We start from the raw sequence: 57671 nt of genomic DNA, 5'->3' as shown, positions 1-57671 counted from the left end.
GACTGTTCAAAGTCCGAATGTTTTTTACATAATTCTACTAAAACAGGTAAATCCTTTTCTTCACATTTTCTAATTATATGTTCCATTGCAAGTTTATTTCAGTTTGTAAAAACGATATAAAGTGATTGAAATATTCTGGGTACGTTTTATTATTCATAATAGCTATGTAATGTTTTCTTTTTAGTCCATTCTTGCCAATTTTAATTGCTTTTATCGAATTATTTTTTAGGTAAGGCTGCAAAGCCCATTTTGCCATTGCCATAATTCCCATATCGGCTTTTACCATTTCTATTGATGCTTCTGTAAGTGGTAAAGCTGTAATTTTTTTAGGTTTTATGTTTGCTGGTGCTAACAAGAATTGATGAACCGTTACCGTTTCTATTGGCAAAGAATGTATCAATAAATGTTCGTTTACAAAATCTTCGGCAACTACAAATTTTTTATCAACCCAATGGTGGTTTTCTGAAACTACCATTAGCATTTCATCTTGAAAGAGTTCTAAGTATTTAATATTTTCATCTTTTACTGGGTCGCTGGTGATAGCAATGTCTATAACATTTTCTTGTAGTTTTTGTAAAGGATAATGAGTGGCCTCCATTACAATTTGTAGTTCAATATTGGGATAGAGCAAATGAAATTGCTTTAAAACCGAAGGCAACCAATGATAACTTGAATAGCACTCTGTACTAATTCTAATTTCGCCAATTTCGCCAAAAATTAGCTGTTTAATTTCTTTTTCTGTGTCTGATAGTTTGGCAAGTATCTCATTTGCAGTTTGGTACAATTTCTCCCCTGCCTTTGTCAAAACTAATTTCTTATGATTACGGAGAAATATTTTCGTACCTAATTGATACTCGGCTTCTTTAAGTTGATGGCTCAACGCAGATTGTGTCAAGTACAACTTGTCAATGGCTTTTGTTATGCTGCCTTCCTCCACAATTGCCTTGATGAGCCTTAGATGCCTTATTTCCATTTTCCGGTTGATAAATTATGTGTAAAGTAACAAAATTTGGCTATTGGATTTGTATGAAAATAATGAATGATTATGATGAATTCTTTTCGTTTTCAAACGGGTGTATGCTGTATTAGTTTTGCAGTATTGATCATCAGAAAATAAATTTTAAAAAACATGGAACATCAAATTAAACATTACGAAAACAAATTGGCTTTTGAAATGGACCCATCAGATTTGTTTGATGCCTTAAACAATGGCGAAAAAATTATTGCCATTGATGCAAGAAAAGCATTTGGTTTTGAAGCCGAACATATTCCAACGGCAATCAATATCCCTCACCGCGAAATGAATGAGGAAAGTACAAAGCATTTAGATAAAGCGTTTGTATATGTTACATACTGTGATGGGATTGGATGCAATGCGTCAACAAAGGGTGCTTTGAATATGTCAAAACTAGGTTTTAAAGTTAAAGAGCTAATGGGTGGTATTGAATGGTGGAAATTTGACGGCTATGCAACCGAAGGAACTAAAGCAAGTGAAGGAGGTGGAAAAATTCAATGTGCTTGTTAGGCTATGTAGATGTAGATATTTTAAATAGGCTACATCAGCCCGAATTCGTGTTGGGTATCCAATTGGCTTGCAGGTAAAATTACAAAGAGGCATAATCAACAAGAAAAAAGACTTTTTTTCTTGTTGATTATGCCTCTTTGTGTATTCGTGCTTTAGTGGCTAATTGTTAATATCTGCTATCCATTACACCAAGCTAGCATCTGTGCAAATTTCTGTGTTGAACAGCTTGCTTATAGGGCAATTGGCTTCTGCATCTTTTATGCTTGCTTCAAATGTTGCAGCGTCAATACCTGGGATGCTTGCTTTTACAATCAGGTGCGATTTGGTGATGGCACCATTGTCTAAAGTAATCTCGCATTTTGTTTCAATGCTTGTTGGGGTAAACCCTGCGGCACCCAAAACAAAACTCAATTTCATGGTAAAACAACCTGCATGTGCCGCTGCAACCAACTCTTCGGGGTTGGTGCCAACGCCTTCTGCAAAGCGTGAGTTGAATGAATACTGTGTTTGGTTTAGCGTGGTGCTTTGAGTAGTAAGGTGGCCATTGCCTTCTTTTCCAGAACCGTTCCATACGGCTGTTGCATTACGTGTCATGTGTATGATTTTTTTTGATGAATAAAAATAATTTGCAAACCAATATTTGCGGATGCAATGTAAATGTTCCTTTATATTAAACCAAGATAAAAGTGATTTGTTGCATCCACGATATTTTTTGCCACAAAGGCTCATTTGTGCCTTTGTGGCAAAAAATACTGGCTAGTAACCTCTATTTCTTACTAGTTGTTTTATTCTTCATGTCTTCCAGTTTTTTCTGGCTTTCCATTACCTGCGAGTAGCGTTCTTGCCATTTGCTTTTTGTTTTTGGCTTGGTACGCACTTCCTGCATCTTGGCCAATATTTTTGTATGGTCAATGATATAGGTTTGTATTACAAACTGCAACAACAAGGTAATGGTATTGGATACCGTATAATACCAAGTAAGCGCCGATGGCAAACGGTTGAAGAAAAACAGCATCATGAATGGGAAAATGTACGGCATGTACTTCATGGCTGGGTTATCTTGCGTTGGGGTATTGCCCATATTGTACAGCGAGATAGCAAAACTGGTTAATACCGCAGTGATAGTAAACAAGCTAATATGGTCGCCAAAACCAAATGGCACCGAGAATGGTAACGTTGCTATGACATCGTAAGAAGACAAATCGTGGCTCCAAAGGAACGACTGACCACGCAAGGCAATATTGGAGTTGAAGAAACTATACAAGGCAAAGAAAATAGGTATCTGCAACAAGGCAGGTATGCAGCCACCCAATGGGTTTACGCCCGCCTCCCTGAACAGTTTCATCTGCTCCATGGCAAACCCTTGCTGGTCTTCGCCAAATTTCTTTTTCAGTATATCCAGTTCTGGCCTCAATACTTTCATTTTGGCTCCGCTTAGGTAGCTTCCGTACATCAATGGGGCTGTAAACAAACGGATAAAAAGCGTAAGCAGCAAAATTGCCCAGCCATAGTTGGTCATTAACTTGGCAAAAAACTCAAAAACAGGCATGATTACGTACTTGTTCACGGGGCGCACGAAAGAATAAATATCACGGCCAAGGTTGATGATTTTATCCATCTCATTGTCTTGGCTTTTTAGTATGTGGTATTCATTAGGGCCATAGTACAGTTCTAATGGTATGTTGGCAGTTGCCGCTACCGGTACTTTCAATTGCAAAGCTGCATCTATTGTGGCCAAGGTGTTGGTAGTGTCTTTGTCTGTGCTGCGCTCCCATTTTACCTCGCCGCCTGCAAAACTATTTTTGGCAATAAGGGTAGTATTGAAAAACTGCTGCACTGCGCCTACCCACTGCACTGGCTTTTCAAACAAATGGCTTTTTTTAGAAGATATATAGTCAAACTGGTTATCCTCGCTAAAACAAATATTGCTCATCTGCCTTTCATAAATAGACGACTTTTCGTTTTGCGTAGTCATCCAGCTCCATTGCATGTTCAGGTTGCCATTGCTCAGTAGCTTATCGGCACCGTTCATGGCTATGTTCCAGCCTATGGTATAGCTATTTGGCTTGATGGTATATTGGTGGGTGATGCTTTGCCCGTTTTTGGCAGCAATACTAAAACTAATGGTCTGGCTATTGTCTGCATTGGTTACTGGCGGTGCTGCGGTAAAAAACAAGCTGCTTGCCGTGTTTGCATTGTTGCTTCCAGTGTTGATGTTGTAGGTTAATTTGTCGTAAGCATTGTTACCCAAAATAATATTGCCCCCTGTTACATGCGAAGTATATTTTTTTAGCTCTACTTTTTTTATGCTGCCTCCTTTGTTGCTAAACGTCACTTTTATTACATCGTTTTCTGCGGTTAGTAGTTGCTCTGTGCCTAGTGCTGCCGTGGAGAAATCGCCTGCTGCTGTTAGTTTGTCAAGCGTGTCTTTCTTTAAATAGGCTTGGTTTAGCCTGCTGGTGTCTTGTAGTTTTAGCTGGGTGGCTTTTATCCTGTTCAAAGAATCTTCTTGGTGTTGCTTTTCTTTTGCCAAAACCTGTTGTTGCTGGTTGCTGAAATAGAAATAGGCAAAAAACAAAATGCCTAAAAGTACCATCCCAATCACCGTGTTCTTATCCGTCTGCATAGTATTTTTTAAAATGAGCGGCAAAGGTAAGGGGTTAGGGGATACGCAGGGCGGAAGTAGTGAGTGGTCAGTAGTGAGTGGTCAGTAGTGAGTGGTCAGTTGTGGGTATTGAGTAGGTAAGTAACATTGTTAAAGTAACCTCAGCTAAAAAGGTAACATTTAAAATGGGCTAATTACTGCTGCCTCCCCGTCTTTCTTATCCCTACAACTCATAACTTATGACTGATGACCAAGTGCATAAAACTTTTTCGCTTCGTCCTCATACCCCCCAAATCTATAAAACCTTATCTTTGTCCTAGAAATGCACTTGATACAAACTACTTACAAAACTAGTGTCTTGGCATTTCAATCGTAGTTCTTTTTTTACTAATATTAAGATAGTTGTAGTCTCAAACTTTCGTCTTGTATTTATGGGTCTAAAATACACACAAAGCAGGCATAAAATGAGCATAAAATACACACAAACAAAGCACAAATTACGCATAAAATAAGCACAAAATAAGCACAAAATGCGCACAAAAATTTGATGTTTTTGTTGATAATCAATGGCTTACAAGGTTGGCAACGATTTTTGAAAAAAGAAAAAGCGTAAAAATCCCGCAAAAATGGCAAAACTGAAACTATTTTAATAGAAAGCAAGATAAAAATATATTATTAAAAATATGCTAATATTGTCACCTTACCCTGTTACTCTTTCTTTTGGGTAATTTGTCCCAGTATTCGGGAGGGGTGAGGTTGTGCTGGATTGATTTTTAAATAAAAAAGCGAAAAAATTTTATGCACCTTTGACCACTGATGACGGACCACTAATGACTAATTTCCCTTATTTTAGCAAAAAAGTTAACAACCCATCATGACAACCCGAGCATTAATCCTACTAGCCCTTAGCTATGCATTTGCCCCCTGTTTTGGGCAGCCGTTTGTTTACCCAACGGCCAAAAAAGATACGGTAACCAACAATTATTTTGGTACCGTTGTTGCCGACCCGTACCGATGGATGGAAAATGCAGCATCGGAAGAAACCCGAGCATGGGTAGCAGAAGAAAACACACTCTCCCGAAATTATTTGGATAAACTAGTTAAAAAATTCCCCGTCAAAGATCAAATGGATTTGAACAGCCATTTTACAAATGGCAAAATACAAAAATCGGGCAGCTATTATTTTAAACGCATGAGGGACTATATAACCAATCGCTCACAACTATATATTCAAAGAAGTTATAAAGAAATACCAGCCTTGATTCTTGACCCATTTGAATACAAGGAAAACGAAAAAGAGATTGTAAGCCTAGAAGATTTTGCCGTATCAACTGATGATAAATACCTTGCATTTGCCTTGGCGCGGAATGGCAGCGACTGGCGTGAAATAAGAGTAAAAACCATTTATACGCTGAAAGACGAGCCAGACATTATAAAATGGGTAAAATTTAGTAGTATCAAATGGGTAGAAGATGGTTTTTATTATTGCAGGTATCCTGAAAGCACCAAAGGAGAAGCGTTTACAGAACAACTATTAAACCAAGCAGTATATTACCACAAACTAGGCACACCGCAAAGTGAGGATAAAATGATTTACAGCGACCCCGAAAACCCCAAAATGTTATTGCATATTGATATAGTGGGCAATAACCATTATTTACTTATCTACAGGACTAATCTTTTTAACCCAGCACAGCCAAATGAAATATGGCAAATAGATATAAAAAATCAAAAAGATGCGAAGCCTTCATTGCTTGTATCTTCTGCCTATCCTTATAGTATAATTGGAGAATACAACGGGCAGTTTTTGGCAAGCACCTTAGAAAATGCGCCTAGAGGCAAGGTGGTTTTGCTAAACCCCGACTCGGTAAACAGTAGCAAACCTTTTATACGGCAATATAAAAATGTGCTAAAGAAAACAAGCATTGTTGGCAACAAAGTAGTTTGCCTATACCTAACCGATATAGAATGGAGTAGCGTTACTTTCGACAGCAGTGGCATACCTGTGAACAAGATAACGTTTCCATTGGGTACTACTGTTTCTGGGTTTGACGGCGACAGTAAAAGCAATACTACTTTCTTTGGCTATGCATCCTGCCTGCATCCTTATGTTGCATACCAATATGATGTTGACAAGCTAAAAACCACTTTGCTAGAGCAAACCGTAACAGCGTATGATGCCCACGAACTAGAAGTGAAAAAAGTATTTGTAACATCGAAAGACGGGGAGCAAATACCCATGGTTATCGCATGTAAAAAAGGGATGAAAAAAGATGGCAAAACGCCTACGCTGCTTTATGGCTACGGTGGCTTTGGCATTAGCACCACGGGTTCGTTCGATATTGGTTTTGTAAACTTTGTTCTAAATGGAGGCATAGTGGCTTTGCCCTGCATAAGGGGTGGTGGCGAGTATGGCGAGGAATGGCACAAAAAAGGGCAAAGGCTGAACAAACAAAACAGCTTTGACGATTTTATTGCGGCAGCAGCATACTTGGAAGACAGTGGCTATACCCAAAAAGGCAAATTGGCAATCATGGGTGGCTCTAATGGTGGCTTAGTGGTGGGTGCAGTAATTACCCAACGGCCAGATATATGCAAGGTTGCTATATCGGAAGTTGGTGTATTTGATATGCTTCGTTACCACTTATTTACCAATGGGAATTTAGTTTCGAGTGAATATGGCACCAGCAAAAACCCAATTGAGTTCCCCTATATTTTTAAATATTCCCCTCTGCACAATGTAAAAGACGATGCCGGTTATCCTGCAACCTTGGTTATAACGGGCGACCACGACGACAGGGTAGTACCCATGCACTCGTACAAATTTGTAGCCGCCTTGCAAGAGAAGAACAAAACTGGCAACCCTATTTTGTTGGTTACCAGCAGCAATACTGGCCACCATTCTGCAAGTGGTGGCGATGTGCAGTCGTATATTTATTCATTTATCTACGAGCAATTGGGGGTAAAGCCAAGGTCGTTGTATTGATTTTTTTGCTAAAAACATCTTCCAGCTTGGCTACAAAGCCAGTTACCACTGCACTTTCAATATAGCCTTGTCCAGTTATTTTCGCTTGCAGCATATATTCATTGACTTGCAGCAGGTACTGCTCTATCGTTTTTTTCTTTGTGCCCCTTTGAGACTTAGTGCCTTTGTGGCAAAAAAGCACTTTACTAAAACTTCTCGAAAATACCTAGCCCAAAAAGCGCAAAATCATATTTCACTGGGTCGTTGCTGTCTAGCAGCCGCAGGCTTGCATCTAGCTCGGCAACCGCTTTCGCATCGTTTTGTACCCTTGCCAGCAAGCCTAGTTTCCTAGCTATATTGCCCGAATGTACATCCAATGGGCAGCTAAGCTGGCTTGGCGATATACTATGCCACAAGCCAAAGTCAACGCCCATTTTGTCTTTCCGTACCATCCACCTAAGGTACATGTTTATCCTTTTTGCGGCTGAGCCTTCTAATGGGTCCGATACGTGCTTGGTAGCCCGGAGTGGGTGCGTTATAGCAAAAAAATGTTTTTTGAAATGATGGATAGCTGGCTGCAAAGAAGCGCTGGATACATTATCTGCAAAAACCTTTTCGATGCCACCTTCCGATTGGTAAATATGCTGTAGGCCTTTGATGAAATAAGCAAAATCAGCCCCGTTAAAAGTGCGGTGTACAAAGGCTTCTAGTTTTTCTAGATGGCTAGTTTGGTGGTTTATTACAAAATCATAGGGTGAATTGCCCAGCAAATCCATCATGCGGTGGCCATTTTTCACGATTATTTTCCTGTTGCCCCACGCTATAGTAGCTGCAAGGAAGCCAGCAATTTCAATGTCTTCTTTCTGTGTATATCGGTGCGGGATAGCTATGGGGTCGTGTTCAATAAATGCTAGGTTATTGTATTGGCATGTTTTAAAATCAAGAAATTCTTTCAGCTCTATGGTATCCACTAAGGCTTGTGTTTAATTCTTTGTGCAAGCTACTGCTTAAACCCAGATTTTGCAATTGAAATCTATTGAAAACAACAAAAAACGAAATTTTGAAATGCACCCTATTCGGAAATGGGGAAAGTTATTTTGAAAGTATTACTTATATTGCCACATAAAGGCGTTTTCATGCCAAATTAGGTATAGTCAAAATACTACAAGCCACATTGGCTATTGTGTTTACTTTTGCCTCCCTCCGTGAAATTCCTTAATTTGTGTTCGCAAATTATTTTCTGTTTTAAAATGGCATTTTTTATTGCCCTGCAAATCCGATAGCTGGATTAAAACAAAAAATATCACAAGTGGGCGCTTTACATTTTTAGGCACGTAACAATGAGCAACGCTTTTTTTTCTTTTGATTCAGCACAATTTAACCGCCTTTTCCCTTATTATATATTGGTTGATGAAAAGCTTTTCATCCATCAATATGGGCAATCTTTTGCCGATACTTTTACCAGCATACCACCACAGGCAATACTAAGCGATTATTTTAGCTTTCCTTCTCTACACGAAGATGAACCTACTTTTCAATCGCTTCAAGAAATAACAGACGAGCCTATTACATTAACTTATAAGCAAAATGCTCACATCCAATTAAATGGGCCGATTATTGTTTACGGCAAGCAATTGATATTTGCCGTTTCTCTTTGCCAAATTAGTGTGGAGGAAACCAAGGAACAGCAATTGGTAGAACAAAAATTGGAGGAGCAGCGGAAGTTTTACGAAAATGTATTGAATAATATACCAGCCGATATTGTAGTATTCGACAACAAGCACCGCTACCTTTTTTTAAACTCCGTTGCCATTAAAGACCCAGTGCTAAGGCAGTGGCTAGTTGGCAAAAGGGATGAAGACTATTGTGCATACAGGAATAGGCCAATAAGCATAGCGGAAGAAAGGCGGGTATTGTTCAACAAGGTTATGCAATCGAAAACCCTGCACTCATGGGAGGAAAAAATAGTAAACCAGAAAGGCGAAACTGAGTACCACATCCGCAATATGTATCCTGTGCTAAACGAACAGGGCGAGGTAACCGTAATTATTGGATATGGCTTGAATATAACTAAAAGAAAATTGGTTGAGGAGCAACTGGCACAAAAAGAAAAAAGCTACAGGGACTTATTCAATTATAGCCAGGCACTAATTTGCACGCACGATTTAACAGGAAAAATATTGTCTGTAAACCCTGCACTTTGCGCTACGCTGGGATATACAGAGGAAGAAATGGTTAAGCAATCCCTTGCCGCTTTTATACCTGAAAAAGACAAGGAAAAGTTTCAACCAAACTATCTTGACAAAATTTTGGATGGCGAAAAAACAAATGGCTTGTTCAGAGTAGTGCATAAAAATGGTGAAAAGCTATTTCTCCTCTATCAAAATTACAGGGTAGAAGAAGCAGGTTCCCCACCATACATTATTGGTTTTTCGCAAGACATAAGCGACAGGATAAAGGCAGAGCAAGAACTATTGCTGGCAAAAAAAATGACAGAGGATGCAGCCAGGGCAAAAGAAGTTTTCCTGGCAAACATGAGCCACGAAATACGCACGCCCATGCACGGCATTTTGGGCATTGCGGGCTTATTGGCCAAAACAACGCTGGATGAAAAACAAAAAAACTATATAAACCTTATTACAGAATCGGCCAATAACCTAGTGGTTATTGTAAACGATATTTTAGACATTGAAAAAATAGCATCGGGCAAGTTTGAATTTGAAGCGGTTGACTTTTTTATTGCCAACAAGCTAAACACCACCTTGCAATCTTTCCAGTACAAAGCAGAAGAAAAAGGCATTCAACTAATATTGCAAAACAAGTTGCCAGCAGGGTTAGTGATAAAGGGCGACCCACACAGGCTTGGCCAAATTTTAAATAACCTGCTTAGCAATGCCTTGAAATTCACTAAACAAGGCAGCATAACGGTTAGTAGTTTCATTGCAGGAGAGAATGAAAATGGCCTTACAATCCACTTTTCAGTAACCGATACAGGCATTGGCATACCGCAAGACAAGCTTTCCGTGATATTCGATCCCTTTGTGCAAGCATCTTCGGATACTACACGTAAATATGGCGGAACAGGGCTAGGCCTGTCTATTTGCAAGAACCTAGTTGAAATGCAGGGTGGGCATATAGAAGTAAGCAGCCATGAAAACAAGGGTACTAGTTTTATTTTCAGGTTGCCTTATACTAGAGGCTCGGTAACCGCTTTAGAAGAAATACAGCCAGTGGAAATGGCTTTTAGTGCCTTTACTAGCAAGAGGATATTAATGGCAGAGGACGTGCTGGTAAACCAGTTTCTTGCAAGAGTAATATTGGAAGCGGGGGGCTTTTCCGTTGACATTGCCAACAATGGCATAGAAGCATTGGAGCTATTGGAAAAAAATAATTACAGCCTTGTATTAATGGATGTGCAGATGCCAGAGATGGACGGCATAATGGCAACAAAAAAAATAAGGCAATTGCCAGACGTGGAAAAAGCCCGCATACCCATTATTGCGCTTACGGCAAATGCCTTGGTAGGCAATGAGCAGGAATATTTTGACGCAGGCATGAATGCCTGCCTTACCAAGCCATTTACAGAGCAAAAATTATTTGCCGCCATGAGCAGCTTACTAAATCCTGCCATATTTTTGTCCTCAGCAAAAAGCAATGACACACCTGCTGTTTCAGTAACTTAGATTGATGAATGATGGCCAATATAGCTGGGTGCATAAAAGTCTCCTTACAAGCAGCTGGTGTTTAGCTTTATTCGATGGGCTATATCCATCGCTAGTATATAACACCCCTTCGGGGCTTTACAGCAGTATTTGCAATGACTTGGCTGTATAGGAGCTTTTCGTAGTTTTTAGTTAAACCCGTATTTTGCAGTTGAAATCTATTGCAAGCCTCAACTACTTCAAACACAAGCATTTGAGTCTTTCATAACGAAGTCAATTGCAAAATCTGGGTTTAATTTTTCAATAAGTGCTGCTGCTTAATTCTTTTAAATTATATATTTTTGTAGTATTCAAAAATATATTTACATTTATTCATAATCCAGTCCTCGAATATCCATTTAGCACTATTGTATGCATAACAGATTAACTAAGCTGTCTTATGTTGCAGCCCTTGTTTTGATTGTGTCTGTAATTTTTATTAGTTACATATTTATCAATAGGGCTATCAACCAAAAAGAAAAAGACGCATTTATTATTAATGTAGCGGGCAGGCAGCGGATGCTGTCGCAGAAAATAACACAGCTTTCGCTAAGGCTTATTGGCGAGCCCAGCAATGATACCGATATACGAAGCCAACTAGCCGAGGCAGTGGCATTTTTCCAGCAATCGCAACATGCCCTGCAATATGGCGACGAGCTGCAGGGATTTCCCAAATTATTGAACACACCTGCCATTGATAGCCTTTTTATAGACCTACAACCTACTTATTCTAACATCTTGGGTACAGTAAAGCAGCTATTGCTTTCAGTTGATACTGCCCACAAAAAAGCCTTGGTCGATAGCATCATAGTGGAGCAAGCTGTTTTTTTGCCCAAAATGGAAACAATAGTAAAAAACTATGAGGAAGAAAGCGAAGAGAAACTGGCCAAGATACAATCGCTAGAATCCCGCTTTCTTGTTATAGCAATAACTCTTTTGATTGTAGAGGCCGTATTTATTTTTATACCCATCCTCAATAAAAACAATAGCCTTATAAAGGAAATTACTAAGACAAACGACTTGTTAAAAACACGGAATTCAGCATTGCAAGCGGCAATTGACAAAGAGAAAGAAAATAAAACTGCCATAGAGGAAAGCGAAGGGAAGTTTCGGTTTATTGCCGAAAACACTTCGGATGGCATCATGGTTTTTGAAAATGGGCATATCATTTATACCTCGCCAGCCTACCAGCAAATACTAGGATATACATTTGAAGAATCAAACGCAAGGAATGAAGAAGCAATACTTAACCTAGTACATCCAGAAGATGTGGCAGAAGTAAAATTGGCACTAAAGGTGATTGAAGAAGAAAAGCCAGACAGCATCCGCTACGAGTTCCGTGCCTTGCACAAGGATGGGTACTATGTTTGGCGGGAAGACACTTCCAATAACTTTTATGATGCAGATGGAAGGCTACTAAAGAAAATAATTGTTGCAAGAAACATCAACAAGCGGAAGGAATACGAAAAAAACAGGGTAGAGCGGGAGCAATTGCTCTCTTCCATTTTCGACACGGTTACCGATGCAGTATTTGTATTGGAAGTTGCTGGCGAAAGGCAATACTGCTTTTCATTGGTGAACAAGGCATTTGAAACCACAACTGGCCTGCCAATGCAAAAAATAGTGGGGAGCTACTTGCATGAAATACTACCAAAAAAAGCCTTGTTTATTGCAATGGAAAAAATTGGCGAAGCCATAAAAGAGCAAAAACTGACACGCTGGCAAGAAACGCTTGAATACCCCAATAAAAAAATGATTGGGGAAATTAGCATTACGCCTATCTATAACCAAAAGAATGAGTGTATAAGGCTGATTGGTTCTATCCACGACCTTACAGACCGTATAAAGGCAGAGGAAGCAATGGCGAAAAGCCACAACCGCTTGCTAAAACTTACTGAAAAAGTATCTGCGGCCATTTATGAATATGAATTGGATGCAGATGGTAAAGCATCTTTCCCATTCATGGGCAAAGCAATTGAACAATTGATGCCATGGGTTACCGTGGAGAAATTGCAGCAGGATATTTCCCTTGCCTTTTCTGCTATACCACCCGAAGATTATGCCCGTTTCCTGCCTGCAAGGGAAGTGTCGCAGCAAAATCTAACCGTTTGGAACCAAGAATACAGAGTGATAAATTCAAATGGCAGCGTAAAATGGCTAAAAGCTACATCACATCCAGAGCGTAAAGAAAATGGCAGTACTATATGGTATGGGTATTTGGAAGACATTACGCAGCTAAAACAAGAAGAAACGAGGTTGAAATTGTTCGAATCTGCCCTTTCCAACTCTACAGAAGGCGTTGTTATTACCGAGGTACACCCTGCTACCCTAAATAAACAGGTAGTTATTTTTGCCAACCAGGCATTTTTTGATATGACGGGTTATTCGTTCGAGGAATTGATGGACGAGCTGCAAAACCATCTGCGTGGCGAGGATACAGACACGGGGGAGATTGTAAGACTTGAAGAAGCTTTTAAAACCGGGCAGCCTTGCACCGTGGAAATTATCAATTACAAAAAATCGGGCGAGCCTTTTTGGGTAAGCATTGCCGTGGCACCTGTGGCAGACAGCAAGGGCAAGGTATCGCACTGGGTATCTATACAACGTGATGTAACCGAGCAAAAGAAAAACTTGCAAAACATACAGCAACAAAATGCCAAGTTGCGCGACATAGCATGGGTGCAATCGCACATAGTTAGGGCACCATTGGCTAGGTTGATGGGGTTGATAGATATGCTGGAAAATGATACTGACAAAAAAGCCGACAACGCAAAAGTTTTATCGCTTATTTATGATTCAGCAAAAGAACTAGATGTAATTGTTCGGGATATTGTAGATAAAACGGAGAGGATATAAGAGTGGTAAGTCGCAAGTAGTAAGTACTAAGTTGGTAATAGTTCTTACGAATAACTTTCACAAGTAGCACAGGCCTTATACCTAACGACTTATGACTTACGACCTTTAACTTACAACTTATCACTTACTACTTACTACTTATTATTACCTTGCAACCCCAAAGTAGTAAAAGATGAAGAAGCACAATTTTAATTCTGGGCCGTCAATCTTGCCGCAAACGGTTTTACAGCAGGCATCCGAGGCCATTATCGAGTTCAACAATACAGGCTTGTCTATCCTAGAAATAGGCCACCGCACGCCCCATTTTATGACGGTGATGGAAGAAGCCCGCTCGTTGGTAAAGGAATTGATGCAACTGGACGATAGCTATGATGTTATCTTCCTGCATGGCGGTGCCACTACCCAGTTTATGCAGATACCGATGAACCTATTGGACAGCAATGAAACCGCCGCTTATTGCGACCATGGCGTATGGGGAAGCAAAGCCATTAAAGAAGCATCGTTGTTTGGCAAGGTAGATGTGGTGGCATCTTCAAAAGATAAAAGCTACACTTATATCAATAAAGGGTTTACTGTGCCAAATACTTCAAAATACCTGCACATCACCTCCAACAATACCGTGGAAGGCACGCAGTGGCACAGCCTGCCAGACACTGATGTGCCAATTGTTGCAGACATGAGCAGCGATATTTTTAGCCGGGAGATGGATTTTAGCAAATTCTCTCTCATGTATGCAGGCGCACAGAAAAACATGGGTGCTGCGGGCGTAAACGTAGTATTGGTAAAGAAAGATTTATTAGGCACTATAAAACGCCCTATACCCTCCATCATGGATTATCAAAAACATATAGAGGCCAATTCTTTAATGAATACGCCGCCTGTGTTTGCCGTGTATGTGGCTATGCTTACCCTCCGCTGGATAAAAGCCGAAGGCGGCCTAGCCGAGATGGAAAGAAGGAGCTTGGAAAAATGCAATTTATTGTATAGCACCATTGACACTTTGTCAACATTTGATTGCAGGATAAATGTAGAAGATAGAAGCCGCATGAACGCCGTGTTCTTTTTGAGCAACCCAGCACATGAAGCGCCATTTTTGGAACTATGCAAGCAAGAAGGCATGGTAGGCGTGAAAGGCTACCGTACGGTTGGCGGCGTCAGGGTAAGCATGTACAATGCGCTGGCTTTGGAAAGTGTGGAAGCATTTACTAGCTTGATGCAACACTTTGCTACAACAATAGCGTGATTTTTTAGCCACCAAGGCACAAAGGCTCAAAGTGGCACAAAGAAAATTAAGAAGAAAAGAAAGGGCTTTGTGTTTTCCAAAAACCTTTTTTTGTTTTTTTCTTTGTGCTTCTTTGTGTTTTCGTGCCTTAGCTACATTAATTACCCAAGCAATTCACCAGCTTCTTTATATGGCAATCCTTGCGCAATAGCAACGGCTTTGTAGGTAACATAGCCATCTAACGTATTGATGCCCGGCAATAACTCCTTGTTTTCCTGACACGCTTTCCTGTAGCCTTTGTTGGCTATTTGCAGCGCATAAGGTATGGTGGCATTGGTTAATGCAATGGTAGATGTGCGAGGCACAGCACCTGGCATATTGGCCACTGCATAATGCACAACGCCATGTTTTATATATACAGGATTGTCGTGGGTAGTAATTTTGTCTGTAGTTTCAAAAATGCCGCCTTGGTCTATGGCTATGTCCACCACTACCGATCCGGGCTCCATTGTTTTAATCATGTCTTCCGTTACCAGCCTTGGGGCTTTTGCACCAGGAATTAATACGGCTCCAATTACCAAATCAGATTCTTTTACCGTCAAGGCAATATTATAAACTGTAGAAGTAAGGGTAGCTACCTTGCCGCCGAAAAGGTCGTCCAGCTCCCGGAGCCTGTCTAGGCTAATATCTAAAATAGTTACCTGCGCCCCTAGCCCTAACGCTATTTTAGCAGCTTGTGTGCCAGCAACGCCACCACCTATAACGGTTACCTTACCACTTTTTACCCCCGGAACGCCGCCTAGCAAAATACCTTTTCCGCCATGTACTTTTTCCAGGAACTGTGCGCCTATTTGGGTGGCCATCCTGCCTGCTACCTCGCTCATGGGCGTAAGCAATGGCAATGTGCCATTGGCAGCACGCACGGTTTCGTAAGCAATGCCTATTACTTTTTTGGCAAGCAGTGCTTCTGTAAGCTCTGGCTCGGGGGCAAGGTGCAAGTAGGTAAACAGGATAAGCCCTTCCTTGAAATAACCATATTCAACGGCAATGGGTTCTTTTACTTTCATTACCATTTCTTGCTGCCAAGCTTCTGCTGCGGTATCTACTATGGATGCGCCTGCATCTGCAAATTCAGTATCGGCAAAGCCAGAACCTAGCCCCGCCCCTTTCTGTATAAACACATTATGGCCTGCCTTGGCAAGCTGCACCACTCCTGATGGCGTAATAGCAATGCGGTTTTCATTGTTTTTGATTTCTTTTGGTATGCCGATATTCATGATTTATGTTTTCTATGATTAATTCATCAACGAATAGACTGTAATATTATTTTTGGCACAAGTATTACTACTTTATAAATATACGAAAAATGAATGTAAATGTTAATAGTAGCTCTTTTCAAAAAAAATTGTTTATTCCAAAAGATTTTTACGAGGGTCTTGACGTGTGTCAAATATTTTCAATATTTCTATTTGATTAGTCCCCATTCTATAATACATGCGGTTGTGCCTTGTAATTAAAGTGCTTCTTATATGCTGCCCAGCTTCTGACTTCTTGCCGATGGAAGGCTGCATAGCAATACGTTTAACTTAGCATCCAAAACAAGCTCAAATTCAGTCGTTACTTTTTCTCCCCATTCAATGGTAAGGTATGGTATAATTCGCAATAAATCATCCACTGCTTCCGGCATCCAAACTACTTCCAGCACCATGCTTAAAAGTTGATTTTAGTTTTTTCATTACTTGGTCATGCGGTATACCTATCCCAGCATCTTCCTGGCGGATAGCTTTAAACATTGACTTTGTTTCTGTTTCAGTTAATCCATCAACTGTTTTTGGTTTGCCATTGCCAGTAGCATCATCTATTGTGGATGAAATATATTCCAAAACCTGTTGGTTTTCAATTTCATTTACCTTGCTATAAATAGATTGTTTTATTAATAGTAAATCCATTGCAGATTATTTATCCAAATTTATTGAAAACATTATAATATTTGGGCGTTTGTGCTAAAAAATTAGTGTTGTTGTAGGTATAAATTCTAGTGCTTTTTCATGAATTTTTTCTTTTATGCAATTTTTGGAGTTATTTCTTGATTATAACTCATTGAAATACATTATTTTATTATTCTTTAAGCAGTAATTTTGAGAGATTTTATGACTATAAAATCTCTATTTATGTATAAGAAAATGACTATAGAATGACCATTTATTGACTATAAAATGACTATTTATTCTTCGAAATTTGAATCCCAATGCTAGCCAAACCCTATCACCTAAAGTAACGTAAAGCCCATATGCACCCCCAACCCCTAAAGGGGCATAAAGCACATACAATGTAAAGTTGGGCAGGATATATGAAATTTCCAAAAGAAGAATCCTATATGGGGGGATATTGTCTTATGGAAGTGGTAAATGTTGGGACTTCTGGGACATTTAGGACTTTAGTGTATATGGGTAAATCCAATGCTTTGCCAAACCACTCTATTAATAGTTAGAAAAAGTCCTGTTCCTATTAATCCTTAAATCACGCAAAATACCCGCCTTGGGGCTGATGGTAATGTTGAAGGAGCGGTAAAGGCCAATGGGGTTTACATTGATGGCCATTTGCCAGCAGTGCATCTCGCGGGTAATGAACATGCTAAGCTGTTGCAGCCTGCCTGCATTAAAATCGTAATAGCCAGTGCCGCCTGCTTTCCATTTTTCTGTCAGGCTGAAATCGCCATTGAAATTGATACTGGACGTAATGAGGTTGGCATATATATAATTGGCCTGCAATTGCTTGGTATAGTTGAGCGAATAAGACAAACTAAGCGACCAAGGTATATTGAAATCGGTATATTCTGCGGGGTTACTGCGTGCATATTGCAATTGCTGCTGCTGCTCCTCTGGGGTCATGAATGGGTCGTTAGGCATCCTGTCTTTGTCCGTTTTACCATCTTTTGGCTTACTTTTAAAGGAAGTAGAAAGGGCAATATTGCCATTGGTAATGCGGCCAAGTTTGCCATTGGTAGCCAGCGAATAGGTTTTTTGCCTATACCCATATTTGTCAACGGAATAGGGATCCATGGAAAGGCTTCCGGAAATATTTACAACCGAGAACAACGTGCTACGTGCATAAAACTGGAAAGGCGCAAGGGCAAAACTGTCTGCCAATAAATTGTACGAGGAATTGAAACCAAAACCATCTATTAGCTTTACTTTCTTGGTGGCATCGGTTTTGGTACTGTCTTTTTTATCTTTCACTTTCATTTCCAGCAGGTTGTCTATGCCAAAACTGATAGAACCAGAATTGCCCTCAGAATATGCACCAGGTATAACGCCATCAAATTTTGAAAACCTAAGTTGGTGCCCAAAAGTATCTACTTGCGTGGTATAGTGGGTGCCGCTTGCTAGATCGGGCGTGTAGTTGAAACTAACGCTTGGCCTCACCTCGTGCCTGATAGCCACGATATTGCTTTTTTTGCCAAAGCCATAGGTGCCAAAAAGGCGGGTATTGGCACTTATACCAAAACTGGTTTGCGTGCCTGTATAAAATCCTTTTTGAATAATAGTATCAATGGATTTTCCGTTCCACCGTCGGGTGAAGGATTGGCCATACCATTTTTGCTCCAAGGAAACACCTGGGGAGATGGTTACCGGGCCAAGTTGTGGCAAGGCAATGGAAATAGGTATGCTATGCGTTGCCCCCCATTGCAAGGTATCTAACACTTGTTTGAACTTGAAGGCCGTATCGTAAAAGGCTACTTGGTTAGTAAAATTGCCACTGTAGCCTATGCCTAGTTTTTCGTACCATTTGGGTGTGCCTACTGCTTCTTTTTTCTGTAAGGGATAAAACGTTACTATGCTGCCCGTAACTGTGGGCAATATTACATTCACCAAATGGGTAACGCTGTTTTGGCTATGGTTGAAATTGAGCGATACATTGCCTTTGCCCCTGAAATCTTTTGAATAGTTAACGTTGGAACTCAACTGGTTTTGAAAATTTGCATAAGGGTTGTTAAGTATGGTAGAGTTGTATCTGGTACTGCCAAAATTCACGTTTGCGCTCAGGTTGGTACCTGGCCTTACCCGTGGGTCTTGGCTATGGTTCCAGTTAATCATATATGAACTGGTAGAATTAAATTCTTCGGGCGTAAGGTAGCCATAAGTAGCCCTGTTTAGTGACTTGGTCTTTTGCAAAGTAACGCTTAGCCCGCCTGCATAGCGATACCTCCGCTGGTATTTAGGTGCTACATTTAGCGACCAGCCACCGTAGGAATATAAGTTGCTGCGAGTTGTAACATCCAAGTAATCGCTAAATACTTGGTAATAGCCCAAGCCTTCCAGCCCTAGGCCGTAGTCTTCGCTCGTGGCAAATGCGGGTGCCAACACACCAGAGTGCCTGCCCTGCGCAAGCGGGAAAATGCCAAACGGTATGCCTACTGGCAGCGGCACGCCTTCTATTTCGGGCGTTGTAGGCCCGGTTACGGCCAGCTTGTTGGTTACCAGTTTTATCCTCCTTGCCCTGAATGCAAAATGAGGGGTATCGAGGTTGCAGGTTGTAAAACGTGCCCTATAGCCATAATAATCGCTACCATTTACTTTTTTCAGGGTATTGGCATTCACATACATTTCTCCATCCTGCACATATGTGTTTTTGGTAACGCCTTTCAGGGTTTTTAGGCTAAACAGTATTGAATCGCTAATGGTCTTGGTTTCGCCTTGGGTAAGGTTGGGCTTGCTATAAGGGTTGCCGGTTGTGTCCTTAGCCCCATAAGCCTGCACCAATTGCGTAGCTTGCTGGTACTTGATGGTAGCAGCATCCAAAGCCACGTCTTTGTTTTTCACTTTGGCTTTGCCATATAAAATAAAATCTTTTGTAGGGATGATCAACACGCCGGAGTCGGAAGCCTCGTAGCTAATAGGTGCATCTATACTGTCCCTTGAGATAGTAAGGGTATCAATCCGCTGGGTAGAATCAGGTTTGTTTAACTTAGCAGTATCACCCCCTGCTGGCAATTTCGTTTGTTTTCCTTTTTTATCTTTTGCTTTGGCCGGCACGGTATCGGTTAAGGCTATATATTTATCGCTCAACAACGGTCTTTTATGGATGCCACGAGCCGTTAATTGTACCACAAATATGAACAAACATACAGCAGCTACAAATGCCCCATTTTTATTTACCTTAATTTTGCTACGTTTGTCCATATTGTAGTGGGCAAAAATAGGTGGTAAACAAACGATACGCTTGGTAAAAATACTTTAATTCTTTATTATATGACGATTAGAAAATATACAACGCTTTTAATACTAAGTTTTTGTGTATTGCTTTTATCTGGTTTTGATACAAAAGATGGGTTAACCCAAAAATCGCGGCTACGGAAAATAGTGATTGACCCGGGGCATGGCGGGCACGACAGTGGTGCGCCCGGCAAGTACTCAAACGAAAAAGACATTGCTCTGGCCATTTCTTTACGATTGGAACAATTGCTTAGGGATCAGATACCCGACATAGAACTGGTAGTAACCCGCAGGACGGATATTTACCATTCGCCGCCTACAAAAGCCAATATTGCTAACCAGGCAAAGGGTGATTTGTTTATATGCATCCACTGCAACAGTGCCGACCCTATACGCCATAGCGAGTTTACGGGCTACAAAACAGAAACCGTAACTACAGGCAGGGGCAAACACAAGCATAAAACAACACGGGAGGTAAAGCAATACCACACCTACACCACGCCCAACCCAGCCAAGGGCACGGAAACCTATATATGGGGGGCGCACAAAAATGAAAGCAAGGAAGTGGCCATGCGTGAAAACCAAAGCTTGTATTTAGACAGCACCACTGCACGGTCTGTTGAAAACTTTGACATGAACTCGCCCGAAAAGATGAATTTTATCAACCTAAAAACACGCCAGTTTTTTGATAGGAGCGCTTTCCTTGCCCTTACCATACAGGAAGAATTTAGGAAAGCAGGCCGCATTAACCGTGATGCGCTGCAAAGGCAAGTGGGTATATGGGTATTGCAGGCCGTGGCCATGCCCGCCGTGCTTGTAGAAACAGGCTATATATCAAACCCAGAAGAAGAAGATTACCTAAACAGCCCTGCAGGGCAAACAGAAATAGCACAGTCTATTGTAAACGCCATCAAGCATTACAGGGCTTCTATTGATAGCAAGAATTCGAATTAGGAGTTATGAGTTTGATACAATATGTTGAGGGACTGGTTTTACTGGCTTCTTTGTTTTTTGTTTTAGTTTTTTTCTTAATCCATTCACTAATCTTTTCAAATTTGTGCTCAGAATGATGCCTGCCAGTAGTATAAAAATCAATATTTTTTCTTCATTTACCAAAAATTAAAATTATGGGTTTTGACAATTGACAAAATATCCTGCTGATAACTATATTCTAATTCTTATACTTTCTCCCAATCAATCTCCAACATTTTTGAAGTTGAAGGCTTTAGGCGAAAACGGTTGTCTATACGGTAGCCAACCACCCAAACAATCCGCTTGTTGCTTTCTATTACCCAAACTTTTTCTTTATCGGTCTTGGACAGTTTTTGGTCGATAAAAAACTTGCTGAGCTTCTTTTTCTTCTGCATTCCCAGCGGATAAAAGTAATCGCCTTGCTTGTAAGGACGCAGCAATAAGGGAAACTCGATATCATCGGCATTTAGCACGGCTATATTGGTTGCAATGGGCAGTTTATTTTCAGCTAATAATGCTTCGTTGAAAGTACTGGGCTTTAAGGTCAGCAGGCCTTCTTTAAAGTTAATTTCTTTAACCCCTTCTTCTATCAATACGTTAGTGGCTTCCTCTGGTTGTATGGGGGCGATAATGAGCCAGTTCCTGTTTACAATAAGCCGGTGCGTGGGAGAAGCCATATAGCTGCCATTAGCGGCATCTAATAGCTTTACCACCTCCCCTGTTTGTGTGGATGCAAAGCCAAAATCTTTTACCACCTCATATACAATTGTTTTTAGTGGCACTTGCTTTTTCAATTTCAGTATGGGTAAATGCCACTCATTGCCTTTTGGCTCTATCAGTTTTGCTTTTTTTTGTACTATGGATGTGTTATAAATCAATTCTATTTCTTTAAACCGTTCAATATTGCCCAATAAATTTTCCTCTGCCTGCGGGTAAATGGTTTTCATTAGTGGCATTACCTGGTGGCGCACAAAATTACGGGAATATTTGTCTGAGGCATTGCTGTTGTCCTCTACCCATGCCAGCCCATTTTTTTTGGCATACGCCACAATATCTTCCCTTTTGGCAAACAATAGGGGGCGGATTATATTCCCCTGCCTTGGCAATATGCCATGCAGACCGCTAATGCCTGTACCTCGGAAAAAATTGAGCAGGAGGGTTTCTATATTGTCATCGGCATGGTGGGCCGTGGACAGAAGTCGTAAGTCGTAAGTCGTAAGTCGTAAGTTATCGGGAGTTGGTTGACCGTTGACCATTGACTGTTGACCGTTTACAGAAAACGATTCACGGGCAACGGTCAACAATTCTTCAAACCAAGCGTACCTTAGTTCACGGGCGGCAACTTGGATAGATAGTTTGTTGCTTGTGGCATATTCCTTTGTGTTAAAAAGTTTTACCAATACTTCCTTATTGTATTTTTCGCCAAGTGCTTTTACAAACATTTCGTCCCTTGTGCTTTCCTCTCCCCTAAGTTGAAAATTGCAGTGTGCAATTGTAAAACTGTAACCTGCTTTGTGAAATAAATCAACCATTACCATACTGTCTATACCGCCGCTTACGGCCAAAAGCAGATGCGTATTTTTGGGGCTGATTTGTATTTGCTGCTGCGTAAACTGTATAAATTGTTCTAACAATGCCATAGCGCTGGGAGGGGTACTTTTGGAGTGCAAGTTACGGGATGTTGATTTAGGGAAGCTATACACTAATTAACCGTTAAAACTATTTAGGGTGCATAAAAGTTTTTCGCTTTTTAGTGAAAAAACACCCTAGTACCACTCTGCCCACCACTTATCCCAAAAAGCTGGAACAAACACCCTACGGGTAAGAAGATGGGATGCAAAACGGGACACTTATACAATTTCTACACTATTACTTTTTCTGGGGTTTTTATTAAAATAGTTTCAGTTTTGCCAATTTTCGGCCTTTTTTCCTATTCGCGATTTTTTGAAAAAACGTTCAATCGCCTTTAAATCATTGATTATCAACAATAAAGGAAAAGTTTTATGCGTATTTTGTGCCTATTTTGTGCCTATTTTTTGAGTGATTTGTGCATACTTTTTGCGTATTTTATGCTCATTTTGTGAGTAATTTTTGCGTATTTTACAGCCATCAATACAAGGTTAATTTTTAAGCTAAAACTATCTTAATATTAATAAAAAAATAACTTTGATACAAGTACTAGTTGACAGCATGTAAAATACATTTAACCTGGTTTTTAGTAAGTGCATTTCTGGCACAAAGATAAGGTTTTTAAAGATTAGGGAATATCGCCACAAAGCGAAAAACTTTTATGCACCCAACTATTTACCTATTTCTATCTTTTCCTTTACTTTGTACTACTAGCCTCCCCACTTTAACCATTTTGGGATTTAATTTTTTATTGCTAAACAATTAAAGTATGCCGCAAAGCAAATCGATGCTTACGCAACAGGACGGTTATGTACCTAACAGGTTCCATTATTTTTTATGGTGGCTGGCAACAGCCGAGAAAGAATTGCTACAAGACTGCGTGATAGACCGTAACCGCTACTCTATCATCGGCATGAGTGTTTTGGGCACATGGTCTTTTGCCACGCTGGCATGGATGTATTTTTTTAGCACAGTGGTGGATAATGCCTGGGTAGTAGTGGCATTGGGCATTTTTATGGGTGCTATTATTTTAAGCATTGACCGGGCTTTGATAAAAGGCATCAACAAGCAAAACAAAAAACAACTGCTGCCGTTGTTGTTCCGGGGCTTGCTTGCCATTACCATTGGCACTTTTATGGCACAGCCCGCATTGCTATACCTGTTTAACAAAGAAGTGCATGTGCAAATATCGCTAGACAATGAGCAAAAGCTACAAGAAAAACGCAAGCAGCAGGATAGCTTATATGCCCAGCAAAAAAATGAGTTGCAAGGGCAAAAAACCAAGCTGATTGCAAACGAACAAACCCGGTACAGCGAGGTAGCGGCGGCAAGGCAAAATTTTATTTCCGAGACAGACGGCAGCGGCGGCACTAAAAAAATGGGGCTTTTTACCATTGCAAAAGCCAAGCAAAACGAGTACGAAAGGCTGGACAAGGCCTATAAACAATTGGCAACAGAGGATTCATTGCCCCTGTGGCATATTGACAGCAGCCTGAACGCCATAGACATAGCCAAGCAAAAGGAACAGCAGCTTTTTGCACAATTGCTGAATGCTGGCTTCCTCACACGCATAGAAGCCCTGAACCACTTGATTAAAAACAATGCCGCCCTGCAAAGCAGGTATTACTTGCTGGTAGCTATTTTGTTGTTGATAGAACTGATGCCCGTGATTGCCAAGATGCTATTGCCAACTGGCACTTACGATGCCAAGGCTTTGGCAAGGGAACAATTGGAAAAAGAAACCATTGAGGAGGAGATAGCCAATGAAAAAAAATTGCAGCAATTGTACAACAAACTGGCATTGGAACAAGACACAGCTTTGATAAAAGATTTTTTTGGAGAGATGAACATCCACGCAAAAGAAAAAATGCATGGCAGCATCAACGAATGGCGGGATAAAGAACCACAAACCCTAAGCAGCCTTTGGAAAGAAATAAAGCGGAGGTTATTTACAAAGTAGAAGTTCCTATTTTAAAAGAGTGATTATTGCCTGCACTACTAAGTTTCTCACATTAATTTTTATAATGCCCGCCTTTCGTACAATAATTTTTTTATCCGCAGTAAAAATACGGGTTGGCCTTATGTAAGATTCAACGGGTAATGAACCAAGCTCAAAATCAGTATGTTTAAGTTTAATTGCAAAAATATCTTTTGTTGGTTGGCTTGTTATTTGGCACAATAAAATATCATCACCCGGCAAATCTGCTAACACTAAAGCTGGCCTTTTCTTGCTTCCTGATAAATCTGAAAATGGAAAAGGTATAACAACAATATCACCTTTTATAAATCCTTCCATGCTTTGTCTTCTTCAGGCGTTAACCAATCCTTTGCCAATATTTTTTCACTTGCAAAATAAGTCAAGGGCATTTCCTCTATTGTTTCATCAACAGTAAAGGCAATTACTTCTACCTTTTTACCCACAAAGTTTTGGGGCAAATGAAGAGAAATATTTTGTTGTTCAGGTATTACAAGTGTACGTACCATATACTATAAGTTAAACGGGCTTTCTACAATTCAAATATAAACAAAAAAGGTGAAGCCAATTTTAATTAAAATTGGCTTCACCTTTTATACTCAAAGAATAATAACGCTCAAAATATATTCTACTGCTTACTATTTCAATTCAAAAGTTTCCAAGAACTTAGTTGTAAAGTTACCGCTGCGAAAATCTTCGTTCTTCATTAATTGCAAGTGGAAAGGGATGGTTGTTTTTACGCCTTCTATCACATATTCACTTAGCGCACGGTACATGGTATCTAAGGCTTCCTCGCGAGTTTGTGCAACTGTTATTAGCTTACCAATCATACTGTCGTAATAAGGCGGTATCACATAGCCTACGTACACATGGCTATCTACACGCACGCCATGCCCGCCTGGGGTATGCAGGGTAGTAATTTTGCCTGGTGAAGGGCGGAAGTCGTTGTATGGATCTTCGGCATTGATGCGGCATTCTATTGCATGCATCTTTGGTTCGTAGTTTTTGCCAGATATTTTTTCGCCCATGGCTATTTTAATCTGCTCTTTTATCAAGTCGAAACTTACCACTTCTTCTGTTACGCAATGCTCTACCTGTATCCGGGTATTCATTTCCATGAAGTAGAAGTTGCGGTGCTTGTCCACCAAAAATTCTATGGTGCCTACGCTTTCGTAATTAATGGCTTTTGCTGCTTTGATAGCTGCTTCGCCCATTTCCTTGCGGAGTTTTGGGGTCATGAATGGCGATGGGCTTTCTTCCACCAATTTCTGGTGGCGGCGTTGTATGGAACAATCACGCTCGCTTAAATGGCAGATATTGCCATATTGGTCGCCCGCAACCTGAATTTCTATATGGCGTGGTTCTTCTACAAACTTTTCCATGTAGATACCATCGTTTTTAAACGAGGCAGCAGCTTCTATCTTGGCAGTATTGAAGGCTTTTTCCATTTCGTCCTCCTTCCACACTACCCTCATCCCTTTGCCACCGCCACCGGCAGTAGCTTTTAAAATTACTGGGTAGCCAACTTTGTTTTTAGCAAGGTCTTTTGCTTCTTCAATACTACTTAACAAACCACCACTACCCGGCACTACTGGCACACCTGCTTTTATCATGGTTTCCTTGGCGGTAATTTTATCGCCCATGGAATTAATCATATCAGGGGTTGGCCCGATAAATTTAATGCCATGATCGGCACAAATCTGGGAGAACTTGCTGTTCTCCGCCAAAAAACCATAACCCGGGTGGATAGCATCGGCATTGGTAATTTCAGCCGCAGCCATGATGTGAGGGATGTTCAAATACGATTCTGAACTGGCTGGCTTGCCTATACAAACCGCTTCGTCGGCAAAACGCACATGCAAGCTGTCTTTATCTGCCGTGCTGTAAACAGCCACCGTTTTAATGCCCATTTCCCTGCAAGTCCTAATGACACGGAGGGCAATCTCGCCACGGTTGGCAATCAATATTTTTTTAAACATGGTTTTCTTAATTAGCTAAATCAGGGTTATTATTCACCACAAAGACACATAGGCACAGTAGAGGAAAAAAAAAGGAAACATAGCCTTTTCAATTTCTTTTATAAATCTTCCCCATTAGAGAAATAGAAAAATATGGACAAATTTTAACGCTTACTTTTTTCTCGTAAACATACATAGCCAATCAATAGGTGTATAACAACAAATTGAACACTACTCTAACATACAATGTATAACTTACTACATATAACATACAACTTAGTTAGGTTCTACCAAAAACAAAGGCTGGTCATATTCAACCGGGCTATTGTCTTCTACCAATACTTTTACAATTGTACCACTAATTTCTGCTTCAATTTCGTTAAACAATTTCATGGCCTCGATAATGCACAATACCTTGCCTGGCGCAATCTCTGTACCCACTTCACTGAAATAAGGTTTATCTGGAGATGGCTTTCGGTAGAAGGTGCCAATCATTGGGCTTTTGATGGTTACTAAGTTATCAGCGGCTTTAGGCGAAGCGGCCGGAGCAACTTCTGCAGGGGATAACTGGGAAGGTCCGCCATTAGATGCTGGCGGCACTACATTGTATACTTGGGTTGGCAAAGGCATGTGAGACATGGCCACTGCAGGGTCTTCCTTCTGCTTGATGGTTACCTTGCCATCCTTGTCTTCTATGCTTATTTCACCAATATTGCTTTTATTGATGAGCTTAATCAGTTCGTGAATTTGTTTTAAATCCATAACAAGTTTATTTTTTCTGTAAGTAAACAGTTAGTGCATACCCAACTATATGGCATTTTATGCAACGGAAGGGCAAAATAGCAATTATTTAATGTACAATGCTATTAAAATTTATCAAAATAGCCAATTTTTATTCTAGTTTCAGGTTTCAGGGGTTTGGCAACAGACCTCACCCTAACCCCGCTCCAAATGCGAGTGGCAAAACCTAGACCTATTCTTTCACCCTTTCAATATAATCGCCGGATTTTGTATTTACCCTTATCAGCTCTCCTTCATCTACAAACAATGGCACGTTTACAGTTGCGCCTGTTTCAATGGTGGCTGCTTTCATGGCACGGGTAGCCGTGTCGCCTTTAAGGCCTGGCTCGCAGTAAGTAACCCTTACCACTATTTTTTCTGGCAACTCGGCACCAATAGGCAAGTCTGTTTCTGTGTTCACAAACACAAATACTTCGCTACCGTCTTTTAAAAACTGAGGGGCATCTATCATTTCCTCCCCAAGCACTATTTGCTCGTAGGTTTCGTTGTTCATCAGGTTGTACCCTGTTTCGTCTTTATAAAGGTATTGATAGGTTTTTTTTTCAACCCTTATTGGGAACACCGTCTCGCCACTGTTCCATGTTTTTTCAATGCTGCGTTTGTTGTCAACGCCTTTTAGCTTTGCCCAAACCTTAGCGGCTGCACGAGCAGTTTTGTTTTCGCCAAATTCTACCACGCTATACAGGCTACCGTCAAGTTTCAAAATCATCCCACGGCTAATATCTGATGTTGATGCCATAATAAATAAAATATTTAAGGCGGCAAAAGTAGGGATTGGGAATTAAATATACGAATTGGTTATTTTTTGTTTTTTTTTTGCCACTAAGACTCGAAGTCTCAAAGCAGCATTAAGTAAGTAAGAAAGGAGAAAAAAACTATCTTGAGGGTATGCAAAATAAAAAAGGTTGTATAAAGATGGAGCCTTATACAACCTATAGCTATTTAATGGTAAAAATATTATCTTTAGAAATAATACCAGTTCAACAATACAGTAGGGAATATACCTAGTATGATAATAATAGCCGCAAGAACAATTAAACTGAATTTAAAACTGCTTTTAATAGGCTCTATGGTCAAGGAGTTGCCTTCTTTAAAATACATGGCTTGTATTACTTTAAAGTAATAATATACGCTTATGGCGGCAAACAATACGGCAATAATAACCAAGATGATAGGGCTGCCAGACTTTACCGCCGATGCCAACATATAGTATTTGGCAAAGAACCCAGCAGTTAATGGGATGCCGGACAATGACAAGAAGAAAATGGCATTTGTGGCTGCTAGCACTGGCTCGGTTTTAGAAAGCCCATTGTAACCATCTAAAGAATAGTCTTTCATTTTTACCAATATGGCAAAAATGCCAATGGTTGCAAAACTATAAGCGGCTGTGTAAAGCAAGATGCCTTCCTTGGCAAAGTCATTGCTGCTATACAGGCCAAACAACATGAAACCAGCTTGCGCAATGCTACTATATGCCAACATCCGCTTTACGCTTTGCTGGAAAACAGCCGTGATATTGCCTATGAACAGGGTAGCAACAATCATTACAAACAACAATAGTTTCCACGAAGGGCCCAAGTCTTCTGATTTGGCTGCAAACAAACGGATGAAAGCAAAGAAGCCAGCGGCTTTTACAATAGTAGCCATGAACGAAGTAAACACACTAGGTGCGCCATCGTACACATCTGGTGCCCAAAAATGGAAGGGGGCGGCAGATACCTTAAATGCCATGGCAATAAACAACAATACCAAGCCAACCGGGGCTAAAATGCCGGCACTGTATATGCCCATAACGGCAGACTTAGCACCAGATGCCGCAAGCCCAAAATTGCCTGTTGCACCATAAAGCAAAGCAATGCCCATTAATAAAATACCTGTTGAAAAAGAACCCATCAAAAAATATTTCAAAGAGGCTTCATTGCCCTTTAGGTTCTTTTTGTCTGAACCTGTAAGGATATATAATGGTATAGACAAGATTTCTATCCCGATAAAAAACATCAATAAGCCGTTGAATGAGGTAAGAATGGTAACACCGCAAAGCACAAAAAAGATAAGGGCGAAATATTCGGCCACATCTTCACCTACTTTTTCTATATCGCTACCACTAAGTATAAAATAAACAAGGGTAGAAACAATAATGATGGTATTGAAGAAAAGCCCAAACTTGCTGAACGCCAGCAAATCTTTGGTATCTACATTAATGGTGAAGCAGCCATAAGTCTGGGACAGGTTACCAGCTAGCAACACCAGCAATGCCGCAATAGCTAAATATTTAATGGCGGCTTTGTTTGAAAGCAAGATGCCGCTGAACATCATTACCACACCACTTAAAGCTGAAAGAATAATTGCATTCATAAAACAGGTTATAAACCCAAGGGCCTTTTAAACCTACATCCCATAAGGATTTTGGTAGATTACTAAATATATTATAATGTACTTAACCACAAAGTACGCAAGGATATTTAACCACAAAGCACACAAAGTTTTTCGCAAAGAAACACAAAGGCGTTTCTTTTAGGTAAAACGTTTCACTAAAAGGACACAAAGAACGGCGAACTTTACTACTAGACAGAAAATGTAATTATGCGTAGTGAAGCTGCAAATTGCACTAAAAAACCTGTGTTTCTGAACAACCAACCTTCTAGGTTTATTTACTTATGACTTACAACTTACGACTTTCTAAGGCATTATTTGCTTAGTCAAATCAATCATTGGCTGTGGGTACACGCCAAAACCTATAATCACGATAACCAACACAACCAGCATCCACTGTACATTGCTGCCAGTTTCCACTGCTTTTTCTGTTAAGGCAACGGTATTGCCATAAAATATTTTCTGCACCATGTTTAAGGTATAAACAGCCGCCAATATAATGCTGATCCCGGCAATGCCAGCAATCCAGAAATTGTATTGGAACAAGCCATTGAACATCAAGAACTCGCCCACAAAAGCATTGGTCAAAGGCAATGCAATGTTTGCAAAAGCCAAGACTACTAATAAGATGGTAAGCGTGGGTGCTTTTTGTGCCAAGCCACCCAGTTCGCTGAATTTGCGTGAACCAGTTTGCTGCTCTATGGCATCGGCTACTATCCAAAGGCCAATTACATTAATGCCATGGTTGAACATTTGTATCAATACGCCACTAAGCCCAATAGGCTTCAAGGCAAAAATAGCTGCACTCATTAGGCCAATGTGGGCAATGGATGAATAGGCTATCAGGCGTTTTACATCGTCTTGCTTGATGGCTATTAGCGAAGCGTACAACATCCCTATTACGCTCAATATAATAATAGCCCCACCAAACTTTTCTGTGGCCAAAGGAAAAATAGGCAGTAACCAACGGATGGTTGCAAATATGCCCATCTTTACCATTACCCCACTCAAAATCATGGTTACTGCCGTAGGCGATTGCTCGTAAGCATCCGGCTGCCAAGTATGGAAAGGGAAAATGGGCATTTTAATAGCAAATGCAATAAAGAACAACCAAAAACCGAGGTTTTGCTCGGTAGTAGATAGCTTTAATGCGTAAAAAGATTTGATAGCAAAAGAATGGTCAGGCGTTAAAAAGTACAGGTACAAAATGCCTATCAGCATTAATAATGAACCCACAAAAGTATAAATGAAGAACTTGAATGTAACTGCAATACGCTTCTCGCCTCCCCAGATAGAACAAAGGAAATAAACGGGTATCAGTGCCAACTCCCAGAAGAAATAAAACAACAAACAATCACTAGCCAAGAACACGCCCATCAATCCAGCTTGTGTCAATAGCATCAAGCCATAAAAAGCATTCGATTGCTTGTATTCATTGTTATAGGTGGCTGCAATTACCACAGGGAAGGAAATAGCCGTAAGCAGCACCAGCATTTTGCCCATGCCATCCAATGCCAAGGAAAAACGGCTGCCCAAAACTGGTAGCCAAGCAGCATCGTACACTAATGGTTTTGCATTGCAAAGGCTTGCGAGTGCCACAACAAGGGTAATGACAGACGTAAACAAAGCCCAGTTTTTGGCAGCATTGCCTTGCTTGAAAAAGAAAGCGGCCAAGGCGCTGATAACAGGGATAAATATGAGTAATAACGGGATCATCTTATTTTATAAACTTAAGCTGCAATTATTAAAATATTTTACTGAAAAAACGCACAATCGTGCCATCGTTTATCCATAGCAAAATCATGGCTATCATAGACAATACCATCATCAGGATATATGCGCCTACTTGACCTGTTTGGATTAAACGCACTTGGCGGGAAGAATAGTTTACCAAATTGCCTAAGCCATTTACCAACCCATCGATAACACTTTTTTCAATGATATTTTTAAAGAATACTGCCAAGGCATCCAATGGTTTTACAATAATGGCATTGTACAATTCATCAATGTACCATTTATGAGCCAATACTTTACCAAGCCCAGTTTCTTCCTCGGTTGTGGTTTCGTACTTGCTAAATTTATTCCAAGCAATGCCTATTGTTACCAATACTAGGCCTGTAACCACGCCCATCATCAACAATTCCCTTGAACCGTCAACAGCATGCACCTCTACCAATGCCTTAGACCCAGCAAATACAGGGGCAAGAAAATGCTCCAGCCAATGACTGTCTTTTACAAATACTTCTGGGATACCGATAATTCCGCCAACCACTGCCAAAAGTGCAAGTACCACCAATGGTATGGTCATAGCAGATGGGCTTTCATGCAAATGGTGTTCTTGCTCATGCGTGCCACGGAACTTGCCAAGGAAAGTCATGGCATATAAACGGAACATATAAAAAGTAGTCATTAAAGCTCCCGCAACGCCTAAGTAGTAAAGGATTGGGTTCTTTTCATAAGCCGCAGCAAGTATTTCATCTTTAGAGAAAAAGCCAGAAAACGGAGGAACACCTGCAATAGCCAAACAGCCCAAGAGAAAGGTAATATGGGTAATAGGCAGGTACTTTTTTAAGCCGCCCATTTTGGTAATGTCTTGCTCATGGTGCATGGCATGTATTACAGAACCAGCCCCAAGGAACAACAAGGCTTTGAAGAAAGCATGTGTCATCACATGGAAAACTGCACCCGTATATGCGCCTACCCCCAAGCCAAGGAACATATAGCCCAACTGGCTAACGGTAGAGTAAGCCAAAACTTTTTTAATATCGTTTTGCTTCAAAGCTATGGTAGCCGCAAACAAGGCAGTAGCCAAGCCAATAATGGCAATAAAACCTTGCGTGGATGGCGCGCTTGTATATAATATATTGCTACGGGCTATCATGTAGATACCAGCAGTAACCATGGTAGCTGCATGTATCAGGGCAGATACAGGCGTTGGGCCGGCCATGGCATCTGGCAACCAAGTATATAAAGGCAACTGTGCGCTTTTGCCCATTGCCCCAACAAATAACAAAGCTGTGATAATGGTAATATCCTGCGGTGAAAGTTTGCCAATGTTGGCAAATACTTCCGTATAAGTAACTGTGCCTAATTTATTAATCATCCAAAACACAGCCAATAAAAAACCTAAGTCCCCAATGCGGTTCATGATAAATGCCTTGCGAGCCGCATAGCCATAGTCAACATTTTTGAACCAAAACCCAATAAGCAGGTACGAACACAAACCAACACCTTCCCAACCAATAAACATGATTACATAATTGCCACCCATTACCAGCAATAGCATGGAGAACACAAACAGGTTGAGGTAAGCAAAGTAGCGGCCATAATGCTGGGGTGGCTCCTCTTGCATGTAAGAAGATGAATAGAGGTGTATAAGGAAGCCAATGCCTGTAATAATCAGCAGGAAGAGTACTGAAAGTTGGTCAACCTGAAAGGCAAAAGGTATTTTAAGGGATGGCACATCTATAAAATTGAAATAGGGAGCATAAATGGCACCATTGGCTTTTACTTGCAGGAACAACAATACACTAACAACAAATGCCGCCAAGATAGAGCCGCTACCAATAACAGCAACCGTTTGCTTTGTAAAAACTTTACACCCCAAACCATTGAGCAAAAAGCCGATTAAGGGAAATAAAGGGACTAAGTAAACCAATTTATTCATAATGCTTGTTTATACCGCTGATTGAAATGGCGTGGCTATAATGCCAGCTATACGCACCCAGCAGGTGTACTAATTTTTTAAACGGTTCAGAAAGTTTACGTCAATGGAATGGGTGTTCCTGTACATCATCACGATAATGGCAAGCCCAACGCTAACTTCAGCCGCGGCCACCACCATGATAAAAAATACAAATATTTGCCCATCTATACCAACCATTGATGTTTTGTCTGCTGCATAAGCCACGCCATTGTGCATTTTGGAGAAAGCTACCAGCAACAAGTTGCAAGCATTCAGCATCAACTCCACACACATAAAAATGATAATGGCATTGCGGCGGGTAAGCACCCCCACAACCCCTATGCAAAACAAAGCTAAACTTAGAAAAATGTAATATTGTATTGGCATGAATGAATAATTTAATTAAACTTAAAACCTAAAACTTACAACTCAAAACAACCCTATTTCTTCCCTATTACAACTGCACCAACCATGGCACTTAGAAACAACACGCTGCTGATTTCAAAAGGCACTACATAACTGCTGAATAATGCCTTGCCCAAATTGCCAATAAGCCCAATGTCGCCATTTTTTAAAAGTGCTGTTTTGCCTTGCATTTCAGTAGCTTGTTTTACAAGGGAGATAAATACCATTAACAAGCACCCGCCCGAAACAGTACCCGCTATCTGCAACCATATATTTTTTTGAGGCTCGGTAGCTTTGCTCAGGTTCATCAACATAATTACAAACAGGAAAAGCACCATGATGGCACCTGCATACACAATCATGTTTACAATGGCCAAGAACTGTGCGTTCAGCAAAATATAATGTCCAGAAATAGCAAAGAAAACGGCAATGAGCCAAAGCACGCTAAATACAGGGTTTTTGCTCAACAAAACCATTAATGCACTTACTAGTGCCAAAGCCGTAAGGAACCAAAATAATATGTGTGTAATAGCCATTGCTGCGATAATATGGTTAAAATGATTACTCCCAAACCTATAAGGTTTCTAAAACCATATAGGTTTAATAATATCCTCCTCAAATTCCTAATTCTCAATTCCTAATTAATTCAATCCTCTTGCCTTCGCCAATTCTGCTGGTTGTGTAAGTGGGTTAGGGATAAGCAAATCTTCCTTTTTGTATATGAAATTCTTCCTGTTATAGTCTGAAGGGGTAACAGTTTCGCTCAAAAAGATTGCATCTTTTGGGCAGGCTTCCTCGCAAAGGCCGCAAAATATGCAACGCAGCATATTAATTTCATATTTGGCTGCATATTTTTCTTCCCTGTACAGGTTTTCTTCGCCTTCCAAGCGCTCAGCTGCTTCCATGGTGATGGCTTCTGCTGGGCAGGCAACTGCACACAAGCCACAGGCTGTGCATTTTTCACGGCCTTCCTCGTCCCTGTTCAGCACATGCAGCCCTCTGAATACCCGGCTAAACTCACGTTTTTGCTCTGGGTAGCGGATAGTAGGCTGTTTTTTAAACATGTGCATGAATGTAATAGCCATGCCTTTTACAATGTTCCAAAGGTACAACTGCTCCAAAAATGTCATTGGGCTGCGTTCTACCTGTTTTGCCCTTGATGTTAATGCCTGCATATTATTAATATCTTTTTTATTTGTAGTTAAATCCCCAGTAAAATTTAAAAATGCCAGTTATTCTGATGCAATAAAATAACAAAACCTGTAACCAGCATATTTACCAAAGCCAAAGGCAATAATTTTTTCCAGCCCAAATCCATCAACTGGTCGTAACGGAAACGGGGGATTGTCCACCTGATCCACATAAATACAAATATAAATATCACCACTTTGGTCATCAAAGCTACTATGCCAATAATAGCCGCAATATTAGGTGCAAAATTGCTTTCATTTACAAAAGGGCAATCGTAGCCACCAAAAAACAAAGTAGCCATAATGGCACTACTGATAAACATATTGATGTATTCTGAAAAAAGGTAGAAACCTAGTTTCATGGAGGAATACTCTTGGTGGTAACCAAAATTCAATTCATTTTCAGCTTCTGGCAAGTCAAAAGGGGTACGGTTGCACTCTGCCAATGCACAGATAAAAAATATAATGAAACCGAGGGGCTGGTAAACAATATTCCACACTTTGCCTGTTACTTGGTGTTCCACAATTGTTTTCATGCTTAATGTGCCTGTTACCATCACTAATGTAATCAATGAAATGCCCATTGCTAGTTCGTAGCTAATAGCTTGGCTTGCGCCACGCAAAGCCGCCATGAGGGAAAACTTGTTGTTACTTGCCCATCCACCAATCATAATACCGTATACACCCATGCTTACCACAGCAAAAACGTATAACATACCAATATTAATATCTGCAATCTGCAGGGCTATATCCCGGCCAAACATCACTACTTTATTGCCCCAAGGAACCACTGCGCAAGTCATAAGGGCTGCCGTCATAGCCAAGCCTGGCCCAAGAATAAACAATAGTTTATTAGAGGTATTGGGTATAATTTCTTCTTTGGTAAACAATTTCAACCCATCTGCCAATGGCTGCAATAAACCAAACGGCCCCGCACGGTTAGGTCCCGGCCTGTCTTGAAGAACAGCCGCTACTTTCCTTTCGGCAAAAGTTGTGTATAATGCTACGCCCAGGCTGCCAAAAATAATAACAGCAATGAGTACCAACTTTTCTATAAATAAAAACCAATCCAATGCAAGTAGTGTCATATCAATATATTATACTCAGTTCTTATTAGTATTAAAATCCGTGGAATGTGCCGGGCCCTCTATCAAACTTAGGTCAATGCTTGGTTTGTTTACATCGCTCACATTGTGAATGTCCAACAATAGGTGCGGTTCACGCCCACTATTTACCGCATCAAAGGTTTCTGTTGGTTTAACGGCATCCAAATAATGCCCTTGCGAAATTACAGAGTGTCGGCTGATAGCCCTTGGGCCTTCTATTACCCAATCGCTGGTTTTCTTTTTCTCAAACCTGCATTCGTTGCAAATCCATTCTTCCACTTCGCCCCATTCATCTTTGCGGGCAGTAACACGGAACACCTCATCGCCTCTGTTCCAAAGCGTTACTTTACCAGTGCATTTAGGGCAGTCCCTATGCGCATCAGTTGGGTTCAGGAACCAAACACGGTTTTTAAAGCGGAAAGTCCTGTCTGTTAAAGCGCCTACCGGGCAAACATCTATCACATTGCCAATAAAATCGTGGTCAAGGCTTTTTTGGATGAAAGTAGCTATTTCGGCATGGTCGCCCCTGTCTAAAACACCATGTTCCCTTTTATCTGTCAATTGGTCTGCGGTAAATACACAACGGAAACACATGATGCAACGGGTCATGTGCAGTTGTATATAAGGGCCTAAATCCTGCTTTTTAAAAGTCCGGCGTTGAAATTCATAACGTGTACCTACTTTGCCATGCTCATAGCTTAAATCCTGCAAATGGCATTCGCCCGCTTGGTCGCAAATAGGGCAATCCAATGGGTGGTTCAATAATAGAAATTCCACAATACCTGCCCTTGCGTCTATTACTTTGGGGCTAGTTATGTTTTTTACCTCCATGCCATCCATTACCGTGGTGCGGCAACTGGCTACCAATTTCGGCATAGGGCGAGGGTCTTTTTCAGAACCCTTGCTTACCTCTACCAAACAGGTGCGGCACTTGCCACCGCTGCCTTTCAGCTTGCTGTAAAAGCACATGGCAGGGGGTGCAACTTCGCCGCCTATTTTACGGGCAGCTTCTAGTATAGACGTACCAGCAGGCACTTCTACCGTGATATTATCAATGGTTACTTTAAATAATGGGGTATCAGGCATTTCTCAATTCTTTTATATCTACTTGATAATTTTTCTCTTTCAACAGTTTAATCCAGCCTTTTAATTTCTTCACTTTTGGGTTATTGCTACTTCTAAACCTATTAAAAAGTTCTAAAAATCGCTTGTCATGCGTACTGTCCTGCGATTTTGTAAGTAATTTAAACCTGTCAAAATCACAAGGCAAACCAAAATCATTTAAACTAATAGCTTCCTCATCGCAAACTTTAAATATCCATTTTTCTACTGCCGGGCAAATTTGAATAAAATAATGATGCTTCGCTTCATTTTTATGTCGATAGAGTATTAAATCATTTTGTACCTCATCCAGAATCAAAAACACTTTTAAATAATCTATGCTATTTTTATTTTTATCAATAATAGCAACTGCAAATTCATCTTTTAAACTATTTTCTTGCAATTCCTTCGCTACATTCCTGCAACCCTTTTTATGATTATACTTTTTCCCTTTTGCGGGTGGCACAAGTATTTCAATTAACATAGTGTCTATATAGCACTCAGGCACTATGTGGCTGTCCATATTTATCTAGGTATCCTTCAAGGTTAAAAAATAAATCTATCCCATATTGAGAAACCTCATGTATCTCTTCATCGGTCAACCTTTTTATAATTGTTTCCCCTTTATCATAATCAACCACATAAACAGCCAATTCTTTAGGCTCTAACTCTTCTATAAATTCGTTGATTACAAAAGGGCTATGCGTTGCAATAAAATACTGGTTATCATTTTTGTCGAAAAGAATATCCGTAGTAAATTTGGCAATATAGGGTGGGAACATATGTGCTTCTGGTTCTTCAAAAAGGAGAACTGCATCCTTGTTGCTTGCAATAGCTGCTTTATAGAAAATTAGGCGTTGCAATGTATCTGCGACTAAATATAGTGGCAAAGAAAAAATATTTTGTTCATCCAAGTTTTTAAATACCCTTATTTCATTCAACCCAACATCAAAAGAAACACTCAAATCATAGACCTTAAATAAAGAAATCACTTCATTTTTAAATTCCTTATTATCTAAAATGATATCTGAAATATTTTCACCAAATGGAATACTTAGTGATGAAGTTCTAATTTTATTTTCATTAGACATGCTTTTATCAAACGCATATTTCTTTAGATTAAATACAACACCTTTTCCACTATTTTCCGAATAATAACGAACTCTAGGAGAGCCACCAGTGCTATCCACAGAAAAAAGAAATGTATTAACAGCTTCTCTTATAACTATACCTTTAGAACCTTTAGCCTCATTTTTAATTTCTTTAAATCGAGGGTCATGCAAGTCTATATTTATTCTGTCGGAATCATAATAATAATATGATAGAAAATAAGAATCATTTAATGTTATTTCTGCATTTTCCTTTGTATTTCCATTAAAAAAAATTTCTCTATTATTATTATATCTACATAAGTTTTTAAAATTGGGGTAATCAGAATGTTCATATACCAAGCCACTCAACGCCTCCAAAATATTGCTCTTCCCGACGTTTGGATAACCAATAAAAACATTAATCCTGCGGCAGTCCTTTACCTCGGCGTGCCGTATGGATTTAAAGTTTTTAATTTCTATACTGGTTATCTTCTGCAAACTATTTTATTAATGATTTAATGATTGTAGTAAAAAAATAACCAAAGGGTTTTAATTAATGACCACTGATGACTGACCACTGACGACTAAGCAGGTACATGTATCTCATCCGCATAGTGCGCCAAGCCAAAATTCCTGATTTGAGCTTCCTGTGGGTTGGTTACATGCCATTCAAACTCGTCCCTGAAGTGGCGTATGGCAGCGGCTACTGGCCAAGCGGCAGCATCGCCCAAGGGGCAGATGGTATTGCCTTCAATCTTGCGCTGTATATCCCACAACAAATCTATATCGCTTATTTTCCCTTTCCCTTTTTCTAGGCTCATCAGTATTTTTTCCATCCAACCTGTGCCTTCACGGCAGGGGCTGCATTGGCCGCAGCTTTCGTGGCGGTAGAAACGGGCTAAGGTTAGGGTATGCTTTACCACGCATTGGTCTTCGTCCAATACAATAAAGCCGCCGCTACCCATCATCGAGCCTGTGGCAAAACCGCCATCACTTAGGCTTTCGTAGTTCATGTAGCGTGTTTCGCCTTTTGCAGTTTTTAGCAATAGGTTGGCAGGCAATATCGGCACGGATGAACCACCGGGGATACAGGCTTTCAGCTTTTTGCCATTGGGTATGCCCCCACAATATTCATCGCTGTAAATAAATTCTTCTACGCTGATGGTCATGTCTATTTCATACACGCCAGGCTTGTTGATATTGCCGCAGGCAGACATCAATTTAGTACCCGTAGAGCGGCCAACGCCTATTTTAGCATACTCTTCCCCACCAATCCTTATTATCGGTACTACAGCAGCCAATGTTTCCACATTATTTACAACTGTTGGCCTGTCCCAAACACCTTTAATGGCTGGGAATGGCGGCTTGATTCTTGGGTTGCCACGTTTGCCTTCTAAGCTCTCTATCAAGGCAGTTTCCTCGCCACAGATATAAGCCCCTGCCCCACGCTGCACATAAATTTCGCAGTCGAACCCTGTGCCTAAAATATTCTTGCCTAAAAAGCCATTGGCTTTTGCCTCGGCTATGGCTTGTTCTAAAATGTCTGGTATCCAAGCGTACTCGCCACGGATATATATATAGGTAGCGTTTGAACCCAATACGAAGGAAGAAATTACCAACCCCTCAATTAGTAAGTGTGGCAAAAACTCCATCAAGTACCTGTCCTTAAAAGTACCCGGCTCGCTTTCATCCGCATTGCACACCAAGTGGCGAGGCACGCCTTCTGGCTTGGCAATAAAACTCCATTTCATGCCCGTAGGGAAGCCTGCACCACCACGCCCACGCAAACCGCTTTTCTTGAGTTCCTCAAGAATGGCTTCTGGCGTCATTGTTTGCAAGGCTTTTTCAAGGCTAGTGTACCCACCTTCCCGGCGGTAAACTTCGTAGCCCCTGATGCCCGGTACATTTGCCTTGTCTAATAATAATTTTAAGCCCATACTCTAGTTATTTATTGCTTAACCTGGGTTCAAAACCCAGTAAAGGTTTGTACTATTTATCTTTATTCAAACCTGCCATCAACAACCTCATCGGGTGCAATGTCCTTGTAAAAGGGTTCAAAACCAAACCTATTGATTCCAAAGTTGTTGCACCAAGCAGGGGGGTATCCCCTTCTTCGCCATACACAACCGGGGCAGGGCCACCTTCGCCTTCAAATTCAAAGTAAGCCGAGCTAAGCCTTCTTTTTATGGTGCTGCCATCTGCCAGCGAAAAACTCATTTCCCGGTATGGTTCTATATCCAACCCATCCAATATTTTCCCTGGCACCAAGCTATATACTGCGCCACTGTCAATCAAAAACTCAACATCGGCATATTTGTCCGATTTGCGATGTTCCCTTACCCTTAATATGGCATTGGTTATCCCCATCTTATTGTTGTAAAGTATGGTTAAACATCCAGTTAATGCCAAATTTGTCTTGCAGCATCCCAAACCTTGCGCCCCAAAACATATCCTGCAAAGGCATTATTATAATGCCGCCCTCGCTCATCTTTTCAAAAATCGTATTTATTGCTTCTAAGCTATCTATTTCAACACTCAATTGAATATACCCATCAGCAGAAGCATCTTCTTTCCTTCCGTCAGAAAACATAATAAGGTTGTCGCCAAACTGCAACCTAGCGTGCATTATTTTATTTTTCTCGCTTTCGTCACAAGGCATCGGGCTATCGCCAAACCTGCTTACCTGAAGTATTTCACCACCAAAAACACTTGCGTAAAGGGTATATGCTTCTTCAGCATTGCCACTAAAAAGTATATAAGGATTCAGTTTCATGATGATAAATATTTATTCTTAGTAAATTATTTATACTCTAACAACCTGCCCCAATTCAAAATTTAAAATTAATCATTTAAAATAGCCTAAAGCCTAAGCTATTTTCACCGCCTGCCTAGCTACCAGTTTCCAGTTCTTTTTTTCTTTTACCCATACCTGCAATATGCCTAGCTTTAATGGGGCTACTTTGCCATCGGCTGCTTTTTCTATTGCTGTAAGAATATGCCTTGCTATGGCAGTTTTGCCTACGAACATAATAGAAACCATATCTGTTTGTACGTTCTCATAAACAGATTTATTGGCCAAAGCACCATTTATCATTTGTGTACGGTTTTCTAGTTTTCCACCAGAATGCCCATAAGTAATTTCTTTCGCTAAAAGGCTTTCAAGTGCCAAGCTGTCCTTGTTTGCAAAAATGGCTTGGTTCAGTGCTTCTACTTTTGCGGTTATCGCTTTTTCAGCATCCGTTTGTGCCGTTGCAGCAAACCCCGAAACCAACAATACTATAAATAAAATATATTTCTTCATTTTTTGCTTAGTTGTTTAAAGCTGCTTTGTTCCTGCACTCAGCTATTATTTCATCTACTTTTTCCTTAGTTAAATGCTCCCTGTAAAATTTACCCAATTGCATCATTGGGGCGTAGCCACAAGCACCCAAGCACTCTACCGTTTTCAGCGTAAACAAACCATCTGTTGTGGTCTCGCCCGGTTTGATGCTTAGTTTTTCACCAATATAAGCAATGATGTCATCGCAGCCATTTACCATGCAAGGCCCAGTCTGGCAAACTTCAAACATGAATTTGCCTACAGGTTTTGTGTTGTACATGCTGTAAAATGTAGCCACTTCATATACTTCTATCGGTGTAATGCATAGCAATTCAGCCACATAATCCATCGTGTCGGCACTCAACCATCCGCCAAACTCCTCCTGTGCCAAATGCAAAACAGGCAGCAAAGCACTTTTTTGCTTCCCTTCCGGGTAGCGGGCTATTATCTCGCCCACCTTTGCCAATTTTTGTTCTGAAAATTGAATACTCATCGTTATAACTCTATTTAATCATTGGTTAAATTACTTAAACCAACCTTAATTTAAAATTCAAAACACAAAATTTAAAATAAATCTAAGCGTCCAACTCACCTGCTATCAAATTCAAGCTGCTCATGGTAATGATGGCATCGCTCAACAAACCATTCTTGGTCAATTCCTCATACGCTTGGTAGTAAATAAAGCAAGGCCTGCGGAAATGCAAGCGGTAAGGTGCCCTGCCCCCATCGCTGATTAAATAAAAGCCCAGTTCACCATTTCCACCCTCCACACTTTGATATACTTCGCCTTTCGGTATCGCTGTTTCGCCCATGATAATCTTGAAATGCCAAATCAAGGCTTCCATCTTAGTGTAAACATCTTCCTTTTGAGGCAGGTAATATTCTGGAACATCGGCATGATAGACTTCGGCATCTGCCCCTTTAAATTCTTGTACCTTTTTGTATGCTTGCTCTATTATGCTTAGGCTTTGCCACATTTCCGCATCCCTTACCAAGAAGCGGTCATAGTTATCACCTGATTTACCAATAGGCACGGTAAAGTCAAAATCTTCGTAGCTGGAATAGGGCGTATGTACCCTTACGTCATAATCCACGCCAGCAGCACGGAGGTTGGGGCCAGTGAAGCCATAGTTCAATGCCCTTTCAGCACTGATGCCGCCTGTATTTTGCAGCCTGTCCATAAAAATCCGGTTCCTGATAAACAGGTTGCCAAATTCTTTCAATACCCCCGGATATTCTTTTAAGAATTTTTCCAGTTTCTGAAAAGAAGTAGCATTGAAATTCCTTTCAAAACCACCGATACGGCCAATATTCGTTGTAAGCCTTGAGCCGCAAATTTCCTCATAAATTTCATAAATCAACTCACGGTACTGCATCACATACAGGAAGCCTGTATATGCGCCGCTATCCACACCCACAATAGAATTACAAATCAAATGATCTGAAATCCTCGACAGTTCCATGATGATTATGCGGAGATAATCTACCCTTTTAGGGATTTTTATTTTTAGTAATTTTTCGCAGGTAATATGCCATCCCATGTTGTTGATGGGGCTGCTGCAATAATTCAGTCGGTCGGTAAGTGGCGTAATTTGGTAGAGTGGGCGGCGTTCTGCTATTTTCTCAAAGGCACGGTGTATGTAACCAACCGTTTGCTCGGTACTTACAATACGTTCCCCATCCAACTCTAATATATTTTGAAATACACCATGCGTAGCAGGGTGTGTAGGGCCAAAATTTAATGTGGTAGTAAGCTTCTCAATTGAGCCTTCCGGCAATTTTACATGATGATCCATAAGCACAGCCCCTTATAGGGAATGATTTATTTTTTATACGAACAACACAAATTTAACCTGAAACACGAATTTTACTTTCAACACGAATTTGAACGAATTATACGAAGTAAGAGAACCAAATAATTCCTAATTTATAATTCCTAATTATACCTATCCTCTCCCAAACATCTCATCATCTTTATCCGTCCTTGTCTGGTCTTCGAGTGGAAATTCTTTCCGCATAGGGAAATAATCCATCTCGTCCACGTTCAAAATACGTTTCAATTTTGGGTGGCCAACAAAATTAACCCCAAAAAAATCGTAGGTTTCCCTTTCCATCCAGTTGGCAGCAGAAAATAACTTGGATGCTGTGTACACATCTGGGCTGTTTACATCGGTAAATACCTTGAAACGAATGCGTACATTCTCCACTAGATTGTGCAAGTGGTAAACTATAGCTAGTTCCCGGCCTTTTTGATGAGGGTAATGCACAGCACACAAATCGGTCATGAACTTGAATTGCAATGCCTCGTCATCGTACAAGAACTGCAATACCTTCAGGTTCAATTCCTTGGGTGCTTCAAAAGTAAGCATACCATAAGGCTCGGCGAAATTGGTAACCGCATCGCCAAATTTCTCCACCAGTTTTTGCTGTATGTCTGTATTAGATATTGCCATATTTATTATTCTATTCCGTAGCTGTTTAACAAAGCTTTGTATTGTTCACCATTCCGCCTGCGTATGCTTTCTTGGCCTACAAGGTCTTGTATGCGCATAAAGCCATCAATAATAGCTTCTGGCCTTGGCGGGCAGCCTGGCACATACACATCTACAGGTATTACTTGGTCAATACCTTGCAACACGCTGTAAGTGTCAAAAATGCCACCGCTACTAGCGCAGGCACCAACAGCTATCACCCAGCGTGGCTCGGCCATTTGCAAATAAACCTGGCGCAAAACAGGCCCCATTTTCTTGGCAATAGTACCCATTACCATCAGCAAATCACACTGGCGGGGCGAGAAACCAACCCTTTCCGCACCAAACCTTGACAAGTCGTAATGCGAAGCCATGGTGGCCATAAATTCTATGCCGCAGCAAGACGTGGCAAAAGGCAGTGGCCACAACGAGTTTTTTCGGGCAAGCCCTACTACATCGCTCATTTTGGTGGCAAAAAAGCCATCGCCGCCAAACCCATCTGGCGCAGGAGCCGAAGCCACAGCATCGTTGATGTTGGCTTGCTTGGCATTGATATTAAAACGTACTGGACGCATATATTAAGTTTAAAATAATAATAAACTAAACCCTTCTACTACAAATTAGTTCAAATTAAGCGCATTAAAGTACCTGCATCAATTCAAAACTTAAAACTTAAAATTCAAAACAACACTAATCTTCCCAATTCAATGCACCTTTTTTTATGATATAGGTAAACCCAATTAAAAAGAAGCCTACAAACATCAGCACTTCTACAAAGCCACTCCAGCCCAGCGACCTGAAATTAACTGCATAAGGGTAAAAGAAAATAACTTCCACATCAAACAAAACAAACAAGATAGCTACTAAAAAATATTTAACAGCCATTGGTTGGCGGGCATCACCGTGCGATTCAATACCACTCGCAAAGTTTTCCAGCTTGTCGCTTGTTTGGCGTTTGGGGCCTACCAATGCAGAAAGTCCAATCATGGTAGCAACAAACCCTGCTGCAAAAATTAATTGAAGCCCAATGGGGAAATAACTAGCAGCGGAAGTATCGGTAACATCTAACAAAAAGGGAAGCCAGCTCATATTGGGAACGTTTGTAAGTTACAAAAATAAGGATGTGATGCATACAAAGGAAAAAAGCCCTCAAACAAGAGGGCTTTTTTAATAAATTTTGTCTAAGGCTTAGGCTTTGCCTCTGCTTTTGCAGGTTTAGGCTTTAGTAAAGATTTTTCTAATGCTTCTTTTGTTTTCACAGCAAACGCATTTTCCTCCCCTGCATCTGGGTACAATGCCAGCATTTGGTTGCAGGTTTCTTTTGCTTTCGGGGTATCTTTTAGCTTGTCGTTGTAATAAACCAGCAAATAATACAGGTTATTAAAAACAGCTTTTTTATTCTTTACCACGTTAGCGGTAGCTGTATCTTTTAACAAATAAGTGTTTTGTTGCAGAATAGGCTCTACAGCAGTGCCTATTGAAGCTGAAGAGTCCAATGCTTTTGCAGCCCGAACATTGAAGTAGTATCCTTGTGGCTTTTCTGGGAAGGCAGCTATGTAGGCTTTTGCTACTTCCATTGTGGCCGCAAAGTCTTTCCCGCTATAGGCAGTACTGGCCATTTTATAGTAATCGGCCTCGCCCATGCTGCCACCCTTCAATTGTATAGCTTTTTGCAGCCACTTTATTTGGTCGCTATATTTTTTCGCCTTGCCATATATGTCTGCGGCTTGGTTGCTGTAGTTTACTTTGTCTGCGACAACACTGTCTGCATCTATTGCTTTTTGCAGGTAGGATATAGCAGTAATTGTGGATATGCTATCTGGGAATTTAGCATATATTTTCACAGCTACTTCATAGTCGCTGTTCCTGATTTTATCCGCAGGGGCATTTGCAAAATATTTTTCTATATAATTTTTCGCTTGCAAAGAATCGCCCAGCCTGTCGTAGTTGTAAGCAAACAACAAGCTGTTGCGATAGTACGATTTGCAATCGCTTGCATCCATGGCTTTTGCTTTGTCTAGGCTTTGCTGGTAGTTGCCCGCTATAAACAAGTAGTTAGCGTAGAAATAGTCTGTTTCACAGGCTTTGTCTGCATACTGTATGTATTTTTCAATATAATCTTTTGCCTTGTTTACGTCTTTATAGGCATAAAAATCATACAAAGAAAGATATACTGGCGGGAAAGCAGGATCTGCAGCAATAGCTGTGCTGTAGTATTGCTCAAACAAGTCTTTATTGTTCTGGCTTTGGTACACTTTGCCAATGCGGTAAGCAGGTATGGGGTTTTTAGGTTCCCTTGCCGCAGCATCGTTATATGCTTTCACGGCTTCTCCACCTTGATCGCTGCCCATTTTCAAATAATTGATACCCATGTTTATCATGATGTCGGCACTAGTTGGATCAAGTGCAGCCGCTTCTTTTAATTTATCGATACCGTAAGATGGGTCGCCAATTTTGCTGCCCCCATCTGCATTGGCACGGCCAATAGCATCTAATATAGCAGGGTTTGTCTTGCCTTTGTTTTTGCCTTTAGGCTCTTTAGCCATGGTGATAGCCTGCTCAAATTTTTGCTTGGCCGAGTTTACGTCGCCGCCTTCCATCAATTCCACATGCCCCATGCCTATTAAAATCCAAGGGTCGTTCACGCCGTCTTGTAGTGCTTTTTGGTAAATGGCTTTAGCCCCTTTTATGTCATCAACAGCCAAAAATGCCTGCCCATACCAATAAACTGCTTGTGGGTCTTTGTTATTGGCATCATATACTTTTTTTAGTATGTCTGCTGCGCTCTTGTTTTTTTCATAGCCTAGCATTTTAATGCCGTCTGCTATGCTTTGGGCGTGTACCACATTGGCTATTAACAAAGCCGTAAAAATTACCGGAAGTATTCTCTTCATGTTGCCTGTTTTATTATTAATATTAATCAGCATCTGTGATATTGCTTTTTCTTTTATTAAAATTCATCATAGCTGGCACTAAAAATGCCCGCCTGAATATCAATTGCCCCCGTTCCAAACTTAGAAAGTTTGCAAACCCTGTGCCAAGCCCTGTGGCATTCTCCTTCACTATATAGTACAAAGGCCGTGCTAAAGGGTATTGTGCATAGCTGATAGAAGCCGCAGATGGCCTTGCAAAATACCCTTTTTCAACGCAACGCACACATTCTACCAAGCCTAATTTTAATTTTTTTAACGCTTCCTGTTGCTGGGCATCGTAATTATCGCCCACCCAATCCAAGCCTACAAAACCAATTGCATTATCATTGCTAGTGATTGTAGCCACTACGTCTTCGCTGTTTTTTGCGGCAACAACGTTTGTACCAAAAGGTTTTCCTTTTAAAATACTGTCCTGCAAATACCGCACCGTACTGGTGGCGTTTTTGCCATCCATCACAGCGGTTATTTTTTCGTCCCCTGCTAATATATGCTGCAAACGGCTTAGGGTAAAGGCTGTGTCGTTGCTTGCAGCATTCACAATTACTGCTACCGCATCATAAGCTACCAAGGCAAACTGCGGCTTGAACCTTAACGCTGCCTTGTAATAAACTATTTCATTTTCTGTAAGCCCCCTTGCCACAATTACCATCCTTGTGCTATCGTTTTGTAAATCTTTAAGGCACTCGGCTTCTGGTTTGTAATTGGCTATAATATGCGCATTGGGGAACGTGGACTCATATACTTTTATCTGCTCGTCTATCACGGGTTTAAAACTCTCGTCCACGCTTATGTTGATAGTGCCTTGCTGTGGGGTATCGGGCTGGGTTTTTACTGGGGCGTTGTTGCAGGATGCAAGAAACACAAACCCATATATAATTCCGGATACAATGTTTTTTTTGTTCATCATCATTAATAGTCCCTCTTTATGCCCCTGTACAACCGAAAGCTACCATACATCAAGCTAATACCCCCAAACATATACCGTAGCAGCGGGTCAACCGTTATCACTTGCTCTATTTTAAGCATTTGCCCAAACAACAAGCAAAATGCCACAGCCAATATCACCACAGCACGGCTAATATCTGCAACCATAACCATGGTGTCTTTCCCTGTTCTCCTGCTCCTAAAATCATCTTCCGTTGATGGCATGGTAATTTTTAATTCTTTTCTTTTGACTTATTACTTACCACTTACGACTATAATGCTGGCAATATAGTGATTTCTTCTTTTTTGCGATACGCCAAAAATACCAATGGCATAACTTGGATGTACAGCATCTGATCTTATAGCTTTCAGAAAAGCCTTGAAGGCTATGTTTAAATGAGATACCAAATAGTTTTTATTGCATAAAATAGTTTTTAAAGAACTTTGGATAGTCTATAATATTAGCAGGATTTTAACCAATTGGTGTTTAAACAGGGAATGAAGATGCAATAATACTTAATTCTTGCTGAGCTATTTTCCATGTAAATACGGAATAACCTCCCTCCCAATCAATTCTATCGACCGCATCAATTGTTGGTGCGTAAGCCCTGCATTATCCATTTGAAAAGTAAAGCGGTCAACGCCGCCCAATGCTTCGCTATGCCGTAACAGCTTTTCGGCAACCTGTTCTGGGGAACCTACTACCAATACACCTTTAGGGGCAATCAACGCATTGAACTGCCCTTTGGTTACAGGTGGCCAGCCGCGTTCCTTGCCCAGCTTCGTCCAAAGCTCTGCATAGCCTGGGTAATAGTCTGCAATGGCTTCTTCGGTTGTGGCAGCTACATAGCCCGGTGAGTGCAAGCCAACCTTTAATTGCTCTGGTGAAAAGCCAGCCCTGCGGCCTGCTTCCCTGTATAAATCAACCAATGGGCGGAAACGTTCTGTTTCACCTCCAATAATGGCCACCATCAATGGCAGCCCCAATGTTCCTGCCCTTATAAATGATTCTGGCGTGCCGCCTACGCCCAGCCAAACAGGCAATTTTTCCTGTAGCGACCTTGGATAAACAGGTTGGTTGTGCATGGCTGCCCTAAACTTGCCCGACCACGTAACAAACTCGTGTTCACGGATGCGGAGCAGCAAATCCAGCTTTTCTTTAAACAAGGCATCATAATCGTTCAGGTCAAAACCAAAAAGAGGGTAAGCCTCTATGGCAGAACCACGGCCAACTACCAGTTCAGCCCTGCCTTTGGAAATCAAGTCCAGCGTTGCAAAGCTTTGGTACACCCGCACTGGGTCGGCAGTGCTTAATACAGCAACGGCACTGGTGAGCCGGATATTTTTCGTCCTTGCAGCAGCCGCCGCAAGTATAACGGCCGGAGCAGAATCCAAAAATTCCTTTTTATGGTGTTCACCAATGCCAAACACATGCAGCCCGGCCTCATCAGCTACGGATATACGCTCCAATAATTGCTCCATGGCATCTACACTGCTCAATGCATTGCTGCCATACATGGCCGATGCAAAACTATCTACCCCTATTTCCATTTGATAATCATTAATGAGTATAATATTATGATTTTTGCTTTGCTATAGAACTTAAATATAACAATTTGTAGCTGAACAAATTAATTAGAATATTAGCGACTAATTCTTTTTTTAGGCACAGGTGAGTGTAAACTTAGCATTGCCTGCAACCTTGATGTGGGGCAAAGCGAAAACTTTTATAGCCCATTTTCAGGGGCATTGCCTGCTTGGTTTGGCTGGCTTTAGGAAGCCAAAATTGAATTTTGAGGTCTTTTTGCAACATAACTCATTGAAATACAGTGTTTTATGCTTTTTACAAGTGAGTGTTTTGTGAGTGATTCGTGAGTGTTTTTTGAGTGATTTGTGGGTGATTTGTGAGTGATTTTCGAGGAAAAGTGAGTGCTTTTTGAGTGTTTTGTGAGTAAAGATGTAAACTGTCATAACGGTTTTTTTGTATATTAAAAATAAGCCCACCGGGGCAGCGAGCCAATGCGAGGCTAACCACAAAAAACCTCCGAGGTTTCAAAAACCTCGGAGGTTTTGAATACACAGGGCCAGTGCCAACGCAAACAAGGAGCCATATACTACAAAGTTGGTATTGATTTTGGACGCGTGCAAAAGAACAATCCTATATGGGGGAAATATGCCCCCATGAGCGCCCCAAAATGCCCCCATGATGGAGGATGTTTGCCTTGTGGATAGGAACTATTGGCGTGGCTCTCTTTTTTTACATTTTGAAGAAATAGATGTGAAAAATTAAAAACAGTACACGGAAAAGGTTAAGCCAGTTATTACAAGCTGAACCTTTTGCTTTCCTAATCCATTGCTATCAAATCAGGTGAAACCTAACCAAACATTGGCAAGTTAAAAAAGGAAAGTTGCATCTATCAGGGTAAACGCATCAAAATTCATTTTGCTCGAATCTTCGAGTTTGACACCAGTCCTGGCATAAGCCACCTTATTTTATCCGGTTTTGGCAGAGCCAAAATTGAAAAAAATGCGCAGCATATTTTTTTCAAAGGATAAAATAGAGTGGCGTTGCCAGGACGAAGCCCGCCGGCTATGAGGCAAAAGGACTGAAAAGAGGCATTTTTGAATAAAATAGGCAATTAGGCGCAGATTAAATTTTGATGCGTTTGCCCTGTTGCATCTATGCTTACTATCTTGCTGTTCTCTTTTTAGCAATCAAGCCCTTTAGCAATCCAGTGTTTGCTATGTATTTGCCTTTGTCTTTTACGATTAATTCGAGCTCCAATAATTTTTCAATATCCCTCGCCAATGTCCTTTCGGACAAATTGCTGTAGAACCTGGCAAGTTTTATAGACAAATCGGGTACCTCAAGCAAAGAAAAAGGCTGTTCCATTGGCAATTCTAAAGCCAATGCCCGCTGCCGTTTAAATACATCCTTCTTGTTCATGTGCACGCCATCGAACTTGTCGTAAATCAATTTTTGCCAGGAGTTTACAAACTGGCTTTTTTGAATAGTTTCCAGTGTCTGTTTCAGCCCATCCCTAAAGCCCAGCAAGGCATATTCAATAAAGCCGGTAAGGTCATTGGTAGACGTTGCTTTTTCTATTTGCCTGTAATAATTAGCCCTCGTTTGGTTATAGTGGTTTGAAAGTATATGCGAAGCAATATCCGGGTTGCCACCACGAAGCAAAATATAAAATTCTACCAATCGGCCAGTCCTGCCATTGCCATCACCAAATGGGTGTATCCATTCTATATAAATATGCGATACAATTGCTTGGATCACTACCTCGCTAAATGTTTTGGTTTGCTTCTCAAAACCAAACTCATCCCGTAGCCATTTACAAAATTCATCAACCAAAACCGGCACATCCCTGTAATCGGGGCACCTGTAATTTCCTACTACCACATCATTGTTCCTGAATTGCCCGGGTATAGCGGCAAAATGCTCCCCCAAGCCCTTGCCAACCATCCTTTGGAAACGCCTTAGCAGGTCGGCTGAAATTAAATTGGTTTCATTGTTGGCGATAACTTCCTGCAAAAGTTCATTAAACGCATCCAATATATTCCTTACCTCAATTTCCTGGTATTCCTTGCTTGGCGGCATTTTGTCGCCAGCAAGCATCCTCTTTATATCATCGTCCGACAAAGTGTTGCCCTCAATAGCCGTGGTAGCCTGCGCACCTTTAATCAGCGACACATTCATCAATTCCTGGTAATGTTTTGGCATTATCGGGGTATTGTTAATGGCACTGACAAATGCAGCACATTGGCCAAGCAAAAACTGTGAAGTTCCCGTTAATGACCAGTTTTTTCTAAACGATAAATGAGGGTATTCCCGATGCAATTGTACAGCCATAGTAGTTGACATTTATTTTGACAAATCACTAGACAGATTATTTGTCAAATATAAGCATCTATTTGTCAAAGGCAAGTTGACCCGGTAAGAATATACAATATTTTGTGTCCAAGCATCCTGTCCAATATTTAGCTTTTACGGCGATAGCACCGTTCATGGATTAGCTATCTATTGGGCTTTTACCGAAGCGAAGAAGATGGGGAAGCTCAAAAATTGCATCTGGGACAAGTAGCACGCTTGCATGGGCAATAGCCAGCAACACAAAGTTTGACCTAGAGTAGTAGGGCAGCAGCTTGTTTTGGCATAAAGAAAAAGAGGGTTTGGCTACTTGTAAGCCAAACCCTCTTTTATAATTATTTAAAAGCCCTGCCTACTCTACTACCAATTTACTATTGTAGTCGGCTTCTTTAGTATGTACGGTTACCGTATAAGTACCAGCCGATAACTGATGGATGGGCAAGGTATAGCTACTATAAGTGCTTCCGTCTATCTCTTTTGCCAATACCCTTTGCCCTACTGAATTATACACCGCTATGGATGCCAAGGAAACCGTTTGCTTGAAATGCAATACTGCATTGCCTTTGGCAGGGTTGGGGGTAATTGATAATTGATAATTGTTAATTGACAATTGTACCTCTACTATCTTGCTATAAGTAAAGCTGCCATCTTTGTCTATCATTTTTAGGCGATAGAAATTCTCCATGCCTTGAAGGGGTGTTATGTCTGTGAAACTATAAGTGCTGTTACCACTGCCGTTAGCAGGTACTGTACCTATTGTGGTGAACGTTTTCCCGTCTGAGCTGCGCTCTATGGTGAAGGATTGGGTATTTACTTCGTTGGCGGTTTGCCATTGTAGGGTTACTACATTGTTGCTTTGTTTGGCCGAGAATGAGATGAGTTTGAGGGGAAGGGGATTGGTTTGGTAGTAAGCCCAGTAGGTATTGCCCATAGCATTTTCAGGAAATACACTTGAAGTAAAAACCTTGCCTGAATAATTATCTGCATATACACAACTTGTAAAATAAGACGGTGACAAAGAATTAGTGCCCCCTAACTCTGTCCAGCTAGTGCCATCCCATTTGGCTACATAATACTTACCGCTGTTATTGCTAAAATACCCAATAGCATACACATTCCCATTTGTGTCTATAGCTATTTTTTGAATATAATTATTTGCGGCTAGTGCATTAAGGCCTCCCAATTCAGACCAGTTAGTACCATCCCATTTGGCTACATAATATTTGCCGCTAGTATTGGTAAACCTACCTGCCGCATATATATATCCTTTTTTATCATTGCACATATCCAGAATCGATTCATTTGCAGCAAGCCGATTAGTCCCCTCAAGTTCAGCCCAATTATTGCCATCCCATTTAGCTACATATGAACCCATTGCAGCACAAATATTTCCCGAAGAATCACTGCACAACCCTGTTATTTGTCCACCTACAAAAGTAATAAAATCATTCAACCCAATAAGGCTCACCCATTTACTGCCGTTCCATTTTGCCACAACAGTTCTCCCAAATTGTACATTTGGCATACTAAATACTCCTGCTGCATAAATAGTTCCCGCTTTATCGCTATAAATGCTTAGGATATCATTATCCGCAGCCAAACTGTTTAGTCCTCCTAATTCACTCCATTTATTGCCATCCCATTTGGCTACATACCTATTGCCAGCACTGTTTGTAAATTCACCGGCAGCATATAAATTGCCAGACGAATCCCTGCAAATACACCTGATGGGTTTGTTTGCAGCCAAACCATCTAATCCACCTAGTTCTTTCCAGTTAGCCCCGTCCCATTCTGCAACATATCTGTTGCCCGAACTATTGGTAAAATCCCCCCCAGTATATATTTTACCGGATACCCCACTGCAAAAGCTATATATAAAACTGTTTGCGCCTTTTCCATTGATGTTTGCGGTTTCTTCCCATTTGCTGCCGTTCCATTTGGCTAGGTATGTGTTTCCCCTGGTATTTATAAAACCACCAACTGCATATACATTAGAATGCCCATCACTACAAATATTGGTAATATAGCTGTATGGCCCAGTTTTGTCCATTCCGTTTAGTTCGCTCCAACCCTTGCCATCCCATTTAGCAACATATTTAATGCCAGTGCTATCAGTAAAGTCCCCTGCGGCATAAAGGTTGCCATTTCCATCAAAGCAAATACTAGTGATGGCGGAATTTGCACCCAAAGTATCTACACCCCCTACCTCACTCCATTTATTGCTATCCCATTTGGCTACATATCTATTCCCATTAGCATTAGTGAAATTCCCAGCAGTATATACATTGCCCAAAGTGTCAGAAGATATACATAGAATATTACCAACGAATAATTGCCCAAGCCTATCTCCTAGCACGCTCCATCGACTACCATCCCATTTTAATACATGATAACTTCCCTGGATTTCACTTTCCGTAAATACGTTTCCAGAATTGTCACAATGAACAGTGAATGTGGTGTATGTAGTAGGTTCGGGGAAAAAGATTTTACTCCATTTACTCCCATTCCATTTGGCCATATAACTTATACCTGTTGAATCTGCAAACGATCCTACGGCATATAGGTTGCCACTTGTATCGCAATCGATTTTCATTACAAGATTTCTTCCATTGGTCAATCCCAAAGAATCCAATCCATTTAGCTCGTTCCATTTAGTCCCATCCCATTTAAATAAATAATTATTTGTTATATAGCCATTGATATTTATATAGCCTGCTGCATAGAGAGTACCATTATGGTCGCAACAAATACTCTGAACGGTTACATTTAATCCACTTAATTGTTCCCATTTTGTGCCATCCCATTTTGCTGCAAATTCTTTGTAAGGGCTGCTGAAATTGTGTGCCTCAACACCTGTGGCATAGATATTCCCATGCACATCTTTGCAGATTGCAGTAATCCCTGACTGTAACCCATAATCCACAGGCCCAATATGTGTCCATTGTGCATGTATAGTGTTACCTATACTTGCCCCTAGCAAAAGAAAAACAATAACCCATGTTTTATAAGCGGATTTAATACCTTTAACTATAGAGGTTTTGGATTGATGGTAGCTCATTTTGATAATAATTTAAAAGTATTTGGTTTGCGTTTTTAGGTTGTTTATTGTGAAATCAGCAATAAAACAAAGCTATAAGATTATTGTGTATTTAACAATATTTTTTAGTAATGAAAAAGGAATATTCTGCTGGACGCCATGTTAGCTAAGCGCATGGCACCTAAACAGATAATTGGGATTTTCTAATCACATGCTTTATTCGTATATGTTTTCAGCACAACAACGTAGTTGTACTTATTAAATAATCCAAGGGAGCATTTCAAAATTTAGCTTTCTTGTTGTTTTCAATTTGGCAGAAGTACGAAATATTTATTCCTGCAATAAGTCAATCCCTGCTGTTTGCTGCCCAGCAAGCATCCTATATGGGGGAATTTTGGGATGCTCATGGGGGCATATTTCCCCCATATAGGATTTTTATTTTGGGCTATATACCTATTCATACCAACTTTACATTAAAGGAGCAACTAAGGGCATCTTGGCCTTGCTTCTTGCATCGGATGTTAGTTGGCTTAAGAAAATGATAATCCACCATCAAAATCTTATAGGTTGCTTATCAATAAATTATCATTTTACTATAATAAAACTATCATTCCATTATCAATACAGTATCATAAAATTCACTTAAATTATCATAAAAAACGAAGCTAAAAAAACAAAAAATAGTTGAATATCAATGAGTTAAAGGCAAAAAAGGGAAATAGCAAAAAAAAATAAACCACCGAAAAACAAAAAATAACTCATTTCAAATCGTCGTTTAAGCCTTCGCATTCCCCTCCTTTGTTCTTGCTTCCTTTCTCTTTGGAGAGGGTTGGGGTGAGGTTGGGCTAAGTTGATTTCTTAATAGAAAAGCTAAAAAACTTTTATGCACCCTATTAATACTTAGGGCCTTACCAAGCAAAAACGAAACCTTGCCCTATTGGGCTTTAGCCCTTAGTTTTGCCGCCTTAAAAATAATGATATGAGCAAACATGCTTTTGTTTTCCCCGGCCAAGGCTCTCAGTTTAGTGGCATGGGCAAAAACCTGTACGATAACAATGCCAAGGCAAAAGACTTGTTTGAATTGGCTAATGAAATATTGGGCTTCCGCATCAGCGACATCATGTTTTCTGGCACAGACGAGGAGCTGAAACAAACCAATGTTACACAGCCTGCCGTGTTTATCCACTCGGTTATAGCTTATAAAACGCTAGAAGATGCAATACCAGACATGGTAGCGGGGCATTCCCTTGGCGAGTTTTCTGCATTGGTGGCCAATGGCACGCTTAGCTTTGAAGATGCGCTTAGGCTGGTAGCCATCAGGGCAAACGCCATGCAAAAAGCCTGTGAAATTACCCCATCCACCATGGCAGCTGTGCTAGCTTTGGCAGATGAAAAAGTAGAAGCAATTTGTGCGGAGGTGCAGGCAGAAACAGGCGAAATAGTGGTAGCAGCCAACTACAATTGCCCCGGGCAGTTGGTGATCAGTGGTTCTGTGGCAGGCATTGCCATTGCCTGCGAGCGCATGAAAGCAGCAGGTGCCAAACGTGCCTTGGTATTGCCTGTGGGCGGTGCTTTCCACAGTCCGTTGATGGCTTCTGCCAAGCAAGAACTGGCTGCCGCAATAGAAGCAACACAATTCAATACCCCTGCTTGCCCTGTATATCAAAATGTGGTGGCCGCTGCGGTAACAGACCCAGCAGCTATCAAGAAAAACCTTGTGGAGCAATTAACGGGTGCTGTGCGCTGGACACAAACCGTGCAAGCCATGGTTACCAATAGCGCAACACATTTTACGGAAGCTGGCCCCGGCAAAGTATTGCAAGGGTTGGTGCAGAAGATTTATAAAGAAGCGGTGGTGGATGGAGTGAATTAGTAAGATACAAGCTAATTTTATAGGGGGCATAAAAAATTTTCGCTTTACTAGTGCAATGCTAACTGTTAGAATGAAAATATCTGTTTGATTAGGCTGATGCCATCGGCATCAAACGTTTATAGAAAACAAATGATACGCAAGGCACATGCGACCCCTTCGGGGTCGAAGGGTAGCGGGTATTTTTGATTTCTATAAACGTAAAATCCCGATGGGATTAGCATAGATTTATGTAAATGCTGATGGCTTTAGCGAAAAACTTCTATATAGCCAATTTGCCATTAATACACGAAAAACAACTAAGTTTACATACAAATTGGTTATTTCTAGCTAAACATAAGTTGCTTATGGGGAGACTTTTATGCACCCATTTTATAGTTAAATGCTATACATAGTATGCCAAATACATTCTCCCAAATTTATATTCAATTAGTTTTTGCAGTCCAGAACAGGGATGCGCTAATTGACATTTCTTGGGAGGAACGCCTTTATCAATACATTACTGGCATTGTTCAGCACAAAGGCCAAAAAATGATTGCGATTAATGGCACGCCCAACCACATACATATTTTTATTGGCATTAAACCCAGTAGTTGTATCAGCGATTTAGTACGGGAAATTAAAAAGTCAAGCAATGACTTTATTAATGAAAATAAATTGTCCAGATTTAGGTTCAATTGGCAAGAAGGTTATGGCGCATTTTCTTATGCCCATTCACAAATAGATGCAGTTGCCAAATATGTGATGGCTCAAAAGGAACACCACAAAAAAATTACTTTTAAGGATGAATACATAGGGTTTTTACAAAAATTCAATATAGAATTTGATGAAAAGTATTTGTTTGATTGGTTAGCCTAATGCGAT

General features: G+C 40.7%; 49 protein-coding genes (1 of these 49 only partly in view). 9 read left to right on the top strand and 40 right to left on the bottom strand.

The annotated features are described in order from the left end of the window. Together ACHFIY_RS10540 and ACHFIY_RS10535 are read right to left on the bottom strand one after the other, a co-directional pair. Positions 1-86: the start of a GNAT family N-acetyltransferase gene (locus ACHFIY_RS10540; protein ID WP_410846053.1), read on the bottom strand. Its footprint begins 367 nt before the window's first position; the window shows 86 of its 453 coding nt (coding positions 1-86); the start codon lies at positions 84-86; its stop codon lies beyond the left edge, outside the window. Next, entirely contained in the window at positions 74-973 is a 900-nt protein-coding gene (locus ACHFIY_RS10535; protein ID WP_410846052.1) for a LysR family transcriptional regulator, read from the bottom strand. The genes ACHFIY_RS10540 and ACHFIY_RS10535 overlap by 13 nt, the downstream gene beginning before the upstream one ends. Before the next feature lie 156 nt (positions 974-1129). Between ACHFIY_RS10535 and ACHFIY_RS10530 the strand changes: the two genes are divergently transcribed. Beyond that, positions 1130-1525 (top strand): rhodanese-like domain-containing protein, encoded by a 396-nt coding sequence (locus tag ACHFIY_RS10530; protein ID WP_410846051.1) that lies wholly within the window; start codon positions 1130-1132, stop codon positions 1523-1525. A gap of 183 nt (positions 1526-1708) precedes the next feature. On the opposite strand, the gene ACHFIY_RS10525 is transcribed toward ACHFIY_RS10530, so the two are convergent. Both ACHFIY_RS10525 and yidC read right to left on the bottom strand, forming a co-directional pair. Then, a complete protein-coding gene (locus tag ACHFIY_RS10525) occupies positions 1709-2119 on the bottom strand; it encodes an OsmC family protein (RefSeq protein WP_410846050.1) in 411 nt (136 codons plus the stop codon). A 172-nt stretch (positions 2120-2291) separates the two neighbouring features. After that, positions 2292-4151 carry a membrane protein insertase YidC gene (gene yidC / locus ACHFIY_RS10520; RefSeq protein WP_410846049.1) on the bottom strand — a complete coding sequence of 620 codons (1860 nt, stop codon included), beginning with the start codon at positions 4149-4151 and terminating at the stop codon, positions 2292-2294. An 853-nt stretch (positions 4152-5004) separates the two neighbouring features. Between yidC and ACHFIY_RS10515 the strand changes: the two genes are divergently transcribed. Further along, complete coding sequence (locus ACHFIY_RS10515; RefSeq protein WP_410846048.1) at positions 5005-7116, top strand: prolyl oligopeptidase family serine peptidase; 2112 nt, start codon at positions 5005-5007, stop codon at positions 7114-7116. A gap of 185 nt (positions 7117-7301) precedes the next feature. Here the strand turns inward: ACHFIY_RS10515 and ACHFIY_RS10510 are convergent, their stop codons facing one another. Further along, positions 7302-8066, bottom strand: a complete 765-nt coding sequence (locus ACHFIY_RS10510; RefSeq protein WP_410846047.1) for a TIGR02757 family protein — start codon at positions 8064-8066, stop codon at positions 7302-7304. A gap of 369 nt (positions 8067-8435) precedes the next feature. On the opposite strand from ACHFIY_RS10510, the gene ACHFIY_RS10505 reads away from it, so the two are divergent. The 3 genes from ACHFIY_RS10505 (at position 8436) to serC (ending at position 14895) form a co-directional block, all read left to right on the top strand. Beyond that, entirely contained in the window at positions 8436-10778 is a 2343-nt protein-coding gene (locus ACHFIY_RS10505; RefSeq protein ID WP_410846046.1) for an ATP-binding protein, read from the top strand. A gap of 390 nt (positions 10779-11168) precedes the next feature. Then, a complete protein-coding gene (locus tag ACHFIY_RS10500) occupies positions 11169-13652 on the top strand; it encodes a PAS domain S-box protein (RefSeq protein WP_410846045.1) in 2484 nt (827 codons plus the stop codon). Between the two features lie 172 nt (positions 13653-13824). Continuing rightward, entirely contained in the window at positions 13825-14895 is a 1071-nt protein-coding gene (gene serC, locus ACHFIY_RS10495) for a 3-phosphoserine/phosphohydroxythreonine transaminase (RefSeq protein WP_410846044.1), read from the top strand. A 140-nt stretch (positions 14896-15035) separates the two neighbouring features. Here the strand turns inward: serC and ald are convergent, their stop codons facing one another. From ald to ACHFIY_RS10475, 4 genes are all read right to left on the bottom strand, one after another. Beyond that, positions 15036-16151, bottom strand: a complete 1116-nt coding sequence (gene ald, locus ACHFIY_RS10490; RefSeq protein ID WP_410846043.1) for an alanine dehydrogenase — start codon at positions 16149-16151, stop codon at positions 15036-15038. 248 nt (positions 16152-16399) lie between these two features. Further along, on the bottom strand, positions 16400-16582 hold the full coding sequence (locus ACHFIY_RS10485) for a hypothetical protein (RefSeq protein ID WP_410846042.1): 183 nt from the start codon (positions 16580-16582) through the stop codon (positions 16400-16402). Continuing rightward, on the bottom strand, positions 16542-16823 hold the full coding sequence (locus tag ACHFIY_RS10480) for a hypothetical protein (protein WP_410846041.1): 282 nt from the start codon (positions 16821-16823) through the stop codon (positions 16542-16544). The genes ACHFIY_RS10485 and ACHFIY_RS10480 overlap by 41 nt, the downstream gene beginning before the upstream one ends. A gap of 531 nt (positions 16824-17354) precedes the next feature. Then, positions 17355-20057 (bottom strand): putative LPS assembly protein LptD, encoded by a 2703-nt coding sequence (locus ACHFIY_RS10475; protein WP_410846040.1) that lies wholly within the window; start codon positions 20055-20057, stop codon positions 17355-17357. A 69-nt stretch (positions 20058-20126) separates the two neighbouring features. Between ACHFIY_RS10475 and ACHFIY_RS10470 the strand changes: the two genes are divergently transcribed. Beyond that, positions 20127-21044, top strand: coding sequence for an N-acetylmuramoyl-L-alanine amidase family protein (locus tag ACHFIY_RS10470; protein WP_410846039.1), 918 nt, complete (start codon positions 20127-20129; stop codon positions 21042-21044). A 224-nt stretch (positions 21045-21268) separates the two neighbouring features. On the opposite strand, the gene tilS is transcribed toward ACHFIY_RS10470, so the two are convergent. Next, entirely contained in the window at positions 21269-22702 is a 1434-nt protein-coding gene (gene tilS, locus ACHFIY_RS10465; RefSeq protein WP_410846038.1) for a tRNA lysidine(34) synthetase TilS, read from the bottom strand. 758 nt (positions 22703-23460) lie between these two features. Here tilS and ACHFIY_RS10460 point away from each other — a divergent pair. Continuing rightward, positions 23461-24651, top strand: a complete 1191-nt coding sequence (locus tag ACHFIY_RS10460; RefSeq protein WP_410846037.1) for a DUF4407 domain-containing protein — start codon at positions 23461-23463, stop codon at positions 24649-24651. Positions 24652-24657: 6 nt separating this feature from the next. Here the strand turns inward: ACHFIY_RS10460 and ACHFIY_RS10455 are convergent, their stop codons facing one another. From ACHFIY_RS10455 to ACHFIY_RS10310, 30 genes are all read right to left on the bottom strand, one after another. Beyond that, the gene (locus ACHFIY_RS10455; RefSeq protein ID WP_410846036.1) at positions 24658-24987 is read right to left on the bottom strand and encodes a type II toxin-antitoxin system PemK/MazF family toxin; all 330 of its coding nucleotides are present in this window, start codon (positions 24985-24987) and stop codon (positions 24658-24660) included. Further along, positions 24972-25175 carry a hypothetical protein gene (locus tag ACHFIY_RS10450; RefSeq protein ID WP_410846035.1) on the bottom strand — a complete coding sequence of 68 codons (204 nt, stop codon included), beginning with the start codon at positions 25173-25175 and terminating at the stop codon, positions 24972-24974. Before ACHFIY_RS10450 ends, ACHFIY_RS10455 begins: the two co-directional genes overlap by 16 nt. Positions 25176-25304: 129 nt before the next feature. Next, entirely contained in the window at positions 25305-26645 is a 1341-nt protein-coding gene (gene accC / locus ACHFIY_RS10445) for an acetyl-CoA carboxylase biotin carboxylase subunit (protein ID WP_410846034.1), read from the bottom strand. A 255-nt stretch (positions 26646-26900) separates the two neighbouring features. Beyond that, entirely contained in the window at positions 26901-27386 is a 486-nt protein-coding gene (gene accB, locus ACHFIY_RS10440; RefSeq protein ID WP_410846033.1) for an acetyl-CoA carboxylase biotin carboxyl carrier protein, read from the bottom strand. Between the two features lie 211 nt (positions 27387-27597). After that, positions 27598-28164 carry an elongation factor P gene (gene efp / locus ACHFIY_RS10435; RefSeq protein WP_410846032.1) on the bottom strand — a complete coding sequence of 189 codons (567 nt, stop codon included), beginning with the start codon at positions 28162-28164 and terminating at the stop codon, positions 27598-27600. A 224-nt stretch (positions 28165-28388) separates the two neighbouring features. Continuing rightward, positions 28389-29780: an NADH-quinone oxidoreductase subunit N gene (locus ACHFIY_RS10430; RefSeq protein ID WP_410846031.1), complete on the bottom strand. Its 1392-nt coding sequence runs from the start codon at positions 29778-29780 to the stop codon at positions 28389-28391. A gap of 324 nt (positions 29781-30104) precedes the next feature. After that, positions 30105-31514: a complex I subunit 4 family protein gene (locus tag ACHFIY_RS10425; protein ID WP_410846030.1), complete on the bottom strand. Its 1410-nt coding sequence runs from the start codon at positions 31512-31514 to the stop codon at positions 30105-30107. A gap of 28 nt (positions 31515-31542) precedes the next feature. Continuing rightward, on the bottom strand, positions 31543-33465 hold the full coding sequence (nuoL, locus tag ACHFIY_RS10420) for an NADH-quinone oxidoreductase subunit L (protein ID WP_410846029.1): 1923 nt from the start codon (positions 33463-33465) through the stop codon (positions 31543-31545). 69 nt (positions 33466-33534) lie between these two features. Continuing rightward, positions 33535-33870 carry an NADH-quinone oxidoreductase subunit NuoK gene (gene nuoK / locus ACHFIY_RS10415; RefSeq protein ID WP_410846028.1) on the bottom strand — a complete coding sequence of 112 codons (336 nt, stop codon included), beginning with the start codon at positions 33868-33870 and terminating at the stop codon, positions 33535-33537. A gap of 53 nt (positions 33871-33923) precedes the next feature. Then, the gene (locus ACHFIY_RS10410) at positions 33924-34424 is read right to left on the bottom strand and encodes an NADH-quinone oxidoreductase subunit J family protein (RefSeq protein WP_410846027.1); all 501 of its coding nucleotides are present in this window, start codon (positions 34422-34424) and stop codon (positions 33924-33926) included. Positions 34425-34529: 105 nt separating this feature from the next. After that, complete coding sequence (nuoI, locus tag ACHFIY_RS10405; protein WP_410846026.1) at positions 34530-35063, bottom strand: NADH-quinone oxidoreductase subunit NuoI; 534 nt, start codon at positions 35061-35063, stop codon at positions 34530-34532. Positions 35064-35107: 44 nt separating this feature from the next. Next, positions 35108-36166, bottom strand: a complete 1059-nt coding sequence (gene nuoH / locus ACHFIY_RS10400) for an NADH-quinone oxidoreductase subunit NuoH (protein ID WP_410846025.1) — start codon at positions 36164-36166, stop codon at positions 35108-35110. Positions 36167-36181: 15 nt separating this feature from the next. Next, positions 36182-37270, bottom strand: a complete 1089-nt coding sequence (locus ACHFIY_RS10395) for an NADH-quinone oxidoreductase subunit G (RefSeq protein WP_410846024.1) — start codon at positions 37268-37270, stop codon at positions 36182-36184. Further along, positions 37263-37769: a hypothetical protein gene (locus tag ACHFIY_RS10390; RefSeq protein ID WP_410846023.1), complete on the bottom strand. Its 507-nt coding sequence runs from the start codon at positions 37767-37769 to the stop codon at positions 37263-37265. Before ACHFIY_RS10390 ends, ACHFIY_RS10395 begins: the two co-directional genes overlap by 8 nt. Positions 37770-37785: 16 nt before the next feature. Then, positions 37786-38874 carry an AAA family ATPase gene (locus tag ACHFIY_RS10385; protein ID WP_410846022.1) on the bottom strand — a complete coding sequence of 363 codons (1089 nt, stop codon included), beginning with the start codon at positions 38872-38874 and terminating at the stop codon, positions 37786-37788. 86 nt (positions 38875-38960) lie between these two features. Beyond that, the gene (nuoF, locus tag ACHFIY_RS10380; protein ID WP_410846021.1) at positions 38961-40313 is read right to left on the bottom strand and encodes an NADH-quinone oxidoreductase subunit NuoF; all 1353 of its coding nucleotides are present in this window, start codon (positions 40311-40313) and stop codon (positions 38961-38963) included. Between the two features lie 52 nt (positions 40314-40365). Then, on the bottom strand, positions 40366-40743 hold the full coding sequence (locus ACHFIY_RS10375) for an aspartyl protease (RefSeq protein ID WP_410846020.1): 378 nt from the start codon (positions 40741-40743) through the stop codon (positions 40366-40368). A gap of 1 nt (position 40744) precedes the next feature. Beyond that, the gene (locus tag ACHFIY_RS10370; protein ID WP_410846019.1) at positions 40745-41149 is read right to left on the bottom strand and encodes a VOC family protein; all 405 of its coding nucleotides are present in this window, start codon (positions 41147-41149) and stop codon (positions 40745-40747) included. Positions 41150-41242: 93 nt separating this feature from the next. Then, a complete protein-coding gene (locus ACHFIY_RS10365) occupies positions 41243-41677 on the bottom strand; it encodes a nuclear transport factor 2 family protein (protein WP_410846018.1) in 435 nt (144 codons plus the stop codon). Positions 41678-41684: 7 nt separating this feature from the next. Next, the gene (locus ACHFIY_RS10360) at positions 41685-42188 is read right to left on the bottom strand and encodes an NADH-quinone oxidoreductase subunit NuoE family protein (protein ID WP_410846017.1); all 504 of its coding nucleotides are present in this window, start codon (positions 42186-42188) and stop codon (positions 41685-41687) included. An 82-nt stretch (positions 42189-42270) separates the two neighbouring features. After that, positions 42271-43491 (bottom strand): NADH-quinone oxidoreductase subunit D, encoded by a 1221-nt coding sequence (locus ACHFIY_RS10355; RefSeq protein ID WP_410846016.1) that lies wholly within the window; start codon positions 43489-43491, stop codon positions 42271-42273. Between the two features lie 150 nt (positions 43492-43641). Then, the gene (locus ACHFIY_RS10350) at positions 43642-44148 is read right to left on the bottom strand and encodes an NADH-quinone oxidoreductase subunit C (protein WP_410846015.1); all 507 of its coding nucleotides are present in this window, start codon (positions 44146-44148) and stop codon (positions 43642-43644) included. 5 nt (positions 44149-44153) lie between these two features. Next, positions 44154-44741, bottom strand: a complete 588-nt coding sequence (locus ACHFIY_RS10345) for an NADH-quinone oxidoreductase subunit B (RefSeq protein ID WP_410846014.1) — start codon at positions 44739-44741, stop codon at positions 44154-44156. A 115-nt stretch (positions 44742-44856) separates the two neighbouring features. Further along, positions 44857-45255: an NADH-quinone oxidoreductase subunit A gene (locus ACHFIY_RS10340; RefSeq protein WP_410846013.1), complete on the bottom strand. Its 399-nt coding sequence runs from the start codon at positions 45253-45255 to the stop codon at positions 44857-44859. 92 nt (positions 45256-45347) lie between these two features. After that, complete coding sequence (locus ACHFIY_RS10335) at positions 45348-47060, bottom strand: tetratricopeptide repeat protein (protein WP_410846012.1); 1713 nt, start codon at positions 47058-47060, stop codon at positions 45348-45350. 22 nt (positions 47061-47082) lie between these two features. Beyond that, positions 47083-48009, bottom strand: coding sequence for a PstS family phosphate ABC transporter substrate-binding protein (locus ACHFIY_RS10330; protein ID WP_410846011.1), 927 nt, complete (start codon positions 48007-48009; stop codon positions 47083-47085). Further along, a complete protein-coding gene (locus ACHFIY_RS10325; protein ID WP_410846010.1) occupies positions 48009-48248 on the bottom strand; it encodes a hypothetical protein in 240 nt (79 codons plus the stop codon). Before ACHFIY_RS10325 ends, ACHFIY_RS10330 begins: the two co-directional genes overlap by 1 nt. Positions 48249-48554: 306 nt before the next feature. Beyond that, a complete protein-coding gene (locus tag ACHFIY_RS10320; protein ID WP_410846009.1) occupies positions 48555-49574 on the bottom strand; it encodes an LLM class flavin-dependent oxidoreductase in 1020 nt (339 codons plus the stop codon). Between the two features lie 1138 nt (positions 49575-50712). Beyond that, complete coding sequence (locus ACHFIY_RS10315) at positions 50713-51882, bottom strand: Fic family protein (RefSeq protein ID WP_410846008.1); 1170 nt, start codon at positions 51880-51882, stop codon at positions 50713-50715. Positions 51883-52252: 370 nt separating this feature from the next. Next, the gene (locus ACHFIY_RS10310) at positions 52253-54958 is read right to left on the bottom strand and encodes a T9SS type A sorting domain-containing protein (RefSeq protein ID WP_410846007.1); all 2706 of its coding nucleotides are present in this window, start codon (positions 54956-54958) and stop codon (positions 52253-52255) included. Between the two features lie 958 nt (positions 54959-55916). On the opposite strand from ACHFIY_RS10310, the gene fabD reads away from it, so the two are divergent. Both fabD and tnpA read left to right on the top strand, forming a co-directional pair. Continuing rightward, the gene (gene fabD / locus ACHFIY_RS10305; protein WP_410846006.1) at positions 55917-56810 is read left to right on the top strand and encodes an ACP S-malonyltransferase; all 894 of its coding nucleotides are present in this window, start codon (positions 55917-55919) and stop codon (positions 56808-56810) included. Between the two features lie 393 nt (positions 56811-57203). Continuing rightward, positions 57204-57665, top strand: coding sequence for an IS200/IS605 family transposase (gene tnpA, locus ACHFIY_RS10300; protein WP_410846005.1), 462 nt, complete (start codon positions 57204-57206; stop codon positions 57663-57665). The last annotated feature ends 6 nt before the right edge of the window (positions 57666-57671 follow it).

This window comes from Parasediminibacterium schistidii (assembly GCF_046546515.1).
GTDB lineage: Bacteria > Bacteroidota > Bacteroidia > Chitinophagales > Chitinophagaceae > Parasediminibacterium.
Note: the sequence above shows the minus strand (reverse complement) of the source record. Positions and strands in the feature narration are given on the sequence as shown.

Coding starts and splice junctions, on each gene's coding strand:
- ACHFIY_RS10350 (WP_410846015.1), bottom strand. CDS start 44,148: ATGGCAATATCTAATACAGACATACAGCAAAAACTGGTGGAGAAATTT.
- ACHFIY_RS10535 (WP_410846052.1), bottom strand. CDS start 973: ATGGAAATAAGGCATCTAAGGCTCATCAAGGCAATTGTGGAGGAAGGC.
- efp (WP_410846032.1), bottom strand. CDS start 28,164: ATGGCATCAACATCAGATATTAGCCGTGGGATGATTTTGAAACTTGAC.
- serC (WP_410846044.1), top strand. CDS start 13,825: ATGAAGAAGCACAATTTTAATTCTGGGCCGTCAATCTTGCCGCAAACG.
- ACHFIY_RS10525 (WP_410846050.1), bottom strand. CDS start 2,119: ATGACACGTAATGCAACAGCCGTATGGAACGGTTCTGGAAAAGAAGGC.
- ACHFIY_RS10475 (WP_410846040.1), bottom strand. CDS start 20,057: ATGGACAAACGTAGCAAAATTAAGGTAAATAAAAATGGGGCATTTGTA.
- ACHFIY_RS10340 (WP_410846013.1), bottom strand. CDS start 45,255: ATGAGCTGGCTTCCCTTTTTGTTAGATGTTACCGATACTTCCGCTGCT.
- nuoH (WP_410846025.1), bottom strand. CDS start 36,166: ATGACACTACTTGCATTGGATTGGTTTTTATTTATAGAAAAGTTGGTA.
- ACHFIY_RS10345 (WP_410846014.1), bottom strand. CDS start 44,741: ATGCGTCCAGTACGTTTTAATATCAATGCCAAGCAAGCCAACATCAAC.
- ACHFIY_RS10455 (WP_410846036.1), bottom strand. CDS start 24,987: ATGGAAGGATTTATAAAAGGTGATATTGTTGTTATACCTTTTCCATTT.
- accC (WP_410846034.1), bottom strand. CDS start 26,645: ATGTTTAAAAAAATATTGATTGCCAACCGTGGCGAGATTGCCCTCCGT.
- ACHFIY_RS10325 (WP_410846010.1), bottom strand. CDS start 48,248: ATGCCATCAACGGAAGATGATTTTAGGAGCAGGAGAACAGGGAAAGAC.
- ACHFIY_RS10365 (WP_410846018.1), bottom strand. CDS start 41,677: ATGAAGAAATATATTTTATTTATAGTATTGTTGGTTTCGGGGTTTGCT.
- ACHFIY_RS10480 (WP_410846041.1), bottom strand. CDS start 16,823: ATGGATTTACTATTAATAAAACAATCTATTTATAGCAAGGTAAATGAA.
- ACHFIY_RS10335 (WP_410846012.1), bottom strand. CDS start 47,060: ATGAAGAGAATACTTCCGGTAATTTTTACGGCTTTGTTAATAGCCAAT.
- ACHFIY_RS10430 (WP_410846031.1), bottom strand. CDS start 29,780: ATGAATGCAATTATTCTTTCAGCTTTAAGTGGTGTGGTAATGATGTTC.
- ACHFIY_RS10515 (WP_410846048.1), top strand. CDS start 5,005: ATGACAACCCGAGCATTAATCCTACTAGCCCTTAGCTATGCATTTGCC.
- ACHFIY_RS10375 (WP_410846020.1), bottom strand. CDS start 40,743: ATGGGGATAACCAATGCCATATTAAGGGTAAGGGAACATCGCAAATCG.
- yidC (WP_410846049.1), bottom strand. CDS start 4,151: ATGCAGACGGATAAGAACACGGTGATTGGGATGGTACTTTTAGGCATT.
- ACHFIY_RS10450 (WP_410846035.1), bottom strand. CDS start 25,175: ATGGTACGTACACTTGTAATACCTGAACAACAAAATATTTCTCTTCAT.
- ald (WP_410846043.1), bottom strand. CDS start 16,151: ATGAATATCGGCATACCAAAAGAAATCAAAAACAATGAAAACCGCATT.
- fabD (WP_410846006.1), top strand. CDS start 55,917: ATGAGCAAACATGCTTTTGTTTTCCCCGGCCAAGGCTCTCAGTTTAGT.
- ACHFIY_RS10315 (WP_410846008.1), bottom strand. CDS start 51,882: ATGGCTGTACAATTGCATCGGGAATACCCTCATTTATCGTTTAGAAAA.
- tnpA (WP_410846005.1), top strand. CDS start 57,204: ATGCCAAATACATTCTCCCAAATTTATATTCAATTAGTTTTTGCAGTC.
- ACHFIY_RS10390 (WP_410846023.1), bottom strand. CDS start 37,769: ATGTTAATTGAAATACTTGTGCCACCCGCAAAAGGGAAAAAGTATAAT.
- ACHFIY_RS10320 (WP_410846009.1), bottom strand. CDS start 49,574: ATGGAAATAGGGGTAGATAGTTTTGCATCGGCCATGTATGGCAGCAAT.
- nuoK (WP_410846028.1), bottom strand. CDS start 33,870: ATGCCAATACAATATTACATTTTTCTAAGTTTAGCTTTGTTTTGCATA.
- ACHFIY_RS10310 (WP_410846007.1), bottom strand. CDS start 54,958: ATGAGCTACCATCAATCCAAAACCTCTATAGTTAAAGGTATTAAATCC.
- accB (WP_410846033.1), bottom strand. CDS start 27,386: ATGGATTTAAAACAAATTCACGAACTGATTAAGCTCATCAATAAAAGC.
- ACHFIY_RS10470 (WP_410846039.1), top strand. CDS start 20,127: ATGACGATTAGAAAATATACAACGCTTTTAATACTAAGTTTTTGTGTA.
- tilS (WP_410846038.1), bottom strand. CDS start 22,702: ATGGCATTGTTAGAACAATTTATACAGTTTACGCAGCAGCAAATACAA.
- ACHFIY_RS10425 (WP_410846030.1), bottom strand. CDS start 31,514: ATGATCCCGTTATTACTCATATTTATCCCTGTTATCAGCGCCTTGGCC.
- ACHFIY_RS10410 (WP_410846027.1), bottom strand. CDS start 34,424: ATGGCTATTACACACATATTATTTTGGTTCCTTACGGCTTTGGCACTA.
- ACHFIY_RS10500 (WP_410846045.1), top strand. CDS start 11,169: ATGCATAACAGATTAACTAAGCTGTCTTATGTTGCAGCCCTTGTTTTG.
- ACHFIY_RS10395 (WP_410846024.1), bottom strand. CDS start 37,270: ATGCCTGATACCCCATTATTTAAAGTAACCATTGATAATATCACGGTA.
- nuoF (WP_410846021.1), bottom strand. CDS start 40,313: ATGGGCTTAAAATTATTATTAGACAAGGCAAATGTACCGGGCATCAGG.
- ACHFIY_RS10530 (WP_410846051.1), top strand. CDS start 1,130: ATGGAACATCAAATTAAACATTACGAAAACAAATTGGCTTTTGAAATG.
- nuoI (WP_410846026.1), bottom strand. CDS start 35,063: ATGCAGGCATTAACATCAAGGGCAAAACAGGTAGAACGCAGCCCAATG.
- ACHFIY_RS10505 (WP_410846046.1), top strand. CDS start 8,436: ATGAGCAACGCTTTTTTTTCTTTTGATTCAGCACAATTTAACCGCCTT.
- ACHFIY_RS10370 (WP_410846019.1), bottom strand. CDS start 41,149: ATGAAACTGAATCCTTATATACTTTTTAGTGGCAATGCTGAAGAAGCA.
- ACHFIY_RS10330 (WP_410846011.1), bottom strand. CDS start 48,009: ATGATGATGAACAAAAAAAACATTGTATCCGGAATTATATATGGGTTT.
- ACHFIY_RS10355 (WP_410846016.1), bottom strand. CDS start 43,491: ATGGATCATCATGTAAAATTGCCGGAAGGCTCAATTGAGAAGCTTACT.
- ACHFIY_RS10360 (WP_410846017.1), bottom strand. CDS start 42,188: ATGAGTATTCAATTTTCAGAACAAAAATTGGCAAAGGTGGGCGAGATA.
- ACHFIY_RS10460 (WP_410846037.1), top strand. CDS start 23,461: ATGCCGCAAAGCAAATCGATGCTTACGCAACAGGACGGTTATGTACCT.
- ACHFIY_RS10485 (WP_410846042.1), bottom strand. CDS start 16,582: ATGGTGCTGGAAGTAGTTTGGATGCCGGAAGCAGTGGATGATTTATTG.
- nuoL (WP_410846029.1), bottom strand. CDS start 33,465: ATGAATAAATTGGTTTACTTAGTCCCTTTATTTCCCTTAATCGGCTTT.